Source organism: Streptomyces vilmorinianum (assembly GCF_005517195.1).
Classification (GTDB): domain Bacteria; phylum Actinomycetota; class Actinomycetes; order Streptomycetales; family Streptomycetaceae; genus Streptomyces; species Streptomyces vilmorinianum.
In genome coordinates this window covers 1180234-1236252 of the sequence record NZ_CP040244.1, presented here as the reverse complement: position 1 = coordinate 1236252, position 56019 = coordinate 1180234, and the positions used below count along the sequence as shown (strand labels likewise).

Below are 56019 nucleotides of genomic sequence, written 5' to 3'. Positions count from 1 at the left end.
ACCACGGGCACCACGGGCACCACGGGCACCACGGGCCTGCCCATGCACGTGCCCGCCCCCGGGCTTCCCGCCCGCGTCCGGATCCATGAGGTCGGGCCGCGCGACGGGCTGCAGAACGAGAAGACCGTCGTCCCGACCTCCGTCAAGGCCGAGTTCGTCCGGCGGCTCGCCGGCGCCGGGCTCTCCACCGTCGAGGCCACCAGCTTCGTGCACCCCAAGTGGGTGCCCCAGCTGGCCGACGCCGAGGAGCTGTTCCCGCTCCTGAAGGACGTCCCGGCGCGGCTGCCCGTCCTCGTGCCCAACGAGCGGGGGCTCGACCGGGCCCTCGCTCTCGGCGCCCGCGAGGTCGCCGTCTTCGCCTCCGCCACGGAGTCCTTCGCGAAGGCCAACCTCAACCGGACCGTCGACGAGGCCCTCGCCATGTTCGAGCCCGTCGTCACGCGTGCCATAGAGCAGGGCCTCACCATCCGCGGCTATCTCTCGATGTGCTTCGGCGACCCCTGGGAGGGCGCCGTCCCCGTCGAGCAGGTCGTCCGCGTCACCAAGGCCCTCGCCGACATGGGCTGCGACGAGCTGAGCCTCGGCGACACCATCGGCGTCGCCACCCCCGGGCACGTCCACAAGCTCCTCACGGCGCTCAACAGCGCCGGCGTGCCCACCTCCCGCCTCGCCGTGCACTTCCACGACACCTACGGCCAGGCCCTCTCCAACACCCTCGCCGCCCTGCAGCACGGCGTCACCACCGTCGACGCCTCGGCCGGCGGCCTCGGCGGCTGCCCGTACGCGAAGAGCGCCACGGGCAACCTCGCCACCGAGGACCTCGTGTGGATGCTCGACGGCCTCGGCATCGAGACCGGGGTCGACCTGGCCGCCCTCACCGCCACAAGCGTGTGGATGGCCGAACAGCTGGGGCGCCCGAGCCCCTCCCGTACCGTCCGCGCGCTCGCGGCGAACTCTCACAAGGAGTCCTGACCATGTCCCTCGACCACCGGCTCTCCGAAGAGCACGAGGAACTCCGCCGTACCGTGGAGGAGTTCGCCCACGACGTCGTCGCCCCGAAGATCGGCGACTACTACGAGCGCCACGAGTTCCCGTACGAGATCGTCCGCGAGATGGGCCGCATGGGCCTGTTCGGTCTGCCCTTCCCGGAGGAGTACGGCGGGATGGGCGGCGACTACCTCGCCCTCGGCATCGCTCTCGAGGAGCTCGCCCGCGTCGACTCCTCCGTCGCCATCACCCTGGAGGCGGGCGTCTCGCTCGGCGCGATGCCGGTCTACCGCTTCGGCACCGAGGAGCAGAAGCGGGAGTGGCTCCCCCGGATGTGCTCGGGCGAGATCCTCGGCGCCTTCGGCCTGACCGAGCCGGGCGCCGGCTCGGACGCCGGCGGGACCCGTACGACCGCCGTGCGCGACGGCGACGAGTGGGTCATCAACGGGTCGAAGTGCTTCATCACCAACTCCGGTACGGACATCACGGGTCTGGTCACGGTCACCGCCGTCACCGGCCGCAAGCCCGACGGCCGGCCCCTGATCTCCTCGATCATCGTCCCCTCCGGCACCCCCGGCTTCACGGTGGCCGCGCCCTACTCCAAGGTCGGCTGGAACGCCTCGGACACCCGTGAGCTCTCCTTCGACGACGTCCGCGTGCCCGCCGCGAACCTGCTCGGCGAGGAGGGCCGCGGGTACGCGCAGTTCCTGCGGATCCTCGACGAGGGCCGCATCGCGATCTCCGCGCTCGCGACCGGCCTCGCGCAGGGCTGTGTCGACGAGTCGGTGAAGTACGCGAAGGAACGTCACGCCTTCGGCCGCCCGATCGGCGACAACCAGGCGATCCAGTTCAAGATCGCGGACATGGAGATGCGGGCGCACATGGCCCGGATCGGCTGGCGCGACGCGGCCTCCCGGCTGGTGCTCGGCGAGCCGTTCAAGAAGGAGGCGGCGCTGGCGAAGCTCTACTCGTCCACGGTGGCCGTCGACAACGCCCGCGAGGCGACGCAGATCCACGGCGGCTACGGGTTCATGAACGAGTACCCGGTCGCCCGCATGTGGCGCGACTCGAAGATCCTGGAGATCGGCGAGGGCACGAGCGAGGTCCAGCGGATGCTGATCGCCCGCGAGTTGGGCCTCTCGGCCTGATCGTCGCAGTGCGAACGCGCCCGGCCTCCCCCGGGACCGGGGGAGGCCGGGCGCGTTCGCGACGACCCGTAGGAGAGGGTGGGGTCATGACCACGTACCGGACGATGCCGTACCACCTGGAGACCGAGCGGCTGATCCTGCGGCCCTGGGCCGAGTCGGACGCCGAGGAGTTCTGCGACCTGCTCGCCGAACGCGGCAAGGGCAAGCCCCCGGTGGAACGCATCCGGTCCTCCATCGCGGAGTTCCTCGCGGCGACGGAGACCACGGGGATCGCCCTGCTGCCCGTCCAGCGCCGCGAGGAAGGCGACTTCATCGGCTACTGCGGGCTGATCATCGGCCGCACCACGCTGGAGGAGCCCGAGATCGCCTACGAGCTGTTCCAGCGCGCGCACGGACGCGGCTACGCCACCGAGGCCGCGGCAGCGGTGCTCGACGCCGCGATCGCGACCGGGCGGGAACGGCTCTGGTCGACCGTCGGCACATGGAACACGCCGTCGCTCCGCGTCCTGGAGAAGCTCGGCTTCGAGCGGGACCGTGTGTCGATGGAGGAGAACGGCGAGGTGGCCTGGCTCACGCGCTCGTTGCCGTGAGCCGGAACGGGCTCACGGCCTGTGCCGCACGAAGGTCAGGTAGGCGAATCCCTCGCCCTCCTGCGGCGCCCGGGTCCACGACCGGGTCGTGAAGGTGGGGAGCCTGCCCCGGGTCAGCGCGAAACGCGGCAGTGAGAGGCCGAGTTCGGTGTGCAGGGCCTCCAGCACCCGCAGTTCGCGGTCCGTCTCGGAGTCCTCCGGGCGGCACAGCCGTGCGGGGTCCAGTGCCTCGGGTATCGCGCCGGAGCGCTCGGTCTCCGCACCCCGCAGGGTGAACGCGTACCGCTCCACGCCCCGTTCGGCCACCGAGAGGTGGAAGGCGGCCGGGCGGTCGTCCGGCGACGAGCGCCTCGGCTCGCGCCACACCACCACCGCGCGCCCGGACGGCGAGGCGGCCGGCGCGGGCGAGCGGAACAGCTCGCTCAGATGCCGGTGGGAGTGGCCGTCGAAGGCGAACGCCCACCCCTCAGCCGTGCGGCCGGCGGCGACCACCGCGCGGTCCTCCCAGAGTTCCACGCCCTCCCTCTCATGGGGCCGGGGCGCCCGCCGGGACGCCTCACCCGGATCGGTGGCCGCGCTCAGTTCGGCGCCCTCCTCGCCGATCAGGGCGGGCAGGCCGGCGGGGTCAGTCGCCTCGACCCAGACACACCGGTATCCGTCGAGCGGTCGCCCGTGCACCGCGGGCTCCGTCAGCCAGGCGAGACCCGGCGGGTCGACATCGGGCGCGGTCTCCAGAACGGGGCCGCGCTCTCCCGCCCTCGGTGTCGCGAGGATCTCCCGCCCCCGCTCCGGGGTGACCAGCGGGCCCAGGACCGGATCGGCGAGCAGGCCGACCGGAGCGACGAGCGAGGGTCCGGGACCCTCCCACAGCGGGAGCGCGTTCCGCAGTACCCGCCACGCGGCGTCGGTCGCCCCCCAGCGGGCCGACTCCCGCGCCTCGGCGACGGCTCGGCCCCACGCGCCGGCGGGCGCGTAGCGATGGGTGCCGTCCCGCAGCGCGCCCAGCACGTCCTCGGCGGCGCCCCGGGGCACCCCGCGGGCCTCCATCATGCCCAGCCAGTGGTCGTCCCCGCCCAGCCGCCATTCGCCATGTGCCGGCGTCATGGCCTGTACGGGCAGAAGCTCCGGCAGGTAGCGCGGATCGGCCACCAGGAAGCCGTAGTCCTGGGCGCCGCGCGGAGCCGACAGATGCCGGAGCTGGTTCAGCAGGACGGCGCTCTCCGGCCGCCCGAAGGACCGGGCCTCCTCCAGCAGGGGTAGCGCCTCCTCGTACCGTCCGCGCAGAACCAGCCTGTGGGCCTCCTCCACACGGGCGTCCTGCGCACGTGTGGTCGCGTTCACGAAGTCCGGCCTGTCCACCCGGTCGGCGTGGAAGCCGCGGTACATGGCCTCCATGTACGCGCGGAACGACGGGTAGCGGTCCGGGAACTCACCGCCCCAGCCCTTGTAGACGTAGAGCGCCCACTCACCGTCCCGGTCGGTGTCGCCCGGGTCGAGCAGGGCGTGCGTCATGTCGGAGTCCGTCTCCAGCCGCAGCGCCCGTCGCCACATGCCGGCGAGCAGGACCTCCTCCTCGCCCGGATCGTCCCCCAGACCCTCCTCGTACATCGGCGTCATGTCGAACGGGTCCCCGAACCAGTCGATGTCCGCCGCGCCACCGAGCTGGTAGATCCCGGCCGGCTGATCCACGTGCCACCCGTCGCTGACGGCCAGGAACTCCCGGTACGAGGGCGGCAGACGCCGCCCCAGCCGCTCCTCGGCCGCCGTGATCGCCGCCTCGCCGGCGGCGGGTCGAGCGGGGGAGCCGAAGCCCTGCCCGCCCTCCTCGCCGTCCTCGTCCTCGTCGGCGTCCGCGCGCGGAACCCACTCCCGCTGCCAGCGCCCCAGGAACTCTTGCCAGTTGAAAGATCCACCGCTCATGCCCGCATGGTGCCAGCGGGCACTGACACTAGACCTCGGGAAGGGAGGGGTCGGGAGTCCACGGAGCCGAGGCGGTGAGGGACCACCGCTCGTGGTCGCGCCAGGCCCCGTCGATGAAGAGGTAGTCGGGCGACATGCCTTCGTACCGGAAGCCCAAGCGCTGGACCAGGGCCAGGGACGCCTTGTTGCCGGGCTGGATGTTCGCCTCCAGCCGGTGGATCCGCAGGTCGTCGAAGGCGTGCGACAGGACGGCGGTGAGCCCCTCGGCCATGTACCCCCGCCCCGCGGACGGGGCGAAGGCCGCGTAGCCGAGGGACGCGCCCTGGTAGCGGCCCCGGATGATCGAGTTGATGTTGACCATGCCGGCGGCGGCGCCCGTCTCCCGGACCCTGATCAGGTAGCCCCGGTTGGCGCCGTCGTCGAAACGGCGCATCCACGCGTGGAACTCCTCGGCGTTCGCGGGGAGCTGCATCCACGGTGTGTGGAGCTCGGCGCTGGCCCGGACGAGCGAGCAGAACTCGTCCTGGTCGTCGAGGGTGAGCGGGCGCAGTTCGACTCGTGAGGGTGTCTGGGGCATGGGCCCATGCTAGGACCGGCCGAGAAGCCCCCGGGCGGTGGCGTTCACGAACGCGGTGAACGCGGCGGGGGTCGCGCGGAGGGCGGGCCCCTTGGGGTTTTTGGAGTCCCGAACGGCGATGTGGGCGGTGAGGTCGGCGACCTCGACGCACTGCCCGCCGGTGTCGCCGCTGTACGAGGACTTGCGCCAAGCGGCGGCACCGAGGGGGGCGCACTCGATGCAGTCGCCGCCGTCGGAGCCGCTGTAGGACGACTTACGCCACCTCAAGACCTGGCTGGTGCCCATACCGTTCCTCCATCACGCGTGCGATCAGCGCCGCCGAGTCCTCCTGGGAGAGGGCCGTGGCCTGCAGGCGAGCGTAGCCGAGAGAACGCTCCCTGATCACTTGCGGATTGGCCGTCATATGACCCCCGCCATAGCTAGGCGAGTAGAAGAGGTCCGGATCGTCCTCGAACCGCAGGAGATTGAACGAACCCATCAGTCCCGCGTGCTGGCCGGCCGTGAACGGAAGCACCTGGATCTGGACCCACGGCCGGTTCAGGAAACCCAACAGGTGCCGGAGTTGGGTTCGCATGATCTCAGGACCACCGATCTCCAGACGCAGCGTTGCCTCGTCCAGTACGACGCACAACACCGGCGGGTGCTCGCGTTCCAGGATGCGCTGGCGATCCATCCGCGCGGCCACCATCGCGTCGAGCTTGTCCGGGTGGTCCACGCTCAGCACCGCCCGCGCGTACTCGGGCGTCTGGAGCAGGCCATAGACGAGCTGCGCCTGGTACGTCGAGATGTACGCCGCCTTCGCCTCCATCTCCGCGTACGGCTGGAACCAGTTCGGCAGCTGGCTCTTCAGCACCAGCCCCACCAGCCGCGAGAACACCCCGCCTGTCATCAGCGCCGCGTCCAGCTGTTCCGAGAACCGTCGCGTCGGGACCTTCTTCGCCGTCTCGATCTGGCCGATCAGCGACGCCGTGCAGTAGAGGATCTTGCCCAGCTGCGGCTGGTTGAGCTCCGCCTCCTCTCTCAGACGGCGGAGTTCGGAACCGTAGTAGTCCAGCGGAGAGGCGCTGGGATCAAGGCTGCGGATGTTGACCACGACTAGGTCACCCCCAAGCTGACGCGGTGAAGCGTTGCGTTCGGTTCGTAGCCGAGCGTAACGACCCCGCTCCATGCTGGCTGCATGAATCACGCAACTGACCTGTATCCGACGGAACTTCAGTCGAGCTACCGCATGGGGTTCACCGTCGGTGAGCACTCCGCCGGCCATATGCGCCGCATCCTGCGCATCTTCCTCAGCCGTTGGGGACTCGACCACCTGTCCGATGCCTCCGCGCTCGCGCTCACCGAGCTCGTCGCCAACGTCGTACGGCACGTGCCCGGGCGCCGCTGCACCGTACTGATCCTGCGCGAGCCGCACGGGCTCCGGGTGGAGGTCGCGGACGGGATGCCGGGGCCCCTGTACGCCAAGGCGGCGGTGCCGCTCGCGGAGAGCGGGCGTGGGCTCGCGCTCGTCGAGGCGGTGACGGAGCGTTGGGGCGTGGAATCGTCCGACGGCGGCAAGACGGTGTGGTTCGAGTGCGACGACTCGCGGGACAGGGCGGCGTGGCCATTTATGTGCGATGCGCCACCGCGTCCACCCCACCCCTACTGATCCATCTGAGGTTAGGCTAACCTTCCCTCGACTTGCCCAGGCCGACCCCGGCACGTACCGAAAGCGACTTCGCCATGCCCAGCAACGCCCGAGCCACCCACCTCACTCGTCGCGGCCTGCTCGCCGCAGGCAGCGCCCTCGGGCTCGGCGCCGCGCTCGCAGCCTGCGGCAACGAGACCAAGGGCGGTGCCTCCTCCGCTCCTTCGGAGAAGGCCGGTCCGTGGAAGTTCACCGACGACCGCGGCACGGCCGTCGAGGCGAAGTCCACCCCGAAGAACATCGTCGCCTTCACCGGAACCGCCGCCGCGCTCAAGGACTTCGGCATCGAGGTCAAGGGCGTTTTCGGCCCGACCACGGTCAAGGACCCGAAGACGGGCGCGGAGGCGCCGGACGTCCAGGCCGGCGACCTCGACGTCAAGAAGGTCAAGATCATCGGTAACGTCTGGGGCGAGTTCAAGATCGAGGAGTACCTCAAGCTCAGCCCCGAGCTCCTCATCACGGACATGTGGGAGAAGAACGACCTCTGGTACGTCCCGGCCGAGCAGAAGGACAAGATCCTCAAGGTCGCCCCGAGCGTCGCCCTGTGGGCCGCGGACAAGTCGATGCCGTTCGTCCTCCAGCGCCACGCCGACCTCGCCGCCTCCCTCGGCGCCGACGTCAAGACCAAGCAGATCCAGGACGACAAGGCCCGCTTCGAGGCGGCCGCCGAGCGCGTCCGTCAGGCCGCCAAGGGCAAGAAGGACATCAAGGTCCTGATCGGCTCCGGCTCCCCCGACCTCTTCTACGTCTCCGACCCGGCGCGGCCGACCGACACGCTGTACTTCAAGGAGCTCGGCGTCAACCTCGTCACGCCCACCAAGCTCGACCAGGGCGGCTGGTTCGAGGGTCTGAGCTGGGAGAACGTCGGCAAGTACAAGGCCGACATCATCCTGCTCGACAACCGCACCTCGGCCCTGCAGCCGGAGGCCCTGAAGGCCAAGCCGACCTGGGCCGCGCTGCCCGCCGTCAAGGCCGGCCAGGTCGTCCCGCGCGTGACCGAGCCGATCTACTCGTACGCCAAGTGCGCCCCGCTCCTCGAGGACCTGGCCAAGGCCCTCGAGAACGCGAAGAAGGTGTCCTGACCCGATGACGAGCGCCGAGACCGCCCCGTTCCAGTTCTTCTCCCTCCAGGTCGACCGGACGAGGCGGCTCGGCCCGTCCCTGGTCCGGGTCACCTTCACGGGAGAGGACCTGAAGTCCTTCGCCTCCGGCGGACGCGACCAGTCCCTCTCCCTCTTCCTGCCGCACCCGGGCCAGCCGGAGCCCGTCCTGCCGCCGCTGGACAACCCGGACATGTACGCGATCCTGGGCGCCTGGCGCGCGATGCCCGACGACGAGCGGGCCGTGATGCGCTCGTACACCGTCCGGGATCAGCGCACGGAGCCGCAGAGTCCGCAGAACGAGGTCGACATCGACTTCGCGCTGCACGAGGACGGCGGCCCCGCCTGCCGCTGGGCACAGCACGCCGCGCCGGGTGACCGGGTCGTCGTGCTCGGCCCCGCGGTCGCCGAGAACACCGGCGTCCGCTTCCAGCTGCCGGACGACGCCGACTCGGTGCTCATCTGGGCGGACGAGACGGCCCTTCCGGCCGCCTCGGCCGTCCTGGAGTCGCTGCCGGCCGAGACCCGCGCCCATGTGTTCCTCGAAGTCCCCTACTCCGGCGACCGCCTGGAGCTCACGACGCAGGCCGACGCCACCGTCACCTGGCTGGTACGGGAGGAGGGGGCGCCGTCCGCCGTGGACGCGGTGCGCGCCGCCGAGCTGCCGGGCCGGGCTCCGTACGTGTGGATCGCGGGCGAGTCCGGCGCGGTGAAGGCGCTGCGCCGCCACTTCGTGCGCGAGCGCGAACTGGACCGCCGCCGGGTCACGTTCGTGGGCTACTGGCGCAAGGGGCTGTCCGAGGACGCCCTGCGCGAGGTCCCGGACGAGACCCAGGAAGAAGCGTAAATACCGCCGCTCAAGCGGTACGCCCGTCAACTGTCGCGCCTCCTGGGGGCGAGGGTCGTTGCGATGCGAACTTAGGTTAGGCTAACCTAAGTTCGTACGTCGCCCTCGCCCCCTTCTTCCTGTCCGGAGGAGCGACCGAGTCCCCGTATCCGGGAGGACCCCCACATGCGCTCGCACCTGCTCAACGACGCCACGGCGGAGAGCTACCGGCGCTCCGTCACCGAAGGAGTCGAGCGGGTGGCGGACAAACTCGCCACGACGCGACGCCCGTTCACCGGCGTCACCCCCGCCGAGCTGGCCCCGACCGTCGACGCCGTCGACCTCGACAAGCCGCTCGGCGACTCCTCCGCCGCCCTCGACGAGCTGGAGAGCGTCTACCTCCGCGACGCCGTCTACTTCCACCACCCCCGCTACCTGGGCCACCTCAACTGCCCGGTCGTGATCCCCGCCGTCCTCGGCGAGGCCGTCCTCTCGGCGGTCAACTCCTCGCTCGACACCTGGGACCAGAGCGCCGGCGGCACCCTCATCGAGCGCAAGCTCATCGACTGGACCACGGGCCGCATCGGCCTCGGCCCGGCCGCCGACGGGGTGTTCACCAGCGGCGGTACGCAGTCCAACCTCCAGGCGCTGCTCCTCGCCCGCGAGGAGGCCAAGACGAACGACCTGGCGAAACTCCGTATCTTCTCCTCCGAGTGCAGCCACTTCAGCGTCCAGAAGTCGGCCACCCTCCTCGGCCTCGGCGCCGACGCCGTCATCTCCATCCCGGTCGACCGGACCAAGCGCATGCAGTCGGTCGTCCTCGCCGCCGAGCTGGAGGCCTGCCGCGCCGAGGGCCTGGTCCCGATGGCGATCGTCGCCACCGCCGGCACCACCGACTTCGGCTCCATCGACCCGCTGCCCGAGATCGCCGCCCTGGCCGCCGAGTACGGCGCCTGGATGCACGTGGACGCCGCCTACGGCTGCGGACTGCTCGCCTCGCGCACCCGCCGCCACCTCCTGGACGGCATCGAGCAGGCCGACTCCGTCACCGTCGACTACCACAAGTCCTTCTTCCAGCCGGTGAGTTCCTCCGCCGTCCTGGTCCGGGACGGGGCGACCCTGCGCCACGCGACGTACCACGCGGACTACCTCAACCCGCGGCAGCCCGTCGCCGTGGGGGCACCTCCCACGTCCGAAGGACTGTGGGGGAAGATCCCGAACCAGGTCGACAAATCCCTGCAGACCACCCGCCGCTTCGACGCGCTCAAGCTGTGGATGACGCTGCGCGTGATGGGCGCCGACGGCGTCGGCGAGCTCTTCGACGAGGTCTGCGACCTGGCCCGCGCGGGCTTCGACCTGCTCGCCGCCGACCCGCGCTACGACGTGGTCGTCCAGCCGCAGCTGTCCACGCTCGTCTACCGCTACATCCCCGAGGCCGTCACCTCGCCCGCGGAGATCGACCGCGCCAACCTCTACGCCCGCAAGGCGCTGTTCGCCTCCGGCGAGGCCGTCGTCGCCGGGACCAAGGTCGACGGCCGCCAGTACCTCAAGTTCACCTTGCTCAACCCCGAGACGACCGTGGCCGACATCGCCGCCGTCCTCGATCTGATAGCCGGCCACGCCGAGCAGTACCTGGGAGAGAACCTTGTCCACGCAGCCTCTTGATTTCATCGGCATCGGGCTCGGTCCCTTCAACCTGGGTCTCGCCTGCCTGACCGAGCCCATCGACGAGCTGAACGGCCTCTTCCTGGAGTCCAAGCCGGACTTCGAGTGGCACTCCGGGATGTTCCTCGAAGGCGCCCACCTCCAGACCCCGTTCATGTCGGACCTGGTCACGCTCGCCGACCCGACCTCGCCGTACTCCTTCCTCAACTACCTGAAGGAGAAGGGCCGGCTCTACTCCTTCTACATCCGCGAGAACTTCTATCCGCTGCGCGCCGAGTACAACGACTACTGCCGCTGGGCCGCCGGGAAGCTCTCCTCCATCCGCTTCTCCACGACCGTCACGTCCGTCACGTACGACGAGCGCGCCGAGGAGTACGTGGTGGCCACCGACGCCGGAGAGACGTTCCGCGCCCGCCGGATCGTGCTCGGCACCGGCACCCCGCCGTACGTCCCGGACTCCTGCCAGGGCCTCGGCGGCGACCTCATCCACAACTCGCGCTACGTCTCCCACAAGGAGGCGCTGCGGAAGAAGAAGTCGATCACCATCGTCGGCAGCGGCCAGAGCGCGGCCGAGATCTACTACGACCTGCTCTCCGAGATCGACGTACACGGCTACCGGCTCAACTGGGTGACCCGCTCCCCGCGCTTCTTCCCGCTGGAGTACACCAAGCTGACCCTGGAGATGACCTCGCCGGAGTACGTGGACTACTTCCACGCGCTGCCCGAGGAGACCCGCTACCGGCTGGAGTCGCAGCAGAAGGGCCTGTTCAAGGGCATCAACGGCGATCTCATCGACGCCATCTTCGATCTGCTCTACCAGAAGAACTTCGCCGGCCCGGTCCCCACCCGCCTGCTCACCAACTCGGGCCTGCACTCCGCCGCGTACGACGACACGACGGGCACGTACACGCTCGGCTTCCGCCAGGAGGAGCAGGAGAAGGACTTCACGCTCGAGACCGAGGGCCTCGTCCTCGCCACCGGCTACAAGTACACCGTTCCGGCCTTCCTTGAGCCGGTCGGCGACCGGCTCAAGCGGGACGGACAGGGCCGCTTCGACGTGGCCCGCAACTACTCGATCGACACGACGGGCCGCGGCGTCTTCCTGCAGAACGCCGGCGTGCACACGCACTCCATCACCTCGCCCGACCTGGGCATGGGCCCGTACCGCAACGCGTACATCATCGGGACGATGCTGGGCCGCGAGTACTACCCCGTCGAGAAGACCATCGCTTTCCAGGAGTTCGCGGTATGACCGTTCGCATCCGTCCCCTCGATCCGCTCAGGGACGCCGAGCTGATCCACCCCTGGGTCACGCACCCCAAGGCCGCCTTCTGGATGATGCAGGACGCGAAACTCCAGGACGTGGAGCGCGCGTACATGGCGATAGCCGCGCACCCGCACCACGACGCCTTCATAGGTCTGGTGGACGACGAGCCCGCCTTCCTCATGGAGCGGTACGACCCGTCCGAGATCGAACTGGTCGGTCTGTACGAGCCGCGGCCCGGCGACGTCGGCATGCACTTCCTCGTCGCGCCCACCGAGACTCCCGTGCACGGCTTCACCCGTACGGTCATCACCGCCGTGATGCGGGAGCTGTTCGACGACCCGGCGACCGAGCGGGTCGTCGTCGAGCCCGACGTCCGCAACACCGCCGTCCACGCGCTCAACGAGGCCGTCGGCTTCGTGCCCGAGCGCGAGATCCAGAAGCCGGAGAAGAAGGCCCTGCTGAGCTTCTGCACCCGCGCGCAGTTCGAGATCGCCGTGGGAGTCGCCGTATGAACCCCGTCTCCCACCTCACTCCGGCCCGCTGGGCCGACGCCAACCGCGCGCTGATCCGCAAGGGCCTCGCCGAGTTCGCCCACGAGCGCCTGCTCAACCCGCAGGAGCTCGGCGAGAGCCGCTACAAGGTCCTCAGCGACGACGGCGCGACCGAGTACCGCTTCACCGCCGACCGCTTCGCGCTCGACCACTGGCAGGTCTACCCCGAGTCGATCAGCCGCCACCGCGGCGACGAGCAGCTCCCGCTCGACGCCCTGCAGTTCATCACCGAGCTGCGCGGAGCGCTGGGCCTGAGCGACGAGATCCTGCCGGTCTACCTGGAGGAGATCTCCTCCACCCTGGCCGGCACGGCGTACAAGTCGACCAAGCCCCGGGTCTCCGCCGCCGAGCTCGCGCGCGCGGACTTCCAGGCGATCGAGACCGGGATGACCGAGGGTCACCCCTGCTTCGTCGCCAACAACGGCCGGCTCGGCTTCGGCGTCGACGAGTACCGCGCGTACGCCCCCGAGGCCGCGAGCGAGATCCACCTGATCTGGCTCGCCGCGCGCCGCGACCGCACCACCTTCACGGCCGGCGCGGGCATCGAGTACGAGACGTTCATCCGCGCCGAGCTGGGCGACAAGGCGGTCGACGGCTTCGCCGCGACCCTCGCCGAGCGGGGCCTGGACCTGGCCGACTACCTGCTGATGCCGGTCCACCCCTGGCAGTGGTGGAACAAGCTGTCGGTCACCTTCGCCGCCGAGGTCGCCCAGGAGCGCCTGGTCTACCTGGGCGAGGGCGAGGACGCCTACCTGGCCCAGCAGTCGATCCGCACGTTCTTCAACTCCACCGCCCCGGCCAAGCACTACGTCAAGACGGCGCTGTCGGTCCTCAACATGGGCTTCATGCGCGGGCTCTCGGCCGCGTACATGGAGGCGACCCCGGCGATCAACGACTGGCTGGCCGGGCTGATCGAGGCCGACCCCGTCCTCCGGGCGGCCCGGTTCTCGATCATCCGGGAGCGGGCGGCGGTCGGCTACCGGCATCTGGAGTACGAGGCGGCCACCGACCGCTACTCGCCGTACCGCAAGATGCTCGCCGCGCTCTGGCGCGAGTCCCCGGTGCCCTCCCTGGCCGAGGGCGAGCGGCTCGCGACGATGGCCTCGCTGCTCCATGTCGACCACGCGGGCGCGTCCTTCGCGGGGGCCCTGATCAAGGACTCGGGTCTCGAGCCGGCCGCGTGGCTGCGGACGTACCTGGACGCGTATCTGCTGCCGGTGCTGCACAGCCTGTACGCCTACGACCTGGCGTACATGCCGCACGGCGAGAACGTGATCCTCGTGCTCGACGAGCGGGGCGTGGTCTCCCGGGCGATCTTCAAGGACATCGCCGAGGAGATCGTCGTCATGGACCCGGACGCGGTCCTGCCGCCGGCGGTGGAGCGGATCCGCGCCGAGGTCCCCGAGGACATGAAGCTGCTCTCGGTCTTCACGGACGTCTTCGACTGCTTCCTGCGCTTCCTCGGGGCGACGCTGGCGGCGGAGGGCGTGCTCGACGAGGACGACTTCTGGCGGACGGTCGCGGCGTGCGTGCGCGGCTACCAGGAGTCGAAGCCGGAGCTCGCGGACCGGTTCGCGCAGTACGACATGTTCGCGGAGACCTTCGCGCTCTCCGCCCTGAACCGGCTCCAGCTGCGCAACAACAAGCAGATGGTGGACCTGGCGGACCCGTCGGCGGCGCTCCAGCTCGTCGGCGACCTGGTGAACCCGATCGCGCGGTTCGCCCGCTAGTCAGCGGTTCGCCCGCTAGTCACCTTCACGGACCGGCGCGGGTCCCGGCGGAGTACGGTCCTCCGCCAGGACCCGCGCTTCGTGCTGCCCCGGACTACTCCGAGGCGGGCCAGGGGACCTGCGGCGAGCGGTAGTAGTCGATCCCGAGCGCCTCGAACCGCGGTCCCTGCTCCGCGAGCCGCACCCGGTACGTCTCCCAGTCGTGCGTCGACGCCGGGGACCAGCCGAGCTCCGCGACACCCGGGAGGCGGGGGAAGACCATCTGGTCGATGTGGGCGTCCGTGGAGATGGTCTCCGTCCACAGCGGCGCCTCGACGCCCTTGACCGCCGTCTCCGGCGCGCCCGGCAGATAGGCCGCCGGGTTCCAGTCGTAGGAGCGCTGCACCTCGACGTAGCCGGCCCAGGCCAGGCCCAGCGTGGTGTCCTTGGTGTACTTCATGTCGAGGTAGACCCGGTCGGCGGGCGAGAGGATCAGCCCGGTGCCGTTCCGTGCGGCGGCGGCGACCTGTTCCTTCTCCGCGGGGGCGGTGCGGTCGAGCCCCCAGTACTGCGCGAGCGCGCCCGGCGCGGGGGTGGCGCCGGTCAGCTGGTGCCAGCCGATGACGGTCTTGCCGTACTTCGCGACGACCGGCTGGACCTTCGCCATGAAGGCGACGTAGTCCTCGTGGGTCGTGGAGTGCGCCTCGTCGCCGCCGATGTGGAGGTACCGGCCCGGGGTGAGCGCGGCGATCTCGCGGATCACGTCGTCCACGAAGTCGTACGTGACGGGCTTCGGCACGCACAGCGAGCTGAAGCCGACTTTGGTGCCGGTGTAGAGCGGCGGGGCGATGCCGTCGCAGTTCAGCTCGGCGTACGAGGCGAGGGCGGCGTTGGTGTGTCCGGGCAGGTCGATCTCGGGGACGACCTCCTGGTGGCGGGAGGCCGCGTACCGGACGATCTCCTTGTAGTCCTCCTTGGTGTAGAAGCCGCCGGGTCCGCCGCCGACCTGGGTGGAGCCGCCATAGGTGGCGAGCCGGGGCCAGGAGTCGATCGCGATGCGCCAGCCCTGGTCGTCGGAGAGGTGCAGGTGCAGCGTGTTGACCTTGTAGAGGGCGAGCTGGTCGATGTAGCGCTTGACCTGCTCGACGGTGAAGAAGTGGCGGGAGACGTCGAGCATCGCGCCGCGGTAGGCGTAGCGCGGGGTGTCGGTGATGGTGCCGCCGGCGACCTGCCAGGGCCCGGGCTGCACGGTGTCCTTCTCGACGGCCGCCGGGAGCTGCTGGCGCAGCGTCTGGACGCCACGGAAGAGTCCGGCGGGCCGGTGGGCGGTGAGGGTGATGCCGGTGCGGCCGGACTGCAGCCGGTAGCCCTCGTCCCCGAGCGCCTCGTCCTCGGCGCTGAGGCGGAGCCGGATGCCGCCGCGTGCCTCGTCCGCGTCGACGACGGGCAGCGGGTGGCCGGTGGAGGGGCGGAGGATCCCGGCCAGGTAGTCGCCGACGGCGCGGGACTCGGCGTCGTCCTCGTCGACCCGGATGCGGGTGGCGGCGGTGATCGCGTACGGCTGCCCGCCGGGGGCCACGGAGGCCGGGGCGGGGACGATCTGCCCGAGCGGGCGGAGCGCGGGTCCTGCGGCGGCGGTGTGGGCGGCGGGGGCGGCTCCGACACAGGAGATGCCGGCCGCCGCGATGAGGAACAGAGCGCCGAGCACACGCGGAAGCGTTCTGCGCTGTCTCACAGGCATGGTCCCTTTCGATGGACTTCGCGGCTGTGGATATGCGTATCCGAACAGTCACCATCCGTACCGTGGACCACTTCCGTGGTCAAGGTGTAGACCAATTTCCCCCCTCAGGACGGCGATCATGGAGGCCTCTGCCCGATTTCGGGCAGGATTCTTGCGTAGCACCCCTGGTACCCCTCAGTATTCACGGGTGCTCGAACGCCGCCCGTCGCATGACGACCTCATCGACCACCTGGTGCGCAGCACCGCGCTCCAGCGCGGTGAGGCCGCCCGGGTGATCCTCGACGTGCTGGCGTACTTCGACGAGTCGACCGAGGACTTCGTCCGCCGCCGCCACCGCGAGCTGCAGTCCGGGGGCGCGGTGAACGCCGAGATCTTCGAGCGCATCGCGGCCGAACTGCCGCACCGCGCCGTGGCGCCACCGGAGCTCTCGCTCCGGCAGCTGCGCCGCATCGTCTACGGCTGAGCACACTCACCAACCTGGAGGGGTTACACCTTTATGTGCGGAATCGTCGGTTACATCGGAAAGCGTGACGTGGCCCCGCTGCTGCTGGAAGGCCTGCAGCGGCTGGAGTACCGGGGGTACGACTCCGCCGGCATCGTGATCACCAGCCCGAAGACCGCCGGCCTGAAGATGGTCAAGGCCAAGGGCCGGGTCCGTGACCTGGAGGCCCGTGTCCCCAAGCGCTTCACCGGCACCACCGGCATCGCCCACACCCGCTGGGCCACCCACGGCGCGCCGAGCGACATCAACTCGCACCCGCACATGGACCCCGAGAACAAGGTCGCGGTCGTCCACAACGGCATCGTCGACAACGCGCAGGAGCTGCGCGCCAAGCTGGAGGCCGACGGCGTCGTCTTCGCCTCCGAGACGGACACCGAGGTCATCACCCACCTGATCGCCCGCTCCCAGGCCACCACCCTGGAGGAGAAGGTCCGCGAGGCGCTCAAGGTCATCGAGGGCACCTACGGCATCGCCGTCATGCACGCCGACTTCAACGACCGCATCGTGGTGGCCCGCAACGGCTCCCCGGTCGTCCTCGGCATCGGCGAGAAGGAGATGTTCGTCGCCTCCGACGTCGCCGCCCTGATCGCCCACACCCGCCAGGTCGTCACCCTCGACGACGGCGAGATGGCCACCCTCAAGGCCGACGACTTCCGCACGTACACGACCTCGGGCGCGTCGACGACGGCCACCCCCGAGACCGTGGAGTGGGAGGCCGCCTCCTACGACATGGGCGGCCACGACACGTACATGCACAAGGAGATCTCCGAGCAGCCCGACGCGGTCGACCGCGTGCTGCGCGGCCGGATCGACGACCGCTTCTCCACCGTGCACCTCGGCGGCCTGAACCTGGACGCCCGCGAGGCCCGCAGCATCCGCCGGATCAAGATCCTCGGCTGCGGCACCTCGTACCACGCCGGCCTCATCGGCGCCGGGCTCATCGAGTCCATGGCCCGTATCCCCGCCGACGCCGAGCCGGCCTCGGAGTTCCGCTACCGCAACCCGGTCGTGGACCCCGACACCCTGTACATCGCCGTCTCCCAGTCCGGTGAGACGTACGACGTGCTGGCCGCCGTGCAGGAGCTGAAGCGCAAGGGCGCCCGGGTCATCGGCGTCGTCAACGTCGTCGGCTCGGCGATCGCCCGCGAGGCCGACGGCGGCGTGTACGTGCACGCGGGCCCGGAGGTCTGCGTCGTCTCCACCAAGTGCTTCACCAACACGGTCACCGCCTTCGCGCTGATCGCCCTCCACCTGGGCCGCATCCGCGACCTGTCGGTGACCGACGGCAAGCGGATCATCGAGGGCCTGCGCAAGCTGCCCGCGCAGATCAGCGAGATCCTCGAGACCGAGGACGAGATCAAGAAGATCGCCGCGGAGTACGCGGGCGCCCAGTCGATGATGTTCATCGGCCGCGTGCGGGGCTACCCGGTCGCCCTGGAGGCCTCCCTGAAGCTCAAGGAGATCTCCTACATCCACGCCGAGGCGTACCCGGCCTCCGAGCTGAAGCACGGCCCGCTCGCGCTGATCGAGCCGGCCCTGCCGACGGTCGCGATCGTCCCGGACGACGACCTGCTGGAGAAGAACCGCGCCGCCCTGGAGGAGATCAAGGCCCGCAGCGGCCGCATCCTCGCGGTCGCGCACCAGCCGCAGGCGAAGGCCGACCACACGATCGTCGTCCCGAAGAACGAGGACGAGCTGGACCCGATCCTGATGGGCATCCCGCTCCAGCTCCTCGCCTACCACACGGCGCTCGCCATGGGCCGCGACATCGACAAGCCGCGCAACCTGGCCAAGTCCGTCACGGTCGAGTAGCAGCCTCCGGGCCTGTCCCCCGGAGCTCTCGACCACGGTCGGGAAAGCCCGTCCGCCCGCTTTCCGGACCTGTCCCCGGAGGGCCGGACGCCCGACCGGACACACAGCGGTCCCTGTGCACGCCACCTGTGCACAGGGACCGCTGCTTTCTTTTTGGGGCTCGGTTCTCCTCCGGGCGCTTTGTGCGACTGTCGACGGTCGATCGTGCTCGGTCCCTCGTTCCTCGGGACCTGTGCGCGTTCTCCCTTTCGACAGCCGCGCGCCCTTCGGCTCACTCGCCAGGCCCTCGCGGGCACCCTCTGGGGCTCTCGTGGGCACCCAAGTGGATCGGCCTGTCAGCTCGCCGCCGGGGCTCCCCGGCGGGACGCGCGGCTCAGGGAGGTCGGCCAGTTGGCGACCGCCGCCGTCGCGCCGTACCAGGCCGCGAGGCCGGCGAGCGCGGCGACCCAGCCGCCCGCCTTGGCGAGACCGCCGTTGTCGGCGAGGGCGCCGATGCCGAGGAGCAGCAGCGACACGAACAGCAGCCCGTACACGCCCTGTCCGAACAGACCGCTGCCCGACGCCGCCATGGTCAGCGTGAGCGCGAGCAGCGCCCACAGCAGCAGGAACAGACCGGTCGCCTCGGCCGACGCGCCGTCGCCCACTCCGGTCCCCCAGGTGAACCAGAAGGCGCCGAGCGCCGAATAGGCCGTACCCGTACCGCCGTTGCCCGCGCGCAGGGCGAGCAGACCGACGAGGAAGAGCGCCACCCCTCCGACCCAGGTGGCGAGGGCTGCGGCGTCGGACGCCGCGACGTTGTCGATCACGCCGGTGCTGCCGATGCCGAAGGCCAGCAGGGTCAGTCCGAGCGCGAGGTGGCCGAGAGTGGAAGTGGTGTTTCCCGCGGCGACTTCGTTGTCCACGGCGGGCTCCCTTCAAGTGGGCAGTTGTGCTGCGTGAGCTGCTTGTTCCGGTGCTCTTTAAGTACCCTTCACAAGCGCACAAATCACCTGACGGCGGCAGAAATTATCGCCGCACCAAGGGAGTTGACGGAACGTCCGGGAGAGGAGCGCGATCTGTACGCGCTCAGGGAATGACGATCACGGGACGCTGCGCGCGCTTCGCGAGGCGTCCGGCCACCGAGCCGAAGATCCGGCCGACGATGCCGTGCGTCGAGCCGACCACGATCGCGTCGGCCGAATACTCCCGGCCGACCTCCTCCAGCTCGTGGCAGATGTCGCCGCCGCGCTCGACCAGGATCCAGGGGACCTCGGCGAGGTAGTCGGCGCAGGCGAGCTCCAGGCCCAGCACCTCGGTGCGGTGGTCCGGGACGTCGACGAAGACCGGCGGCTCGCAGCCCGCCCAGACGGTCGTGGGCAGCCGGTTGGCGACATGCACGATGATCAGGCCGGAGCCGGAGCGGCGGGCCATGCCGATGGCATACGCGAGGGCCCGCTCACTGGAGGTCGAGCCGTCGAAGCCGACGACCACTCCGTGCCGGAAGGCGGGATCACAGGAGTGGCGTGGCTGTTCCACCGCGAGGGGGTCGACCGTGGAGTCGGCGACGCGCTTGCGGTCCGCGGGTTCGGGGAATTCGTGACCGGCCATCGGTGTCTCGGCGAAGAAGATCCTGGTGGGGAGGGAACGACAGGGAACGTCGTACGGAACAACGGTTGGCGGCGGAGCTGTGTCCGGGAATCATCTTCCCAAGCCCATACCCCCAAGGGTACGGCGACACTCCTCTCCTGCCCAGAGCCGTCCGTGCCACCGCGCACGGCGTTCGCGCGGCGTTCCAGGGAGCATGCACGAGCCCGTCCCGTTATGGCAATGCCGGTTGTGCCCTACAGGTGTCCGTACGGGGGCCGAACGGGCGCCCCGCGCAGTGACCGGAACGTTCCGCCCCTCGTTCCCACAGGTCCAGTCACCGTCGCAGGGAGCCCCGCCCGTGCCCGCACCATCGGCCACCGCCACGACGCCCACCCCCGCCCCCGTCCCCGCTTCCGCCCCCACCCTCGCGGCGGGGTCCCCGAAGCCGACGGCGGGCGCGGGGAGAGCGGGGAGCGCCGCGGGCGAGTCGGCCGGCGACGTGGTCCGCTGGGCGGCCTTCTGCTGCGTCCTCGTCCCGGTCGTCCTCGTCGTCTACGGCACCTCGCTCGGCGGGGCCGCCGGGACGGCGCTCGGGCTCGCCGCGGTGACGGCGGTCTGCCGGGTGCTGCTGCGCCGCTCGGAACACGGTCTGCGCGCCGAGGCCGCGGGCCGGCGGGGACGGCACGGCCATGGCCACGGCCACGGCGGCCGGAAGCCGCGCCGGCGCTGACGTACCCCCGTAGAGCTGACAGGTTCGTACACCCACACCCGTATGATTTCAGCCAACTTCCACATGCCGGCGAGTCCTTGGCGGAATGCCCCCTCAACCCCGTTGTCACCAGGCGTGAAAGCCCCGCGACAGGCGCGCACACCCTACGGGGACGGGCCATGCACGCACGGGGCACTTCCCTGCGCGGCCCGGGAGTGGAACGCTTCGTGATCGAATGCTTCGCGCCAAGTTGCCTTGTCGACAATGTGCCGGATGGAGAACTTGTCACGCCGGCGCCACGGAACGCAGTAGATTCGATCATGGGTATCGAAGACTGGGGTCTCGTGCAAAACCGAGGGGAAACGTGCAGGAGCGACAGGACCAGGGAGACGCGAACACCGAGGGGGGCTTAGCGTCATGAGCCAGGACTCCGCCGCAACGGAGGTCGCACGGAAGCTTTCCGGGCGCCGCCGTCGCGAAGTCGTCGCGGTGCTGCTGTTCAGTGGCGGCCCCATCTTCGAGAGCTCCATCCCGCTCTCCGTGTTCGGCATCGACCGGCAGGACGCCGGGGTGCCGCGCTACCGATTGCTGGTGTGCGCCGGCGAGGACGGCCCGCTGCGGACCACAGGGGGCCTCGAACTGACCGCGCCGTACGGCCTGGACGCGATCAGCCGGGCGGGCACCGTCGTCGTGCCGGCCTGGCGGTCGATCACCTCGCCGCCACCGCCGGAGGCACTCGAAGCGCTGCGCCGGGCGCACGAGGAGGGCGCGCGCATCGTCGGGCTGTGCACCGGCGCGTTCGTGCTCGCCGCGGCCGGCCTGCTCGACGGACGGCCGGCGACCACACACTGGATGTACGCGCCGACGCTCGCCAAGCGCTATCCGTCGGTCCACGTGGACCCGCGGGAGCTCTTCGTCGACGACGGGGACGTACTGACCTCGGCCGGCACCGCGGCCGGTATCGATCTGTGTCTGCACATCGTGCGGACCGACCACGGCACGGAGGCCGCGGGCGCCCTGGCGCGCCGCCTGGTCGTCCCGCCGCGGCGCACCGGCGGCCAGGAGCGCTACCTCGACAGGTCTTTACCGGAGGAGATCGGCGCCGACCCGCTCGCCGAGGTCGTCGCCTGGGCCCTGGAGCACCTCCACGAGCAGTTCGACGTGGAGACGCTCGCGGCCCGCGCGTACATGTCACGGAGGACGTTCGACCGCAGGTTCCGCTCGCTGACGGGCTCCGCCCCGCTGCAGTGGCTGATCACCCAGCGGGTGCTGCAGGCGCAGCGGCTGCTCGAGACCTCCGACTACTCGGTCGACGAGGTCGCGGGACGCTGCGGCTCCGCTCCCCGGTGGCGCTGCGCGGCCACTTCCGCCGCCAGCTCGGCTCCTCGCCGGCGGCCTACCGGGCGGCCTACCGGGCCCGGCGCCCGCAGGCCGAGACGACGACGGCGGTGCTCGACCCGGTGGTGCCCCCGCAGGTCTCGCCGGTCACCCGGCGCCCCGGCGGACCGCTGGAGCCGGGCAAGCCGCAGTCCGACCTGTACGCCACCGGCCGCCCGGCCCTGCCGGGCCAGCGCAGCGCCCCCTGAGGGGCACGCAGGACCGCGCGCCACAAGCCGCGCACCGTGAAACCGACGGGCGCCCGGGAGACACCTCCCCCGGGCGCCCGTCGCCGTCCCGCCCCGTCGGGTCCCGTCGAGCCCCGTCGGGCCCCGAGCCAGGTCCGATCCGGGAAGCAAGGCCTAAGGTAGGGCGCATGAACGATCGCATGGTGTGGATCGACTGCGAGATGACCGGGCTCTCGCTGACGGACGACGCACTCATCGAGGTGGCCGCACTGGTCACCGACTCGGAACTGAACGTGCTCGGCGACGGGGTGGACATCGTGATCCGCCCGCCGGACGCGGCCCTGGAGACCATGCCGGAGATCGTGCGCCAGATGCACACGGCCTCGGGCCTCCTCGACGCGCTGCCCGGCGGCACGACCCTCGCCGACGCCGAAGCCCAGGTACTCGCGTATGTACGCGAACATGTCAAGGAGCCCCGCAAGGCCCCGCTGTGCGGAAACTCGGTCTCCACCGACCGCGGATTCCTCGCCCGTGACATGCCGGCTCTGGAGAACCACCTCCACTACCGGATCGTCGATGTCTCCTCGGTCAAGGAGCTGGCCCGCCGCTGGTACCCGAGGGCGTACTTCAACAGTCCGGAGAAGAGCGGCAACCACCGTGCGCTCGCCGACATCCGCGAATCCATCGCCGAGCTGCGCTACTACCGCGAGGCGATCTTCGTCCCGCAGCCCGGCCCCGACTCGGACACGGCGAAGCAGATCGCCGCGCGCCACGTCCTGCCCGCGGAATGACCCCCGGCTCGCGCCCGGCGTAATGCGGGCGCGAGCACCCGCTCGGACCCTGTAGACTTCTTCTCGGCCGGTCGGGGAAACCTTCGGGAAACCGCCGGTCATGGTGGGTATAGCTCAGCTGGTAGAGCACCTGGTTGTGGTCCAGGATGTCGCGGGTTCGAGTCCCGTTACTCACCCTGAGGACGAAGGGCTGACCTGTGAAAACAGGTCAGCCCTTCGTCGTGCTCCGAGCCTGGCAACATCACGGGAACGCGGCTCTCATTCAGGACGCGTAACGGGTGACGTCCGTGATCCGGCATGTGATCCTGGCCGTGATCTGGTCCAGCCCCTGTGCCGTCACCTTCGACTGCTGCCCGGGCGCCACCCCGTTCGACGCTGCAACCGCTTCACTCAGCCGCTTGTTGGACGCGTCGACGAACTCAACGTTCACGATGTAGTTGCTGGCCTTGCTCGACCGGTTGGTGATCAGCAACTCCGCACTGGGCCACTTCGTGACGGGATCCACCTCGCATGCCGTGATCTTCACGTCTCCCCTGGCGCCGCTCTCCTCCTGCGGAAGCCCCGGGGCCGAGGTCTCCCGCGCGGTGGGCTGCGACGGGCTTGCGGGAGTCTCCCGCTCCGGCTCGTCGTCCCCGCCTCCGACAGTGAGCATGACAGCAACGATCACGACGACAAGCAGAGCGATCACGCCCAGGCACGACAAGCCGATGATCTTTCCCCTGTTGCTCTTACGGGGCGGGGCCCCACCTCCCGTGCTGGGCGGCTGGCCCCAACCGGGAGCAGGTTCTCGATTCGACATGGTTTCAGCGTCGGTCCAGACGGTGCCGAACGCACCCGGACCGGGCCGGACGAGCGGGACGACTCCGAATCTCATGCGCGTCGGCAGTGGTGAGGGCTCGCGTGTGCGGCTGTTCGACGGCGGCGCTCGTTCTCGATCTACCAGCTCCGCTCGGTGATGCGGGCCCCGTTCACCTTCAGGCGGACGGGCGATTTCGCACATCCAGGCTCACATGAGAGAGGCCCGCCCCTACGCTGGCAGGTGTCGAGTCTGTTCAGAGGAGGGGCAAGGCCTTGTCATCTGACGCTACCCCGGACCCGTACGCCAATCCGGTGGCGTTCGGTCAGAGAACGCAGACATGGGCGCCCACGCGGTGACGGTGGCCGTCGAGCTCCATGCCGGGCCAGAATCCGTACGACAGGCCGCCCGCGCCGACGCCGCCACGATCCCCTCCCGCCCGCGCCGAGCCCGGCACCGTATCGAGGAGGCCCGGAGCTATCAGCTCGACGGACAGCCGGACGTGGCGATCGCGACGCTGTCGCAGGCCTATGAGGCCGCGCCGGAGACGATCCAGTACAACGGCTACGCCCGCTCCATCATCCTGGAAGAGACCGAGTCCAAGGTTGCCTCGCGCCGCCGTCGTGCCTCTGAACTGGCCGTGAAGGTAGGCCTGCTGGCAGCCTGACGAAGGGGGACACGATTTGTGTCCTCTCCCTGCACGCACCGCCCTACCGTCGTGGATACCGCAGGTCACGACGATGGTAGCGAGCGGCCATGCTCAAGCAGACCCGGCACGACAGAACAGCCGACGCAAGAGCCTCAGTGGACATCGGCGCACTCATCATTCAGGCAGCCGATGCAGTCGAAGAGCACGTCGAGCAAGCCGCCGAGGCGGACATCATCCGCACCCTCGGGTTGCGGCACCACCCGGGCTCGGTCGCCCTCGCGCAGCTTACTGACCGCCTCCTGACGTACTGCGTCACTCTCGCGGTAGGCGTGAACGAGATCCCGGCCGCCCTACGACGGCCGCGCGGCAGCAGTCCTGGAGACCTGGGCGAAGCTCCAGGCAGACGGCCCCGTCGACGGGCCGCTCGGCCCGTGGTCGTACGCCAAGCACCTGGCGCTCGCCGCCCGCGACATGCTCCACACCAAGGTGGCCTTCGCGGTGAGGGACGCGCCCCCGTCCGTACTCCCGTGGAACGTGCCGTCCTTGAAGCCGTGGAAGCGCTTCGGGTCCACGCGGTCCGACTCGACGACCGCGCCCGCCCTTGTGGGCCAGCAGGCCGGCGGCCAGGGCGAGCCCCGCAAGGAGCGGTCGTCCTCTGCGCATGGAGTTCTCCTGCGGGAATGGTTATGGGAGCACTCCCACTCTTCAATCCTTGTCGGAGGACGGTCAAGATGCGTGCTCAGTCGAAGACATTCGGCTGAGCGGGTGGGCTCGCCCTGCCCCCGGCGCGGGCGCCGCCCCCGCGCCGCGGGGCGCCCTACGCTCCGTGGCGTGCGTACCCCCGTCGCGCTCGCCCTCGCCCTCGCCCTGACGGCCGGGCTCTCGGCCGGCTGCGCCGAGGACGACGGCCGGGACGCGGCCGGGCGGACCGTGCTCACCGTCGGCGTCTTCGGGGCCTTCGGCCTGAAGGAGGCCGGTCTCTACGACACGTACATGAGGCTCCACCCGGACGTCGTCATCCGGCAGACCTCCATCGAGCGCAACGAGAACTACTACCCGCAGCTGCTCACCCACCTCGTCTCCGACTCCGGCCTCGCCGACGTGCAGGCCGTCGAGGTCAACAACATCGCCGAGATCACCGCCACCCAGGCCGACCGGCTGGAAGACCTCGGCAGGACGCCCGGCGTCGACAAGAGCGCCTTCCTGTCGTGGAAATGGGCCCAGGGCACCAGCGGGGACGGCAGGACGGTGGGTCTCGGCACGGACATCGGCCCGCAGGGCATCTGCTACCGCAAGGACCTCTTCGCCCGCGCCGGTCTGCCCACCGACCGCGCGGCCGTCGGACGGCTCTGGGCCGGGGACTGGGACAAGTACCTGGAGACGGGGCGGCGGTTCAAGGCGAAGGCGCCCGCGGGCACGGCGTTCGTGGACTCCGCCTCCGGCGTGATGGCCGCGGTCACCGGCAGCAGCCCCCGCCGTTTCTACGACGACAGGGGCGAGGTCGTCTACAAGGAGAGTCCCGCCGTGAAGCACGCCTGGGACCTCGCGGCCGCCTTCGCCGCCGAGGGCCTGACCGGCCGGCTCCAGCAGTTCACCCCCGCCTGGGACCAGGCGTACGCCAACGGCACCTTCGCCACCGTCTCCTGCCCGGCCTGGATGCTCGGCTACATCCAGGACAAGGCGGGCCCGGCCGGCCGGGGCCGGTGGGACGTCGCCGCGGCGCCCCGGCCGAGCAACTGGGGCGGCTCCTTCCTCGTCGTACCGAAGGCCGGGCGGCACCCGGCCGAGGCGGCCCGGCTGGTGGCCTGGCTGACCGCGCCCGCGCAGCAGGCGACGCTCTTCGAGAAGCGGGGCAGCTTCCCCAGCACCCAGGCCGCGTACGCGCTGCCGGCCGTCTCCGGCGCCCGGCACCCGTACTTCGGGGACGCCCCCGTCGGCGCGATCTTCGCCGAGGCGGCGCGCGGTGTCCCGGTGACGGTCACCGGACCCAAGGACGCGGTCATCGCCCAGAACCTCGCCGACATCGGGATGCTCCAGGTCGACCAGAAGGGGAGGTCCTCCCGGGCCGGCTGGGAGGCCGCGGTGAAGACGATCGACAACGCCCTGGACCGGTGACAGGTGAGCCCCATGGCCGAGGCCGAGGCCGATGTCGCCGTACCGCCGCGGGATCAGCCCGCGCCCTCCGCCCGTACGAAGGAGGCGGCGCGCCGCGCCCGCCGGCACCGCCGGAGCGTGCGCCTCGGGCCGTACGCCTTCGTCGCCCCCTTCTTCCTCCTCTTCGCCGCCTTCGGGCTCTTTCCGCTCCTCTACACGGGCTGGGCCTCGCTGCACCGGGTGGAGCTGACCGCGCCGGGCGAGATGGAGTGGGTGGGGACGCGGAACTTCACCCGGCTCCTGGACGACGCGTTCTTCTGGAACGCGCTGGGGAACACGATCACGATCGGGGTCCTGTCGACCGTTCCGCAGCTGGTGATGGCGCTCGGCATCGCGCATCTGCTCAACTCGCGGCTGCGGGGCCGGATCTTCTTCCGGGTCGCGGCCCTCACCCCGTACGCCACGTCGGTGGCCGCGGCGACGCTGGTCTTCGTGCTGCTCTTCGGGCGAGAGCACGGGCTTGTCAACTGGGTGCTCGGCACGGCCGGGTTCGGGCCGGTGGACTGGCAGAACGGCACCTGGTCCTCGCGGTTGGCGGTCTCGTCGATCGTGATCTGGCGCTGGACCGGCTACAACGCGCTGATCTACCTGGCGGCGATGCAGGCGATCCCGGACGAGCTGTACGAGTCGGCGGCGCTGGACGGGGCCTCGCGGTGGCGGCAGTTCGTGCACGTCACCCTGCCGGGGCTGCGGCCGACGATCCTGTTCACCGTCGTCGTGTCGACGATCGGCGCGACGCAGCTCTTCGGCGAGCCGCTGCTGTTCAACGGCGGGGCGGGGGCCACGGGCGGCGCGGACCACCAGTACCAGACGCTCGGGCTCTATCTGTACGAGCAGGGCTGGGTGAACCACCATCTCGGGCGGGCCTCGGCGATCGCCTGGGCGATGTTCCTGCTCCTGCTGCTGATCGGCGCGGTGGCGTGGCTGCTGCGCCGGAGGGAGACCTGATGCGGGCGCCACGGGCGGGCCTGATCACGTACGCCGTTCTCGCGGTCGTCACGGTGGGGTCCCTGTTTCCCCTGGTGTGGACGGCGATCGCGGCCTCGCGGGACACCACGCGGCTCGCGCAGACCCCGCCGCCGTTCTGGTTCGGCGGGAACCTCCCCCGGAATCTTCGGATCGCCTGGACCGACGCCAACCTGGGCGAGGCGCTGCTCAACACGACGGTCGTCGCGGGGTCGGTGGCGGCGGGCACGGTGCTGTTCTCGACGCTGGCCGGCTTCGCCTTCGCCAAGCTGCGGTTCCGGTTCGGGAACGCGCTGCTGATGGTGGTGATCGGCACGATGATGGTGCCGCCGCAGCTGTCCGTCGTGCCGCTGTTCATGCTGATCGCCGAGGTGTCGTGGACCGACCGGCTGCAGTCGGTGATCCTGCCCGCGCTGGCCTCCGCGTTCGGCGTCTTCTTCATGCGCCAGCATCTGAGCCGGGCCCTGCCCTCGGAGCTGATCGAGGCGGCCCGGGTGGACGGGGCGAGCTGGCCTCGGGTCGTCTGGCACGTGGTCTTCCCCGCGGCCCGCCCGGCGATGGCGGTCCTGGGGATGCTGACGTTCGTGATGGCGTGGAACGACTTCTTCTGGCCGGTCATCGCGCTGACGCAGAACGGCAGCCCGACGGTGCAGGTGGCGCTGGCCGGCCTGGGGCGGGGGTACATCCCCGACCAGTCGGTGATCATGGCGGGCGCGCTGCTCGGGACGCTGCCGCTGCTGCTCGTGTTCGTGGTCTTCGGGCGGCAGATCGTCGGCGGGATCATGCGGGGTGCGGTGAAGGGCTGACGTCCGCCAGTTCTGTAATGGGCGTTACTGAATCTGCTACGGTGACTCCACTGATTCCGTAACGCTCATTACAGATTTGGGGGGCTCTTCGATGGCCACTTCGCACGCCCTGCTCCTGGCCCACGGCTCCGGCGGGGGCATCGAGTCCAACTACGGCCCGATCAGGGAGGCGCTGGCCTCCGGCGGGCGGCGGCGGGTCGTCGGCTTCGACCTGCCGGGAACGGGCGGGGCGCCGCGCGCCACGCGGCCGCTCGAACTGGACGCGCTGGCCGACGGGCTGGTGGCGGCGGCCGACGCCGCGGGCGTGGAGCGCTTCGCCGTCTGCGGGTACTCCCTGGGGACGACGGTCGCGATCCGCACCGCCATCCGCCATCCGGAGCGGGTGACCTCCCTCGTCCTGACCGCCCCGTTCGCCTACGCGGACCACGCGCTGCGCCAGGCGTCCCTGCTCTGGCGGGACCTCGCGGCCGGCGGGCAGCGTGAACTGGTGGCCCGCCTCCTCGTGCCGCTGGTCTTCAGCCCGGCCATGCTCGACCCCATGACACCGGAGGTCGTGGAGGGCGTCGTCCGGCTCACCGGCGAATCGATCCCGCCCGGCACCCCGGAACACGCGGACCTGGTGGCGCGGGCGGACATCCGCGAGGACCTGGCCGCGGTGACCGTGCCGACCCTGGTGATATCGACGACCGAGGACCGCCTGGTGGCACCCGCGCTGCACCAGGCCGTCGCGGCCGGCATCCCCGGCGCGCGCCTCACCGAACTGGCCACCGGGCACGCGCCGTTCGCCGAGAACCCGGCGGTGTGGGGGAAGCTGATCGACACGTTCCTGAGCGAACAGGAAGGCTGACGGCAGGGCAGCGCGCCCCGGCCGGGGGTGGGGGGCCGGCCGGGGCGCGCGCTGTGGGGGGACCAGGGTGGACTACGGGTGGGGCTACTTGTAGGCGGAGAACGCCTTGGTGAAGGCCAGCGGCTGCTGGAGGATCGAGGAGCAGGTGGCGTCCGCGTAGTTCACCGCGCCTGCCGCGCACTGCTTGTCGCGGGTCGAGGACCACATCGACAGCCAGCCGATGCCCTTGGACTTCGCGAAGTCGACCAGCTGGGTGGCGTCCTCGACCTTGAAGATCTCGCTCGTCACGTCGTTGACCCCGATCATCGGCGTGACCGCAACGGCCTTCCAGGCGGCCGCGTCGGACAGCCCGAGCACGCCCTTGATCTGGGCCTGGGTGGCGGTCGCCGCCTGGATCGCGTACGTACCCATGTCACCGCTGTAGGCCGGTCCGTAGTCCATCGCCATGATGTTGACCGCGTCGACGCGGACACCGTTCTTCTTCGCGTCGGCGAGCAGGTCCACGCCCGGCTGGGTCAGGCCCTCGGGCATGACCGGCAGGGTGAAGGAGACGTTCAGGCCCGGGTGGGACTTCTGGAGCTGGGCGATGGCCTGCGAGCGGCGGGTGTTGGCGGCGGTGTCCGGCAGCGCCGCGCCCTCGATGTCGAAGTCGACCTTGGTGAGCTTGTACTGGTCGATGACCTTGCCGTACGCGGCGGCGAGGTCGGCGGAGGACGAGCAGTTCAGGGCGAGTTCGTGGCCGGCCGCGCCGCCGAAGGAGACCCGTACGTCACCGCCCTTGGCCCGCAGGGCGCCGATCTGGGACGCCACCTTGTCGCTCGCGAGGTCGGTGACGCCGCCCCACAGCGGGGCGCAGGAGCCGCCGGAGGTGATGAAGGCGAGGTTGAACTCCTTCACGCCGGTGGCGTCGGCGGTCGCGAGCATGTCGTACGACGGGTAGAGCGACGTGTCGATGTACGGCGCGTACTTCGCGGCGGCGCCCGGGGTGCCGGTGGCGGTCGCGGTGGGCGCGGGGGTGGGCGAGACGGTCGCGGTGGCGGTCGGCGTCGGCGCCGCGGTGGTGGTCGCGGTCGCGGTCGCGGTCGGTGCCGCCGTCGGTGACGCGGTCTGCGTGGGCTGCTCGGTGGGCCGGCCGCTCGGCGTCGGGGTCGCGCCCCCGACGGAGCAGGTGGCCTGGTTGATGAGGCAGTTGGCGGGGTCGCCCGCCTCCCCGGCCGCCGAGGTCACGAAGCCGACCGTGACGGACTGGCCGGGGGCGAGCTCCTTGTTCCAGCTCGCGGGCTTCACGGTGACGTGCCGCCCGGAGACGGTGTGCTCGCCGTTCCACAGGGAGCCGATGGTCGTCCCGGCGGGCAGGTCGAACTCCAGCGTCCAGCCCCCCGACTGGACGCTGGAAGTCTCGTTGGTGATGACGTACTGGCCGGTGTAGCCACCGTTCCAGGAGCTGGTCCTGGTGTACGCGGCGCCGACGGAAGCCGCCTGGGCGGTGCCGGTGAGCGCGAAGACCGCGCCGCCGATCACCGCCGCCGCGACGACCGCGCCGACGACCTTGGTCCTGCCGCTCGCCCTGCGCCGGTGCGAACTGGTGCCCATCGCGTGCCTGCCTCTGCGTGCCGGGGGTGAAGGTGGGGTGCGGCAGCACGCTAGCGAGCGGGAAACGGACAAATGCGTACGGGAGGGCCTGGGTTGAGGATCCTTAGGCTCCGCTTAAGGAAGCCATCGGAACCACGAAAGGTTCAGGCGTCCCCGAGCCTGCGGGAGCCTGCCCCGCCCCGCTTGCGGCGCCCCAGCCGGTGGCCGCCCCGGCCCTCCGTACCGCGTCCGCGCCGGCCGTCGAGCCCGATCCAGATACGGACCTCGGTGCCGCCGAGCACGGAGTGCCCGATGCGGACGTCGCCGCCGGTGGACTCGGCCATCTGGCGCACGATGTCGAGGCCGAGGCCGGTGGAGCCGGCGCGCTGACCGCTGTTGCCCCGGGCCAGCGCGGCGCCCGGGTCGGCGATGCCGGGGCCGGCGTCGGAGACCAGGACGATGACGGCGTCGTCGCCGTTGTGGACGTCGACCGAGAACGCCGTGCCCTCGGGGGTGTGGCGGAAGACGTTGCCGAGCAGGGCGTCCAGCGCGGCGACGAGTTCGGGCCGGGCGACCGGGATACGGACGGGGCGTTCGATGCCCGCGACGCGTACCTTGCGGCCCTCGTCCTCGGCGAGCGCGGACCAGAAGTCCATCCGCTCCCGGACGACCTCGGAGGCGTCGCAGCCCGCGCCCGGCCCGGGGCCTTGCGTCTGCGGCTTGGCCTCCCTGGCCGTGCGGATGATGGTGTCGACCTCGCGCTCCAGCTGCTCGACCGCGGCCCGGGTCTGCTCGGCGGCCGGACCCGAGCCGAGCGAGGCCGCGTTGAGCCGGAGCACGGTCAGCGGGGTGCGCAGCCGGTGGGAGAGGTCGGCCGCCAGCTCGCGCTCGTTGGCGAGCAGCTGGACGACCTGGTCGGCCATCGAGTTGAAGGCGATCGCGGCCGACTTGAGCTCCGGCGGCCCCTCCTCGGGGACGCGCGCGCCGAGCTTGCCCTCGCCCAGGTCGTGGGCGGCGCCCGCGAGCCGCTGCGCGGGCTGGACCATCCGGACGCCGAGCCGGTCGGCGACGGCGACGGAGCCGACGATCAGGGCGACGCCGACGCCGGCCAGGACCAGCCACGCGGTGGCGACCCCGTTGGTGACCTCGCCCTCGGGGACGAAGAGTTCGACGACGGCCACCTGTCCGGAGCTGAGCGCCGTCGGCTGGAGCAGCACGGAACCGCCGTCGACCTCGGCGATGGTGGCCCGCCCCAACTCCCGGGTGGTCCGCAGATCCTCCGCACCGGCCCGGCGGGTGCCGATCTCAAGCCCCTTCCCGCCCGGTTCACCGGCCGGTTCACCGGCCGAGGCGGCGGCCGAGGTGGCGGCCGGGACATGGACGGCCAGCCGCCCGGCGGCCCCGTCCTCGGTGGTGGCCACCGCCCGGTCGAGCTCGTCGCGGTCGGTGGTGATCGCGAGGACGGGCGCGAGCGCGGCCGCGCGCCGCTCGGCGTTGGAGAAGGCCCGGTCGCGCGCCATCTCCTTGACGACGAGGCCGAGCGGTACGGCGAAGGCGACGACGACCATGGCGGTGACGGCCAGCGACACCTTGACGAGAGCCCATCTCACGGCTGTGTCTCCTGGGGCTCCCGCGGCGGTTCGAGCTTCACGCCCACCCCGCGCAGGGTGTGCAGATAGCGGGGACGGGCGGCCGTCTCGCCCAGTTTCCGCCGCAGCCACGACAGATGGACGTCGATGGTCTGATCGTCCCCGTAGGACTGCTGCCACACCTCGGCGAGCAGTTCCTTGCGCGCGACGACCACACCCGGCCGGCCGGCGAGGAAGGCCAGCAGGTCGAACTCCCGGCGGGTCAGGTCGAGCCGGTCCCCGTCGAGCTCCGCCTGACGCCGCAGCGGGTCGATCGACAGACCGCCGACCTGGATCACCCGCGAGGGCGGGGCCTCCCCCGCCGCGGCCCGCGAGCGCCGCAGCACGGCGGCCATCCGCGCCGACAGGTGCTCCACCGAGAAGGGCTTGGTGAGGTAGTCGTCGGCGCCGTCGTTGAGGAGCCGTACGATCTCCGCCTCGTCGTCCCGCGCGGTCGCGATGATGACCGGTACGTCGGTGATGCCGCGCAGCATCTTCAGCGCCTCGGACCCGTCCAGATCGGGCAGTCCGAGGTCCAGGATGACCACGTCGAAACGGAAATGGGCGACCTCGCGCAGCGCCTCCAGGGCCGTGCCGACGCTCCGTACGGTGTGGGAGGCCTCGGTCAGATGCCGGATGAGGGCGGAGCGCACGAACTGGTCGTCCTCGACCACGAGCACACTTGCCATGGCCCGCACCGTACGCCATACGGGCGAAGCCGGACCCTGGGGGACGCCTGCGCGCGGGGTGGTGCAGTATGGCCCGGATGCGTAGAGGACTCGTACACGCCATGGCGTGGTCGCTCGCCACCGGCGCGGCGGTCACGCTCTCGTGGTGGGGTGTGCACACGGTGCTGGCCGGTACGGTCTACGACCCGCCGCGCGCGCTGCCGATCCCGGCGGGCACCACCGACGGGCCGGCCGGCGAGATCGGCGACGCCATCGCCTCCTCCACCCAGCCGCCGAAGACCCCGTCCGCGACACCGACACCCACGCCCGGCCGGACGACCGACGCCCCCTCGGTGTCCCCGTCCACGGCCCCGTCGCCCAGGCCCACCCCCACGAAGCAGCCGGACAGCGGCAGCGTGAAGAGTTACGCGGTCGACGGCGGCCGGGTCGTCTTCGACCTCGGCGAGACCTCGGCGGAGCTGGTCTCGGCGACGCCGTCATCGGGCTGGCAGATGCAGGTCTGGAAGCAGCCGACCTGGATCCGGGTCACGTTCACCAAGGACGGGCGCGAGGTGTCGGTCTTCTGCGTCTGGCACGACACGGCGCCGCGGGTGGAGATCGAGGACCGCTAGGGCTCAGCGGAAGACCGAGGCCGGCGGTACGGGCGAGGGCTTGGCGCTCGCGTCGGTGACCGGGGCCGCGCCGCCCGTGAAGTCGGCGAGCGCCCTGCCGTGCTCGACCCGCCCCGGGTGCGGGTCGGTCGCCACCCGGCGGGTGAGTTCCGCGACGGGCAGTTCCCGGTCGGAGGCGAGCAGCACGGCGTTGCCGAAGCGGCGGCCGCGCAGCACGGTCGGGTCGGCGGCCAGCGCCAGCTCGGGGAAGACGGTGGCGGCGGTGGCGATCTGTCCGCGCAGATGGGTCAGCGGCGGCCCGTCGGCCAGGTTCGCGGCGTAGAAGCCGCCGGGCTTCAGGACCCGGCGGACCTCGCCGAGGAACTCGGTACTGGTCAGGTGCGCGGGCGTGCGCGCCCCGCTGAACACATCGGCGATGACGAGGTCCGCCCAGCCGTCCTGCACCTTGGAGAGCCCGGCCCGGGCGTCGGTGGACCGGACGCGGATGCGGGCGGCGGCGTCGAGGGGCAGCTCGCGTCGGACGAGCTGGACCAGCGGCCCGTCGAGCTCCACGATCTGCTGGGTGGAGCGGGGCCGGGTGGCGGCGATGTAGCGGGCGAGCGTGAACGCTCCGCCGCCGAGATGGACGACCTGGAGGGGCCGGTTCGGCGGGGCGACGAGGTCGGCGATGTGGCCGAGGCGGCGCTGGTACTCGAAGGAGAGATGGGCCGGGTCGTCGAGATCGACGTGCGACTGCGGGGCGCCGTCGATCAGCAGCGTCCAGCCGCGGGGCCGCTCCCGGTCGGGTATGAGCTCCGCGAGCCCGCCGTCGACGGTCTCGACGACGGCGACGGCGACGGCCGCCCTTTCACGCTGTCTGTTCCTGGCCACGAGCCCCATTATCGGTACTCGCGCCCCTGCCCCGCCCGACGAGCCTGCCGGGCCCTCGGAGCACGGCGGCAGAAGCACGGGCACAGCCGACAGAGCCACGCCCAGGGCGGAGGCCGTGCACCGATCGGAAGACCGGGCACGCGGGCCGAACGGAGCGCCCGGCCGCGGGCCGGAGCCCGCCCGGCAGGGCTAGTGGCAGCCGTCGGCCGCTTCGATCAGGCGGGCCGCCTGGCCCAGGGCCTCGCGCAGGACGGTCGGGTCGGTGACCTCGCCGGTGTCCCCGGGCGGCAGGAGCCAGCCCGCCGGGCGGGGCGCGTCGCCGGCCGGCTCGGGGAGCTCCGGCAGCTCGGGGATCCGCAGGCCCCGGCCCGAGGTCTGCGTACAGGCGCTGCCCGGCATGTCCCAGCGCTCCGCCGTACCGGGCGGGACGAGGAAGCCGAGGGTGTCGCAGGCCCCGTCGTGCAGGACGGGGCCGACCAGCGGGGCCCCGCCGCGGCGAAGGATGTCCACGGCCTCCAGGCCTTGGCGGACGGGCACGGTCACCAGGTCACAGGGTTCGCCGTGCGGCGCGCCGGTGTGCGGGGCGCTGGCGTCCGGGGTGGGTGCATGCCGTGCGGTCGACTGCGATCCGATCTCCAACAAGGGGACCCCTCCTCGCTCCTGAGAAGACACGTTCCGTCTCTCCGCATGGTTCAACGCCCGTACGCGTCAACAGCTACGGCGGCACGCCGCCGCAAAGGATGGCAGTTCATGGCAGATCGCGCGTGAGATATCCGTTTTGTAGCCAAACCCCGCGTGAGTGGCCGGTCACAGCAGGTACGTTCTTGCCGCCGGAACACCGGCAGCACCAGGAGAGGGCTCGGCCATGGCGATGTCACGGGCAGTTCCCAATCTCGCCTTCCGCCGGCTCCGCGGACAGCACTCGCCGGCGGAGTTCGCCGCGGCGGTCCGCCGGGCGGCGCGGGAGATCGGCGAGCAGGTCGCCTGCGACGCCCGCTACATCGGACGCGTGGAGGCGGGGGAGATCCGCTGCCCCAACTACGCGTACGAGCGGGTGTTCCTGCACATGTTCCCCGGTCTCAGCCTGGCGGACCTGGGCTTCTCTGCGCGGGAGGCGGTACGCGGCCGGCGGCCGTCCGCCTCGTCCGGGGCACCGCCCCCACCCGCGGTCACGACCCGGAACGATGAGGAGAGCGACGTGCTGCGTCGCGCATTCATGACGAGCGGCACCGCCACCCTGGCGGCCGCCTCGCTGGGACTCGGCGGCACGGCCGTCGCGATCCCGGCCCCTCGCGGTACCCACAGGATCGGCGAGGCCGAGGTACGGGCCGTCGAGGAAGCCGTACGCCAGATCCGGCTGCTCGACGACCGGCACGGCGCCGAGGGGCTCTACAAGGCGGCCGCTCAGCCGCTGCGGGCGGCGTTCGCCCTGCTCGACGCGGGCACCACGTCCCGCCGCTCCACCGAGGACCGGCTGCACGCGGGCGCCGGAGAGCTCGCGATCTCCGTCGGCTGGCTTGCCCATGACTCCGGCCGCTTCGACGACGCCCGCTCGCACTACGCGGAGGCCCTCGCCACCGCGCGCGTGGCGGGCGATCCGGCCCTTGAGGCGCATGCTTTCTGCAACACGTCGTTCCTGGCCAGGGACGCGGGCCGGTACCGGGAGGCGGTCCGGGCGGCGCAGGCCGGTCTGCGGGCGGCGCAGCCGCTCTCCTCCGCCCGGCTGCTCTCCCTGCTCTCGCTGCGGGAGGCCGGGGCGTGGGCCGGTCTTGGCGACCGGACCGCGTGCGAGCAGGCGCTCGGGCGCGCGCACACGCACTTCGCCCGGGGGCAGGCCGACGGGGACCCGGAGTGGATGACCTTCTTCGGGGAGCCGGAGCTGGAGGCCCTGGAGGCCCAGTGCTGGTCGCTGCTGGGCGACCGGAGCCGCGCGGCCCGTCACGCCCAGCGCGCGACCGCTCTGCAGAACCCTCACTTCGCCCGCAACCTCGCCCTCTACCGGGCGCAGCTGGCGAGCGACCTGGCGCACGCGGGCCGCCGGGACGAGGCGGCGGCGGAGGCACGCCGGGTGCTGGACTCCCTGGGCGACGTCCAGTCGAACCGCGTCCGCCGCAGCCTGGCCCAAACCCGCGCGGTCCTGGCGGGCCGGTAGCCCACCCTCTGGTTGTGGGCGATCGTCCCGCTGGGCGGACGGGTGGGCACGACCCCACGGCCTCGGTGCCGTTGCCGGGCCCTCGCGCACAAGGCTTGTGCCAGGGCGCCGACCCCGTGGGCTGTGCCCACCCGTTCCGCCGTGCGGAACGCCTGCCCACAACGTGGTGGGTCGCGGGTGGGATCCGCCCAGCGGGACGGCGCCCGCCGAGGCCGCCCTACTCCAAGTGGCCCGTGTCGTTCCAGCGTTCCAGTGCCGGCTCGCCGTATGCCCAGCCCAGGACCGAGAGGCTCGTCGGGTCGAGGCGGAGGCGCGAGCCGTAGGAGACGTCCTCGCCCAGCCAGCGCGCCGCGATCGAGCGCAGGATGTGGCCGTGCGCGAAGACCAGCACGTCCCGGTCCGCCGACCGCGCCCACGCGACGACCTCGTCCGCGCGGGCCGTGACCTGCGCCAGGGTCTCGCCCTCCGGCACCGCGTCGCGCCACAGCAGCCAGCCCGGCCGCAGCTCCTGGATCTGGGCCGGGGTGAGCCCTTCGTACGCCCCGTAGTCCCACTCCATCAGCGCGTCCCACTCCCGCGCCCGCTCGCCGAAGCCCGCGATCTCGCAGGTCTCACGCGCGCGTACCAGCGGGCTGGTACGGATCTCCAGGTCCGGCAGACCGTTCCACCGGCCCCGCCGCAGCCGCTCGCCGAGCAGCTTCGCGCCGCGCCGGCCCTCGTCGAGCAGGGGGATGTCCGTCCTGCCGGTGTGACGGCCGAGCAGGGACCATTCGGTCTGGCCGTGCCGGGCGAGCAGGATGCGCGGCGTCACGAAGGCTCTCCAGGGGTGCGGGTCGATCACGTGTCGGGGTGCACTCCCATCATCACCCACCTGAATTCGCGGCAACGCGCGGGCAACCTCCCGCCCTGCTCCGGCGTCCCCTCCAAGGTCACGACCCAGGGGGGACACACCTATGAGGAAGAGGGCCGACGCCGTCGGGCACCGGCCACGCTGGTGGACCGAGCTGATACTCATCGGGGTCGTGTACGGCGCGTACTCCTGCGGCCGGCTGCTCGTCCGCGGTGATGTGCGCAGCGCCGTCGACCACGGTCTGGCGATCCTCGATCTGGAGAAGTCGCTGCGGCTGAACGCGGAGCACCCGCTCAACCGGCTCTTCACCGAGACGCCCGCCCTGGGGATCCCCGCCGACTTCGCGTACGCGTCCCTGCACTATCTCGTCACCCCGGCCGTGCTGGTCTGGCTGTTCCGCCGCCGGCCCGGCCGCTACCGGGCGGCCCGCGGCTGGCTGATGGTGTCCACGCTCCTCGGTCTGGTCGGCTTCTCCCTGCTGCCGACCTGCCCGCCCCGGCTCCTCGACGCGCGCCACGGCTTCGTCGACACGATGGCGCAGTTCAGCTCGTACGGCTGGTGGGGCGCCGAGGCCAGCGCGCCGCGCGGGCTGGGGGCGATGACGAACCAGTACGCGGCGATGCCGAGCCTGCACGTGGGCTGGGCGCTGTGGTGCGGGGTGATGCTGTGGCGGTACGGGCGTACGCCGCTCATGAAGGTCCTTGGTGTCGCCTATCCGCTTCTCACCACGCTGATCGTCATGGGCACGGCGAACCACTACTTCCTCGACGCGGTCGCGGGGGCGGCCGTGATGGGGCTCGGGCTGCTGCTCACGGCGCCCGTGATGCGGCTCGCCGACGGGCTCGCGGACCGGCTCGCGGACCGGCTCGCGGACCGGATCCGTACGTCCGTCGGGTGGGATCGCCGCCGGAATGTCAGTGGCGGATGGGAGACTTCCGCGGGTGAGCGAATCCCTGGGCAGCGGAGCTCCTCGATCTCCTCGGTCTCCGCAGACGACACTCCGACAGCAGCTCGCTGAGCTGCGCGGACCGGCCGCCGTGCCGCATCCGCTGGATGCGCGGGCGCTGGCGGCGCTGGCCGCGAACCCCGGCTGCCGGCGGCGCGCGCTGCTGGACGGTGCCGGGGTCGACAAGACGGCGCTCGCGGCGAAGCTCGGCTCACCGGCGGCCTTCGGGCAGTCGCAGTTCGCGTTCATGCGGGGCAACGCCTTCGAGGCGAAGGTCAAGGCGGACGGCGGGCGTGAGCTGCTGCGCCTGCTCGGCATCGAGGAGCCCGGGGCGGTGCGGGTCCCGGATCTGGCGGCGGCCGGGCCCGAGGGGCGGGCGGCCCGCACGGCGCTCGCGCTGCGCGAGGCGACCGCGGCCGGGGGCTGGGCTCTGCTCGACCATCCGATGCTGGCCCTGGAGGTGGCGGGCTCCCCCGCGTATCTGGAGCCCGACGCGGTGGTGGTGCACCCCGACGGGCGGTGGACGGTCGTGGAGATCAAGTCCTTCCCGATGATCGACGGTTCGGCGGACGCGTCGAAGGTGGGGGCGGCGGCGCGCCAGGCGGCGGTGTACGTCCTGGCCCTGGAGCGGGTGGCGGCGGTGACCGAGGGCGCCGAGGTCGCGCACTCGGTGCTCCTGGTCTGTCCGAAGGACTTCTCCAATCTTCCGACGGCGTCGGTCGTCGACGTGCGCAAGCAGCTGTCGGTGACCCGCCGGCAGCTGACCCGGCTGACGCGGATCGAGGACATCGCGGCCGAGCTGCCGGAGGGGGTCACCTTCGATGTGGAGGGGTGTTCGGCGGAGCAGCTGACGGCGGCGGTGGAGTCGGTTCCGCACGCGTACGCGCCGGAGTGCCTGTCCTCCTGCGAGCTGGCCTTCCACTGCCGGGAGCGGGCAAGGGCGGCGGGCGCGGTGGAGGCGCTGGGCCGGTCGGTACGGGGTGAGCTGGGCGGGCTGACGACGGTCGGGGACGTCCTGGCGGCCGCGCGGGGCGAGGCGGGCGACCCGGACGATCCGACGGTGGCGGCCCTGCGGAGGGCGCAGGCGCTGCGTGGCGAGGCGATCGCATGTCGCTGATCTCCACCCTCGCCCGTCTGGAGGCCGTCGAGTCGGGGCGGGCCCAGTCGCTGGCCACGGTCCGGCACCGGCACCTGTCGGACCGGCCCCTCGTCCTCGTACCGCTGACCACCGCCGGCGAGGCGGGCGCACCGCTCGGGGCGCTGGTCGGGACCGACCGCGAGGAGCCGCGGCTCCTGGTCGTGGCGCAGCCGCGCGACCGGGATCTGCGGTTCGCGTTCCTCGCCGACCTGGCCGAGGAAGTCCTGCCGTACGTCGACTCGTTCAGCGATGTCGTCGAGGCGGCGGAGCGCAACGAGAGCGACCCGGAGACCGGGAAGAAGGTCAAGGTCGAGGTCGAACTGTGCGCGGACGCGGCGCAGATGATCGTGCCGAGCCGGGCGGGCATCGAGTACGTACGGCTCCTGGGGCGCTCGACGCGGTTCCGGCGGACGGCGGAGCAGGACCCGGAGACGCCGTTCCCCGCGCCGCCGCGGGTGCCGCTCCTCGGGCGCTGGCTGACGCACTTCGGGGAGCGGGCCCGGGTGCCGGGCTCCTCGCTGCTGCTCTCGGCGACGGACCTGCTGAACCGGCACTGGGCGACCGGCCAGTCCTCGCTGGAGGACCAGCACCTGGGCGCGCTGCTGGCCTGGATCGATCCCCCGGAGGGGCAGTCGGGCGCGGAGGCGGCGCTGCGGGCCGAGCTCGGGCGGGACGGGGAGGGGCGGTTGCTGTGCCCGCCCGCCGGTCCGGCGACCGACCCGGCCTTCGACAACCGTCTCCTCGCGCCCGCGATCGAGCGCTTCGACCGGGCCCGGCAGGCGCTGGGCGCGGCGGAGGACGGCGCGAGCGCGGACGAGCGGCTGGCCGAACTGCACCGGGCGGAGCGGGAGATCCGGCGGCTGATCGTCTCGCAGTTGAAGCCGACCTGGGACGCGGTGTGGCGCTCCCTCGACCTGCTGCGGGAGCTTCCCGAGGGCGCGCGGGTGGCGGACCGCTGGACGCGCGACCGCTGGTCGTTCACCGGGCACCGCGACCGGGTCGTGGCGGGCGAGCCGCCGCAGCCGCGCCGCGACGACGCGGTGACGGCGGCCCAGAAGCTGGCGGCGCGCGAGTCCGCGCAGGGCCAGCTGGAGGCGCAGGAGGCCCTCGACGATCCGCTGGTGCTCGCCGGGCGGCGGCTCGCAGGCGAGGCGTTCGTCGCCGAGGTGGTGGAGGTGACGATGGCCTGGTCGGAGTCGAAGCGGCCCGCGCCGCGCCCGCTGCTCACGGTCCGCACGGACGACCGGCCGCACCTGGGCGAGAGGGTGAAGGTGTACCGCTCGCTCGAAGGCAAGCCGCAGACGGCCGAGTTCGTACGGTACGAGGAGGACGGCTCGCTCGTGCTGCGGGTCATGGACAAGATGGGCCGGTCGAAGGAGCCCGCGGAGGGTTCGGTGCCGGAGAAGGGCGAGCGGATCGCCTGGACGCTCTTCGAGCACGACCAGCGGGTGGGCGCGAAGCTGCCGGACCCGGAGGAGACGCCCTGGACGCACGGCGGGCCTCCGCGCTCCGACACCGCCGAGCTGCCCGATGCCGTGACCACGGAGGACCTGCTGTGACCCCCGATGTCTTCGACCCCTCGTCGGCGGCCGCGAAGGCGACCGCCGGCATCCTGGCCGACACCCTGCACGGTGACGCCCGCGGAGTCGTCGTCGACTCGCCGCCGGGCGCGGGCAAGTCGACGCTCGTGGTGCGAGCCGCGCTCGAACTGGCCGCGGCGGGGCGGCCGTTGATGGTCGTCGCGCAGACGAACGCGCAGGTGGACGACCTGGTGCTGCGGCTCGCGGAGAAGGAGCCGGACCTTCCGGTGGGCCGGCTGCACTCCAACGACAGCGATCCGTACGACAAGGCGCTCGACGAGCTGGAGCACGTACGGAAGTCGTCGAAGGCGGGCGATCTGGCCGGGCTTCCGGTGACGATCTCGACCGCCGCGAAGTGGGCGCATGTGAAGAACGTCGAGCCGTGGGCGCACGCGATCGTGGACGAGGCGTACCAGATGCGCTCGGACGCGCTGCTCGCGGTGGCGGGGCTCTTCGAGCGGGCGCTGTTCGTGGGCGACCCGGGGCAGTTGGACCCGTTCTCGGTGGTGGGCGCGGAGCAGTGGGCGGGGCTCTCGTACGACCCGTCGGCGAGCGCGGTCTCGACGCTGCTCGCGCACAACCCGGACCTGCCGCAGCATCGGCTGCCGGTGTCGTGGCGGCTTCCGGCGTCGGCGGCGCCGCTGGTGTCGGACGCGTTCTATCCGTACACCCGGTTCCGCAGCGGCACGGACCACGGCGACCGGCGGCTGTCCTTCGGGGTGCCGTCGGACGGCTCGGGCCCGGACCGGGTCCTGGACGAGGCCGCCGAGTCGGGGTGGGGCCTCCTGGAGCTTCCCGCCCGGCACACCCCGCGCACGGACCCCGAGGCGGTCGGCGCGGTGGCGCTGGTGGTGCGCCGGCTCCTGGACCGAGGCGGGGCGGCCGTCTCGGAGCGTTCACCCGACCCCGTCCCCCTCACCCCCGACCGGATCGCGGTCGGCACGGCCCACCGCGACCAGGCGGCGGCGGTCCGCGCGGCGCTCGCGGAGCTGGGCGTCCCGGGCGTCACGGTCGACACCGCGAACCGTCTCCAGGGCCGCGAGTACGACGTGACGGTCGTCCTCCACCCCCTGTCGGGCCGCCCGGACGCGACGGCCTTCCACCTGGAGACGGGCCGCCTGTGCGTGCTGGCCTCCCGCCACCGCCACGCCTGCGTCGTGGTCTGCCGCGCGGGCGTGGCGGACCTCCTGGACGACCACCCCTCGACGGAGCCGGTGCAGCTGGGCGTCACGGTCAAGTTCCCTGACGGCTGGGAGGCGAACCACGCGGTGCTCTCGCATCTGGCGGAGCACCGCGTGTCGTGGCGGCCCTGACAGAAAGGGCGGGTCAGGCGGTCGTGGGGGTGAGTCCGGCCGCGGCCGCCCGGGTGAGGAGTTCGTCGACCGACCACTGGTCGTCGAGGTGTTCGCCGTACTTCGCGGCGACGATCCGGCCGTCGGTCCCGATCAGGAAGTCGCCCGGCAGTCCGAACCGTCCGCCCTCCGGGCGGAGCACCGGCGGGCGGGCGCGCCCGCGCAGCACCTCCCGGATGCCGGTGACCACGGCCCGGACGACCGACCCCCACGCCCGGGGATCGAGCAGCGCCCGGGGCGAGGACTCCACCCCGAACGCGGTGTAGAGCCGCTTGCCCGGATCGGCGACGACCGGGAACGGCAGGCCGTCCAGGTGCGGGTGGAGCTCCTCGGCCGGGGAGTGGAAGACCACGACCTCGCGGATCCCGGCCGCCTCGATCTCCTCGTGTCGCCGCACCACGGACCGCAGGTGCAGGTGGCAGACGGGGCAGCCGGCGAAGCGCCGGAACTGCAGGTGGATCAGCCGTTCGGGGTCCGGGACCGCGACCGGGGGCCCGAGGAGCGGTTCGAGCGTGCGGACGGGGGCCGAAGTACCGGGCCGCAGCTGCTTTCCGGGCAGGGCCATGGAACACCTCCACGTAGGCGTACGGTGTACTCCCATCAGCGTAGGCGTATGGCGTACGCTGTCAACCCATGCCACGCCCCCGCTCCCTCACCCCGGACCGACTGGCCGCCGCCGCCCTCGCCGTCATCGACCGCGACGGGCTCGCCGGCCTGTCGATGCGTACCGTCGCCAAGGAGCTCGGCATGAGCACCATGGGCCTCTACCGGTACGTGGCCGACCGCGACGAACTCGAGGCGCTGGTCGTCGAGCGCGTCCTGAGCGCCGTCGACACGACCCCGCCCGCCACCGACGCTCCCTGGCAGGAACGGATCGAGGTCATGGTCGGCCGGCTGCGCGACGCCATGGCCGCCCATCCCGAGGTCCTCCCGCTGACCCTCACCCACCGGCACCGGTCGCCGACGCTGCTGCGCTGGCCGGAGTCGGTGCTGGGACTCCTGGCGGAGGCGGGCATCGAGGGCGAGCGGCGGGTCGTCGCCCTGCGCGGCCTGCTCGCGTACGTGATCGGCGCGATCCAGCTCGAACACCTCGGCCCCCTGTCGGGCGAGGGCACGGTGGCCATCTCCGAGCTGCCGCCGGACCGGTTCCCGCACATGTCGGAGACCGCCCGGCAGGCCCGCGCGCTGGGCCCCGACCGGGAGTTCTCCGGCGGACTCGCGGTGTTCCTCCGCGGCCTCGACCGCTGACGCCTGCCGATACGCGGCCGGTACGCGGCCGATACGTGGCCGACCGCTCCCCGCCCTCTTGCGCGGCGCGGGACAATGGAAGTCGGCCCGGGACTCCGGGCCGCGTGCATGCGAGGAGGAGAAGAACGATGGCGGAATCCGCGGAGCGGAACGAACAGCGGCGCCTGCGGCCCGCCCCGCTGATCTTCGAGCCTGCCGAGGCGACCGCCGACCCGGAGCACTTCTTCGACCTGGAGTCGATCGAGGATCCGCGTGAGCTGCTCTCCCGGGCGACCGAGCTGACTCTGGCCTTCCGCGCGGCGACGGACCGGGCGATCGAGTTCCAGGCGATCGCGGCGGCCCAGCTCGCCGACCCGCGCCGGTTCGACCGGCTGACGGCGGCGGACGTGGCCGAGCGGGCGGAGTGGACCGAGGACTACGCGCGCCGGATGATCGATTTCGGCCGGGACCTGATCCGTACGGGCGGCACCCCCACGGACGACTGACCCGGGGCGCGCCGAACGGGGGCGAGACGAACGGGGCGGGCCGCACGGGCCGGACGCACGGGCGGGACGACCCGCGCCATGCGGGGAGCCACCTCTGCCTGGCATATGACCGGGGCGAAAGATACTCCTCCCGCACCCGCCCTGTCCGGGTTTCCCGCAACACACGGAAACCGGGTCGTCACTCCCGGTAGATCTGGCTCCATGAGCGCATGGCTGCGAGACGAGACCCCCCTGAGCCCCGCCCAGAGCGACACCGACGAGCGGCGGACCGACCGGGCCGACCTCTTCCGGTTCCTGCGGGACCGGGACGAGGGGCGGCACCACTCCGCGCACGTCACCGCCGCCGGGGCCGACTGGCTCGCCTCCGCCGCCGCGTATCCGCGCTCCACGCTCGCGCTCTGGGAGGCCCGGCCCACCGCCCCCGCCGTGCTTCCCTGCGGGACGGTCTTCGACGTCGTGAACGTGGACACGATCTTCGGGCGCCGGATGCTCGACCGGCTCTGGTCGGAGGGCCCGGGCACCGGGCCCGTGGCCGTGCACCGGGGCCGGATGCTGCTCTTCGCCTCCCCCGGCACCGCCCAGCGGTTATCGTCCCTGCTCCACTGGGTGGGGGACCCCCCGACGAAGTCAGGGGGAGAGTGGGGCACGCCCGTCCCGCCGCCGCTCTGCCACGGCACCGGCGACGCCGTGACCATCCCCCCGCTCACCCCGCTGGAGCCCGCCGGCCCCCGCTGGGTCGTCGCCCCCGACACCCGGCACCCCTGGCTGCCGGGGCCCGAGGTCATGCTCTGGGCCTGCGTCCGGGCGGTCCGGGCGGTCCGGGCGGCCTCCGCGGCCGACGTGCGGGTATCGATTTTTCCTCCCGCCGATCAGGATGCTAAGGTCTACGACGTCAGCAGGCGCCGCTAGCTCAGTTGGTTAGAGCAGCTGACTCTTAATCAGCGGGTCCGGGGTTCGAGTCCCTGGCGGCGCACAGACGGAGAAAGCCCCTCGCGGAAGCGAGGGGCTTTCTCGCATGTCCGCTCGTCCGTCTACGACTCCGCCGGCACCGTGACCTTCACCGTCCACACCCCCGCGGTCGACCGGTCCGCCACCTCCACCCGCGCGCCCTCCCCCGGCACCGTGAAGGTCTCCCCCACCCCCAGCGGCGCGTCCGCCAGCGGCGGGTACACCGAGCGTTCCCGGCAGGCCTCGGTCCGTGGATGGGTGTCCACGACCTCGATCGGCCCGTCCCCGGACGCCGCCTCGTTCCGTACGCGGTAGATCAGCACACCCTCCGTGCAGGTGTCCTGGTCGTTGCCGGTCGAGCCGCGCGCCTCGATCGCGAGCGCGGTGCCCGTACCCGTCCGTACGACCGCGAGCCGGTTGCCGACCGTGCCGCCGGCCACCGGCGCCGCCGCCAGCGGCTCCAGGCTGAACAGGCGGGTGCCCGGCCCCTGCACGCACGTCACCTGGCGCCGCTCCAGCCAGCCCAGCTTCCACTTGTGCCAGCCGAAGGGCTCCGGGGCGAGGCCGAACTGGCTGCCCATGACGTCCCAGTCCCCCACATGGGTGTCCCAGTCGCCCTTGCCGTCCATCGGCCGGTGGTAGAGGTCGGGCAGGTCGAAGACGTGCCCGGTCTCGTGCGCCAGCACGTTGCGGTCCGGCGGGTGCCGCTCGAAGACGGTGACGACCCGCCTGATCTCCTTGCCGTCCACCGTGAGCGGATGCTCCAGGTTGACGACCTTCGTGGCGTCGGAGTCCACGCCCGGCGCGTCCGGGTCGGCGACCAGGTAGACGATGTCGTACCGCGAGAAGTCGACCGTGCGGTTCGCCGCCGCGATCGCGTCGCGCAGATAGGCGGTGCGCTTCCGCGCGTCCCAGTCGCGCTGTATGGCGTACGCGGTGGACGCCTTCGGCATCCGGGTCCACTCCCGCTGGGCGTGCGGGCGCAGCGTGAAGCGCCCGTAGGAGGCGCGCCGGAAGAAGTCGCTCGTGCCGGGGAAGTAGTCGGCGGCCAGTTCGTCGGGGCTGGTCAGCGGCGGGGAGTCCGGGAAGGAAAGGAAGATCATGACCGCGTCCAGGGAGCGGACGGGCTTCGGGTAGGCGCCGTTCCAGGTGTCCAGGCCGAGGGAGTGATGGGCCGCGGTACGCGGCAGGGCGCACGGCCCCGCCGAGGGGGCGCCCACGGCGGGGCCCGCCACGAGCCCGGTCGCGGCGAGTGCCATCAGGGACGTGAAGGCCGCGGCCGTGGCACGCAGCCGCGCTCGTTCCACTCCCTCGGGTGTCTGCTGACCCCTCACGTGGACCTCCGGCTCCGGAATGCGGGACACCCCACCCACCTTGTGATGGTTTGAGATGTTTCGCACTTTTCCGCTCCCCCAGCCGGGTGAGCCGACGACACGGCGTCGACGCGACACGAGCCCTCGACGACTCACGGAACGTCACAATCGGTCAGGCCGCAGCCGACCCGCGTCAGACCCGCGCAGAAACGATCGGCCGGGCGAGGCGGCGACGAGGCTCACAGCCTCCGCGGGGCCGCGGGGCGCCGAAGGAGCTGGAACGGCCCCGGGTCTGCCTCTATGATCGGCACACTTTCCTGGCCGACCATCCCCGACCACGTCTGTACGGCCCAACTGCGCTACGGGAGCGAGCGGTGAACGGAACCCCCGAAGGACCGGTGCACACCCAGCTCTCGCCCGCACGGGAGCCCACGCCCGTGATCACGGAGCGTCACATCGACCCCACGGTCGACGCGGAATCCCCGAGCGATCCGCCCAACGATCCTCGCGAGGCTCCCCGCAGCGATTCCCACGGCGATCCCCACGGCGATCCTCGTGAGAAACGCGGCGACACACGCGCCGCCGAGCTCCGCGACTACTGCGCCGCCTTCCGCGCCTCCCAGCTCGCCATGGCCATCGTCGACCAGGACGGCCTCGTCGTCTCCGCCAACGACGCGCTCGGCTCCCTCCTCGGCACCGAGACCGGCGCGCTGCGCGAACAGGCCGCCGCCGACCTCGTCGACCTCGCCGCCGACGGCCGCACCTGGCACGCCTACCGCGAGGTGCTGCGCGGCCGCCGCTCCCGCTTCCGCTGCACGCGCCGGCTCAAGCACCCCGACGGACGCTCGCTGTGGGCCGAGGTCACGGTCTCCCCCGTGCCCGAGAGCCGCCGCGTCCTGATGTCCGTCGCGGACATCAGCGACCGGCGCGAACTGCAGGCCCGGCTGCGCCACCTGCAGATGCACGATCCGGTGACCCGGCTGCCCAACCGCACCCTGTTCTTCGAACGTCTCTCGGCGGCCCTGGAGACGGCCTCCCAGGACGACGAACTCCCCGATATCCGTTCGTCGTACGGGTCCGAGACGTCACACGAGTCGTACGGGCATGGCGGAACAGGGCGGATCGGTCTCATCTATCTCGACCTCGACGGCTTCAAGGCGGTCAACGACACGCTCGGGCATCGGGTCGGCGACCGGCTTCTGGCCGCCGTGGCCGCCCGTCTGACGGAGTGCGCGGACAGCGACGGCTACACCAGGAGCGGCGGACACCTGGTCGCACGCCTGGGCGGCGACGAGTTCGCGATCCTCGTCGAGGACTCCACGGGGACGGAACAGCTCGCGGATCTGGCGCAGTCCGTCCTGTGCGCGCTCCAGCGGCCCTTCGACCTGGCCGGGCAGCGGCTCTCGGTCTCGGCGTCGATCGGGGTGGTGGAGCGGGGCGCCCGCGGCACCACCGCGACGTGTCTCATGCAGGCCGCGGACACCACGCTGTACTGGGCGAAGGCCGACGGCAAGGCCCGCTGGACCCTCTTCGACCCCGAGCGCAACGCGCACCGGATGACACGTCAGGCGCTCTCCTCCACCCTCCGCCCGGCCGTGGAGCGCGGCGAGTTCGCGCTGGAGTACCAGCCGTTGGTCGGGCTCTCGGACGGATCGGTGCACGGGGTGGAGGCGCTGGTGCGCTGGAACCACCCGCAGTTCGGCTCGCTCGCGCCGAATCGGTTCATCGGAATTGCTGAAGAGGACGGCTCGATCGTCGAGCTCGGGCGGTGGGTGCTGCGCACGGCCTGCCGTCAGGCCCGGCAGTGGCAGAACGACCATCCGCGCGAGCGGCCGCTGTTCGTGAGCGTCAACGTGGCCGTACGGCAGGTCTGGGACTCGGACCTGGTCGCGGACGTGGCGGGCATCCTGGCGGAGACAGGCCTCGCGCCGCACCTGCTGCAGCTGGAGCTGACCGAGTCCGCGGTGATGGGCTCGGCGGGACGCCCGCTCCAGGCGCTCCAGGCGCTGAGCGACATGGGGGTGCGGATCGCGATCGACGACTTCGGCACCGGCTACTCGAACCTGGCCTATCTGAGCCGGCTGCCGGTCTCGGTCCTGAAGCTGGACGGATCGTTCGTTCGCGGCTTCCAGGACGAGGCGCACGCCAACCCGGCGGACGAGCTGATCGTGGAGGCCCTGGTCCAGCTGGCCCACCGGCTGGGTCTGACGGTCACCGCCGAGTGCGTGGAGACGGCAGGGCAGGCGACTCGGCTGCGGCGCATCGGCTGCGACACCGGGCAGGGCTGGCTGTACTCGCGCGCGGTGGCCCCGGACCGTATCGCCGAGCTGATCGGGTCCGCGCCGCTCCCCGTCTGAAGGCAGGCATGGAACTGCCCCCGGCCGGAGGGACATCCGGGCGGGGGCAGTGGTCTGGTGATCTCAGCGAGGGACTAGCAGGCGCCCTGGTCCTTCCAGACGCCCCACTCGCCGGTCGTGCCCGGCTCCTCGTTCTGGGTCCACCACTGGGCCTTCCAGGTGTGGCCCTTGTGGGAGACGAGGCTGCCTCCGGTGTAGACCGTGCCGGCCACGTACGCCGGGGCGGTGCAGCCGGTCGGCGGGGTCGTGGTCTGGGTCGGGGTCGGGGTCGGGGTCGGCGTGGGCGTCGGCTCCGTGGTCGGAGGCGTGGTCGGCGCGGTGGGCGTCGGGGTCGGCTCGGTCGGGGAGGAGCCGACCGCGGCCACGATCTGGTTGAAGAGCGTGGTGTTCGTGTCCAGGCCGAGGAGCGAGTACATCATCGCGCCGGCGAGGCCGCGCTGGTGCGCGTAGTCGGCGCGGGCCTGGATGGTCCGCTGGTCGAGGCCGGTGAAGAACTCGCCGTCCTTGTGGAAGTACGCCGACTTGGCCTGGTCGTCCCAGAAGGTCGTCGCCGCGTTGTCGACGATGCCGCCGAGCTCCTTGTAGTGCGCGATGCCCGCCTGCTGGCTGACCGGGCGGGCCGCCGAGGCGCCGGTGGCCGGCTGCGCGAGGCCGTTGGTGGTCCCGGCCGGGACGCCCTTCCAGCCGCGGTAGTAGAACTCGTAGCCCAGCGTCAGCTTGTTCGCCGGGAAGCCGCCCGCGATGCCGTAGGCGGGCTTGCCGTCGATCCAGGAGTCGATCGCGTTGTCGATCGAGTACTTCTCGGTGCCCGGCGCGATGGGGTCGGTCGGGTCGTTCGAACCGGAGTAGAGCGGGGACTGGTGGTACGTCGGCCCGTCGCCGTCCCAGGCGCCGTGCATGTCGTACGTCATGATGTTCGCGTAGTCGAGGTACGCGCCGATCTTGTCCGTCTCGATGTGCTTGATCTTGTCCTGGCCGGCCGGCAGGGCCGCGGTCAGCAGGTACTTCTTGCCGCCGTGGGCCGCGCCGTACTCGTCGAGCTGCTTGCGGAACTCGGCGAGGAGCAGGGTGAAGTTGGCCTTGTCCTCGGGGCCGTAGTGGTTGCCGAGGTGGCCGTCCGGCGAGCCCGGGTACTCCCAGTCGATGTCGATGCCGTCGAAGATGCCGGCGGCGGTGCCGGGACCGCCGTAGCCGCCCTCGACCGGCAGGTCGCCCTGGATGTACTGCTTGACGCAGGAGGCCACGAACTTCTTGCGGCTCGCGTCCGTCTTGGCCGCGTCGTGGAAGTACTTGGAGTAGGTCCAGCCGCCCAGCGAGATGTTGATCTTCAGGTGGGGGTGCTTCGCCTTCAGCTCCTTGAACTGGTTGAAGACGCCCACGATGGGCTGGTCCCACTTGTCGGCGATGCCGTCGACGCTGTCCGCGGCCGAGAAGGAGCGCTGGTAGTCGGCGTACGAGTCGCCCGCGCCGTCACCGGCGTTGGGGTTGGCGTCGTCGCCGGCCGCCTTGTTGGCCTCGAAGCAGGTGAGCTCGGTCGGGTGGATGTTGCCGAACGAGTAGTTGATGACGTCCAGCTTGGCCGCGATGCCCCGGGTGTCGAGGTGCTTGGGGTAGAAGGCGTTCCCGTACACGCTCCACTGGTCGTAGTACGCGATCTTCACGCCGCCGGTGGAGGCGGTGGTGGCGGTGTCGGCCGCCTGGGCGGAGCCGAGGCCCACGGTCGCGGCGAGCGCGCCGGCGGCGAGGGCCGAGCTGACCAGCGCGGCGATCAATGGCTTACGGGGGTGCACGTGCTGCCTCCGAGGGGAGTGGCGCGGTACGGGATGGAGCAGTGATAGCCCCCGCGTGAACGGCACGTCAATGGTCTGAACCAGATTGAGGACTAGACCAATTGGCGCGAGAAAGCCCTTGTCAGAGCCGTGCAGCACACAACAGAACCGCTCGCCACCACAGGTGACGAGCGGTTTAAGGTTCACTTAGGGATGGCGGAACCGGCCGTTCCGGGTCGAACCAACCGGCCTCCGAAACCCAGGTTTTACTCGACGGCGTCCGGCAGTCCGTAGACGTCCGCGATCAACTCGTAGCTCCGCAGCCGGACATCGCCGCTGTGCGCGTGGGTCGTGATCATCAGCTCGTCGGCACCGGTCCGCTTGAGCAGATCGTCCAGACCTGTCCGCACTTCGTCCGCCGAGCCGCGCACGATGTTCGCGAGCCAGCGGTCCGCGAACTCCCGCTCCGGCGGGGTGAAGGCGTACGCCTCCGCCTCCTCCGGCGACGGGATCAGGCCGGGCCGTGCGGTGCGCAGCCGCAGCATCGACAACGCGCCCGTGAGCGCCTGGCGATGGGCCTCCTTCGGGTCGTCGGTCGCCAGCGCGGAGACGCCGATGAGCGCGTAGGGCGCGTCGAGGACCTCCGAGGGGCGGAAGGAGTCCCGGTAGAGGTCGAGCGCCGGAACGGTGTTCTGCGCCGAGAAGTGGTGGGCGAAGGCGAACGGCAGGCCGAGCATGCCGGCCAGCCGGGCGCTGAAGCCGGACGAGCCGAGCAGCCAGATCGGCGGCCGCCCGGTGGGCCCCTGCACGGGACCGGGCACGGCGTGGATCCGGGCGTACGGGTGCCCGTCGGGGAAGTCGTCGTCCAGGAAGCGGGTCAGCTCGACGAGCTGCTGCGGGAAGTCGTCGGCGCCTTCGCCCACGGTCCGCGTCCGGCGCAGGGCGGCGGCCGTGGCCCCGTCCGTGCCGGGCGCGCGGCCGAGCCCGAGGTCGACCCGGCCCGGGGCGAGGGCCTCCAGCGTGCCGAACTGCTCGGCGATCACCAGCGGGGCGTGGTTGGGCAGCATGACGCCGCCCGAGCCGAGCCGGATGCGGCGGGTGTGGGCGGCGAGATGGGCCAGGATCACGGCCGGCGCGGAGGAGGCGACGCCGGGCATGGAGTGGTGCTCGGCGATCCAGTGGCGGTGGAAGCCGCGCCGCTCGGCGAGCTTGCTGATCTCGACGCTGGTGGCCAGCCCCTGGCGCGCGGTCCACCCGTCGCCGACGGTCACCAGGTCCAGTACGGACAGCGGTACGGGCGAATCCCCGTGTGCCGTGCCCCGAATCGCGTCGCTCACCCTTGACGACCCTTCTGCCCGAAGTCCATGACGTACGTACGACACCACAGAACAGGAGGGTGTCTCCGGTTATTCCGCAGGAATGACTGGTTCAGCTTCGGGTAGCCGCGCGCCCATGCCTCGAACAACACATCAGATACGGCGACGAACGCTGCTGTGGGGGACGGCGGCCGCGGCGGCGGTCGGCGCGGCGGGCTGCGCCCGGGTCGCCTCCGGCGACACGCTCGGCCGGCTCAGATCCCAGCGGACGGTCCGTCTCGGCATCGCGGGCGAGGTGCCGTACGGCTACGTCGACGAGCAGGGCGCCTTCACCGGCGAGGCCCCCGAGCTCGCCAAGGTCGTCTTCCAGCGGCTCGGCATCGACCGCGTGCAGCCCGTGGCCACCGACTTCGCCTCGCTGATCCCCGGCCTCAACTCCCAGCAGTTCGACGTGGTCTCCGCCGGGATGTACATCAACAGGCAGCGCTGCGAGCAGGTGATCTTCGCCGACCCCGAGTACCAGATGCTCGACTCCTTCATCGTGCGCAAGGGCAACCCGAAGAACCTGCGCTCGTACGAGGACGTGGTGCGCGCGAAGGCCCGCTTCGCGACCGGCAGCGGGTACGCCGAGATCGGCTACGCCGTCGCCGCCGGCTATCCGGAGAAGGACATCGTGATCCTCCAGGACCAGGTCGCCGGGTTGAACGCGGTCGAGTCCGGCCGTGTCGACGTCTTCGCCGCCACCGCCCTCACCGCCCGCTCGGTCGTCCGCAAGTCCGCCAAGGCCGAGGCCACCGAGGCCTTCGCCGCCGTCGTCGACGGCAAGCGGAAGATCGACGGCGGCGGCTTCGCCTTCCGCCCCACCGACACCGCCCTGCGGGACGCCTTCAACACCGAACTGCACACGATGAAGAAGAGCGGCGAACTCTTCCGGATCCTGCGACCCTTCGGCTTCACCGAGGCCGAGATGACCACGCTGACCGCCGAGGAGCTGTGCCGATGACCGCAGGCCTCTGGCAGAACTGGGTCCTGCCCGGCATCTGGATCACCCTCCAGCTCCTGATCGCCTCCGCCGCGCTCGCCGCGCTGGTCGCCTTCACCGTCGGCGCCGCCCGCACCCACCGCTCCCGCACCGTCCGCTTCCTGGCCGGGCTCTACACCGAGGTCTTCCGCGGCACCTCCGCGCTGATCCTCATGTTCTGGCTCTTCTTCGTCCTGCCACCGCTGGCCGGCTGGCAGCTCGTCCCGATGTGGGCGGCGATCCTCGCGCTCGGCCTCTCCTACGGGGCGTACGGCGCCGAGATCGTGCGCGGCGCCCTGAACGCCGTACCGAAGGCGCAGCGCGAGGCGGGCGTCGCGCTCAGCTTCACGCCCTGGCAGCGGCTGCGGCTCGTGCTGCTCCCGCAGGCCGTGCCCGAGATGATCCCCTCCTTCTGCAACCTGCTGGTCGAGCTGCTCAAGGGCACCGCCCTTGTCTCGCTGCTCGGCGTGGGGGACGTGTCCTTCGCCGCGTATCTGGTGCGGCTCGCGACCCAGGAGAGCGGCGGGATCTACACGGTGACCCTCCTCGTCTACTTCGTGATCGCGCTGGTGATCACCCGCTCGATGAAGGCCCTCGAACGACGGACCAAGGCGAACCTGGGGGTGGTGGCCAAGTGAACTGGGACTGGTCCGCGGTGGCCGATTTCCTGCCGCGCTTCTGGGACGGCCTCCTCGTCACCCTTCAGGTGCTGGTGCTCGGCTCGCTGATCTCGTTCACGCTGGGTCTGGTGTGGGCGCTGGGCTTCCGGGCCCGCAGCAGGTTCGTGCGCTGGCCGGTGAACGCCGTCACCGAGTTCGTCCGCACGACGCCGCTGCTCGTGCAGCTCTTCTTCCTCTTCTTCGTCCTGCCGGAGTGGGGCGTGCAGTTCTCCGCCCTGACCACCGGCACGCTCGCGATCGGACTGCACTACTCGACGTACACCGCGCAGGTCTACCGGGCCGGCATCGACGCCGTACCGGCCGGGCAGTGGGAGGCCGCGACGGCGCTCAGCCTGCCCCGGCACCGGACCTGGCTCGCGGTGATCCTGCCGCAGGCCCTGCGCCGGATCGCGCCCGCGCTCGGCAACTACGTCATCGCGATGCTGAAGGACACCCCGCTCCTCGCCGGGATCAGCGTGCTCGAACTCCTCCAGCAGTCGCGGCTGGAGTCCGCGGCCACCTTCCAGTACACCGAGCCGCTCACGGTGGTCGGTGTGGCCTTTGTCCTGATCGCGTATCCCGCTTCCCTGCTCGTCCGCACTCTGGAGCGCCGCCTTGCCCACTGAAACCATCGATCCGCTCGTCCGCTTCGAGAACGTCACCAAGCGCTTCGGGGACCAGACGGTCCTCGACGATCTCTGCTTCTCGGTCCGGCCGGGCAAGCACGTCACCCTGATCGGACCCTCCGGTTCCGGCAAGACGACGATCCTGCGGCTCCTGATGACCTTGGAGAAGCCCGACTCGGGGACGATCCGGGTCAACGGCGGTCTGCTGCACCCGGCCGGCGAGAAGGAACGGCGGGAGGCCCGCAAGAAGATCGGGATGGTCTTCCAGCACTTCAACCTCTTCCCGCACATGTCGGTGCTGCGCAACCTCACCGAGGCGCCGGTCCGCGCCCTCGGCAGGAGCCGCGAGGAGGCCGAGGCGCGCGCCCGCGAACTGCTCGACCTGGTCGGCCTGACCGACAAGTGCGAGGCCAGGCCCGCGCAGCTGTCCGGCGGTCAGCAGCAGCGGGTCGCGATCGCGCGGGCGCTCGCGATGGAGCCGAAGGTGCTCCTGCTCGACGAGGTGACCTCGGCGCTCGACCCGGAGCTGGTGGCCGGTGTGCTGGATCTGCTCCGGGAGATCGCCCGGACCACGGACATCACCATGATCTGTGTGACGCATGAGATGAACTTCGCCCGTGACATCTCGGACGAGGTACTGATGTTCGACGCGGGAAGGGTGATCGAGTCCGGTTCTCCAGAAAAAATCTTCTCGGATCCCGACCATGATCGTACCCGCGAGTTTCTCGGTGCGGTGCTCTGACCTCAGCCTCTACCGCACAGCTTTGACCATGGCATATGCCAGGGTGGTGCGCCCCAGCGTACGGCGCTGGGGCGCCGCATCAATCTCGCCAACAGCCGCCCCGAAAACGGAGCTTGACGGCTATCGTGGTACGGAAGCTTGCGGTCACAACCTGGTAGGGGGAAACCGTGGCGCTGAAGCCCGAGCCCACCGCGCCGTTCCATTCGGTGCAATACGCCCTGCGCGTCCTTGAGACGGTCTCACGGCACGGTGGCGGGGTGACGGACGTCCAGATCGCTCGTGAGACCGGTCTGCCCGTCGCCCATCTGTCGTCCCTGCTGCTGATGCTCCGTCGCGAGGGGTACGTCGAGCAGGTCGCCGACGGCGCCTATGTGATCGGCGACTCCCTTGTCCTCCTCGGTTCCGGTCTGACCCGCCGCGAAGCGCTGGAAGGCAAGCTGCAGGAGACACTGACCGAGCTGCGCGACTCCGTCGGCGCGGCGGTCTACATCAGCCGGTACATCGACGGCGAGGTGAAGATCACCCAGTTCGCCGACGGCCCGCGCACGCCCAAGGTCAACGAGTGGGTGGACTTCCGCTCGGCCGCGCACGCCAGCGCGGTCGGCAAGTGCCTGCTGACCCAGCTGGACCAGAACGGCCGCCGGGACCACCTCTCCCGTCACAAGATCGCCCGGCTGACCTCCCGGACGATCACCAACGAGAAGGTGCTCTTCTCCAAGCTGGACAGCCAGCCGCCGACCGTCCCGGTGCTCGACCTGCAGGAGTACGCGGTGGGCACGGTCTGCGCGGCGGTGCCGCTGACGGCCGGCGCGGCCGTGGGCTGCCTGGCCCTCTCCCTGCCGATCGAGCACGCCCACCGGCTGCGCTCGGCGGCGGACACGCTGAACCGGCGGGCGGCCCCGGTGGTGCTCTCGCTGGCCATCTGAGAAACGCTGCGCAGACCTGGTCCCGAGGGGTGGTCACGAGCACCCCTCGGGACCAGGTAGTATTTTCTCTGTCAGCAGGCGCCGCTAGCTCAGTTGGTTAGAGCAGCTGACTCTTAATCAGCGGGTCCGGGGTTCGAGTCCCTGGCGGCGCACAGACGGAAGAAGCCCCTCGCGCAGGCGGGGGGCTTCTTCGTGCTTCCGTTTTCCCGGCCCCCAGGCCCTCAGGTGCTCAGGCCTTCAAGCCCTCAAGCCCTCAGGTACGTGAGCACGGCCAGGACCCGGCGGTGGGT

Annotated in this window: 52 protein-coding genes, 3 tRNA genes and 2 pseudogenes (2 of these 57 cut by a window edge); 38 read left to right on the top strand and 19 right to left on the bottom strand. The window is 71.4% G+C overall.

Going from position 1 to position 56019, the window contains the following annotated elements:
• The 3 genes from FDM97_RS05895 to FDM97_RS05885 form a co-directional block, all read left to right on the top strand.
• A protein-coding gene (locus FDM97_RS05895; RefSeq protein ID WP_137989196.1) for a hydroxymethylglutaryl-CoA lyase crosses the window boundary here: on the top strand, nt 1-972 show its 3' portion. Its footprint begins 21 nt before the window's first position; only the last 972 of its 993 coding nucleotides appear in the window; its start codon lies off the left edge, out of view; the stop codon is at nt 970-972.
• A gap of 2 nt (nt 973-974) precedes the next feature.
• The gene (locus FDM97_RS05890) at nt 975-2135 is read left to right on the top strand and encodes an acyl-CoA dehydrogenase family protein (RefSeq protein ID WP_137989195.1); all 1161 of its coding nucleotides are present in this window, start codon (nt 975-977) and stop codon (nt 2133-2135) included.
• Nucleotides 2136-2221: 86 nt separating this feature from the next.
• On the top strand, nt 2222-2725 hold the full coding sequence (locus FDM97_RS05885; protein ID WP_137989194.1) for a GNAT family N-acetyltransferase: 504 nt from the start codon (nt 2222-2224) through the stop codon (nt 2723-2725).
• Between the two features lie 12 nt (nt 2726-2737).
• Here the strand turns inward: FDM97_RS05885 and FDM97_RS05880 are convergent, their stop codons facing one another.
• From FDM97_RS05880 to FDM97_RS05865, 4 genes are read right to left on the bottom strand one after another with little or no spacing between them, the layout of a single operon-like run.
• Nucleotides 2738-4645: an SMI1/KNR4 family protein gene (locus FDM97_RS05880; protein ID WP_137989193.1), complete on the bottom strand. Its 1908-nt coding sequence runs from the start codon at nt 4643-4645 to the stop codon at nt 2738-2740.
• Between the two features lie 28 nt (nt 4646-4673).
• Nucleotides 4674-5222 (bottom strand): GNAT family N-acetyltransferase, encoded by a 549-nt coding sequence (locus FDM97_RS05875; protein ID WP_137989192.1) that lies wholly within the window; start codon nt 5220-5222, stop codon nt 4674-4676.
• A 9-nt stretch (nt 5223-5231) separates the two neighbouring features.
• A complete protein-coding gene (locus tag FDM97_RS05870) occupies nt 5232-5507 on the bottom strand; it encodes a DUF397 domain-containing protein (RefSeq protein WP_137989191.1) in 276 nt (91 codons plus the stop codon).
• The gene (locus FDM97_RS05865; RefSeq protein ID WP_137989190.1) at nt 5476-6315 is read right to left on the bottom strand and encodes a helix-turn-helix domain-containing protein; all 840 of its coding nucleotides are present in this window, start codon (nt 6313-6315) and stop codon (nt 5476-5478) included. The genes FDM97_RS05870 and FDM97_RS05865 overlap by 32 nt, the downstream gene beginning before the upstream one ends.
• An 84-nt stretch (nt 6316-6399) precedes the next feature.
• On the opposite strand from FDM97_RS05865, the gene FDM97_RS05860 reads away from it, so the two are divergent.
• From FDM97_RS05860 to FDM97_RS05830, 7 genes are all read left to right on the top strand, one after another.
• Nucleotides 6400-6870 (top strand): ATP-binding protein, encoded by a 471-nt coding sequence (locus FDM97_RS05860; protein ID WP_349775377.1) that lies wholly within the window; start codon nt 6400-6402, stop codon nt 6868-6870.
• Between the two features lie 74 nt (nt 6871-6944).
• Nucleotides 6945-7991: an ABC transporter substrate-binding protein gene (locus FDM97_RS05855; protein ID WP_137989189.1), complete on the top strand. Its 1047-nt coding sequence runs from the start codon at nt 6945-6947 to the stop codon at nt 7989-7991.
• Between the two features lie 4 nt (nt 7992-7995).
• Nucleotides 7996-8856 carry a siderophore-interacting protein gene (locus FDM97_RS05850; RefSeq protein ID WP_137989188.1) on the top strand — a complete coding sequence of 287 codons (861 nt, stop codon included), beginning with the start codon at nt 7996-7998 and terminating at the stop codon, nt 8854-8856.
• Nucleotides 8857-9021: 165 nt separating this feature from the next.
• Nucleotides 9022-10500, top strand: a complete 1479-nt coding sequence (locus FDM97_RS05845; protein ID WP_137989187.1) for a pyridoxal phosphate-dependent decarboxylase family protein — start codon at nt 9022-9024, stop codon at nt 10498-10500.
• On the top strand, nt 10481-11752 hold the full coding sequence (locus FDM97_RS05840; RefSeq protein ID WP_137989186.1) for a lysine N(6)-hydroxylase/L-ornithine N(5)-oxygenase family protein: 1272 nt from the start codon (nt 10481-10483) through the stop codon (nt 11750-11752). The genes FDM97_RS05845 and FDM97_RS05840 overlap by 20 nt, the downstream gene beginning before the upstream one ends.
• Nucleotides 11749-12279 carry a GNAT family N-acetyltransferase gene (locus FDM97_RS05835; protein WP_137989185.1) on the top strand — a complete coding sequence of 177 codons (531 nt, stop codon included), beginning with the start codon at nt 11749-11751 and terminating at the stop codon, nt 12277-12279. Before FDM97_RS05840 ends, FDM97_RS05835 begins: the two co-directional genes overlap by 4 nt.
• Nucleotides 12276-14048 carry an IucA/IucC family protein gene (locus tag FDM97_RS05830; RefSeq protein ID WP_137989184.1) on the top strand — a complete coding sequence of 591 codons (1773 nt, stop codon included), beginning with the start codon at nt 12276-12278 and terminating at the stop codon, nt 14046-14048. The genes FDM97_RS05835 and FDM97_RS05830 overlap by 4 nt, the downstream gene beginning before the upstream one ends.
• A gap of 94 nt (nt 14049-14142) precedes the next feature.
• Here FDM97_RS05830 and FDM97_RS05825 read toward each other — a convergent pair whose 3' ends face one another.
• Complete coding sequence (locus tag FDM97_RS05825) at nt 14143-15768, bottom strand: beta-N-acetylhexosaminidase (protein ID WP_137989183.1); 1626 nt, start codon at nt 15766-15768, stop codon at nt 14143-14145.
• Nucleotides 15769-15955: 187 nt separating this feature from the next.
• Here FDM97_RS05825 and FDM97_RS05820 point away from each other — a divergent pair, with 187 nt between their 5' ends.
• Entirely contained in the window at nt 15956-16231 is a 276-nt protein-coding gene (locus tag FDM97_RS05820) for a hypothetical protein (RefSeq protein ID WP_128979109.1), read from the top strand.
• 33 nt (nt 16232-16264) lie between these two features.
• Entirely contained in the window at nt 16265-18082 is a 1818-nt protein-coding gene (gene glmS, locus FDM97_RS05815; protein WP_137989182.1) for a glutamine--fructose-6-phosphate transaminase (isomerizing), read from the top strand.
• Nucleotides 18083-18417: 335 nt separating this feature from the next.
• Here glmS and FDM97_RS05810 read toward each other — a convergent pair whose 3' ends face one another.
• Together FDM97_RS05810 and FDM97_RS05805 are read right to left on the bottom strand one after the other, a co-directional pair.
• On the bottom strand, nt 18418-18984 hold the full coding sequence (locus FDM97_RS05810; protein WP_137989181.1) for a GPR1/FUN34/YaaH family transporter: 567 nt from the start codon (nt 18982-18984) through the stop codon (nt 18418-18420).
• A gap of 163 nt (nt 18985-19147) precedes the next feature.
• Nucleotides 19148-19669, bottom strand: a complete 522-nt coding sequence (locus FDM97_RS05805) for a universal stress protein (RefSeq protein WP_137989180.1) — start codon at nt 19667-19669, stop codon at nt 19148-19150.
• Nucleotides 19670-20006: 337 nt separating this feature from the next.
• Here FDM97_RS05805 and FDM97_RS36315 point away from each other — a divergent pair, with 337 nt between their 5' ends.
• From FDM97_RS36315 to FDM97_RS05785, 4 genes and pseudogenes are all read left to right on the top strand, one after another.
• Nucleotides 20007-20378: a hypothetical protein gene (locus FDM97_RS36315; protein ID WP_254705516.1), complete on the top strand. Its 372-nt coding sequence runs from the start codon at nt 20007-20009 to the stop codon at nt 20376-20378.
• Nucleotides 20379-20774: 396 nt separating this feature from the next.
• A pseudogene (locus FDM97_RS05795) lies at nt 20775-21943 on the top strand (helix-turn-helix domain-containing protein).
• A gap of 167 nt (nt 21944-22110) precedes the next feature.
• Nucleotides 22111-22713 (top strand): oligoribonuclease, encoded by a 603-nt coding sequence (orn, locus tag FDM97_RS05790; RefSeq protein WP_137989179.1) that lies wholly within the window; start codon nt 22111-22113, stop codon nt 22711-22713.
• Between the two features lie 103 nt (nt 22714-22816).
• Nucleotides 22817-22889 (top strand) — tRNA-His (locus FDM97_RS05785).
• Between the two features lie 86 nt (nt 22890-22975).
• Here the strand turns inward: FDM97_RS05785 and FDM97_RS05780 are convergent.
• Nucleotides 22976-23365, bottom strand: coding sequence for an FxLYD domain-containing protein (locus tag FDM97_RS05780; protein WP_137989178.1), 390 nt, complete (start codon nt 23363-23365; stop codon nt 22976-22978).
• Nucleotides 23366-23843: 478 nt separating this feature from the next.
• Here FDM97_RS05780 and FDM97_RS05775 point away from each other — a divergent pair.
• The 5 genes and pseudogenes from FDM97_RS05775 to FDM97_RS05750 all read left to right on the top strand — a co-directional run.
• A pseudogene (locus tag FDM97_RS05775) lies at nt 23844-24176 on the top strand (XRE family transcriptional regulator); the annotation flags it as partial.
• Between the two features lie 813 nt (nt 24177-24989).
• Nucleotides 24990-26273, top strand: a complete 1284-nt coding sequence (locus tag FDM97_RS05765) for an ABC transporter substrate-binding protein (RefSeq protein WP_137989176.1) — start codon at nt 24990-24992, stop codon at nt 26271-26273.
• 12 nt (nt 26274-26285) lie between these two features.
• The gene (locus FDM97_RS05760) at nt 26286-27260 is read left to right on the top strand and encodes a carbohydrate ABC transporter permease (RefSeq protein ID WP_137989175.1); all 975 of its coding nucleotides are present in this window, start codon (nt 26286-26288) and stop codon (nt 27258-27260) included.
• A complete protein-coding gene (locus FDM97_RS05755; RefSeq protein WP_432816277.1) occupies nt 27191-28084 on the top strand; it encodes a carbohydrate ABC transporter permease in 894 nt (297 codons plus the stop codon). The genes FDM97_RS05760 and FDM97_RS05755 overlap by 70 nt, the downstream gene beginning before the upstream one ends.
• Nucleotides 28085-28175: 91 nt before the next feature.
• Nucleotides 28176-28931 carry an alpha/beta fold hydrolase gene (locus FDM97_RS05750; RefSeq protein ID WP_137989173.1) on the top strand — a complete coding sequence of 252 codons (756 nt, stop codon included), beginning with the start codon at nt 28176-28178 and terminating at the stop codon, nt 28929-28931.
• An 84-nt stretch (nt 28932-29015) separates the two neighbouring features.
• Here FDM97_RS05750 and FDM97_RS05745 read toward each other — a convergent pair whose 3' ends face one another.
• From FDM97_RS05745 to FDM97_RS05735, 3 genes are all read right to left on the bottom strand, one after another.
• Nucleotides 29016-30524 (bottom strand): glycoside hydrolase family 18 protein, encoded by a 1509-nt coding sequence (locus FDM97_RS05745; protein WP_137989172.1) that lies wholly within the window; start codon nt 30522-30524, stop codon nt 29016-29018.
• Between the two features lie 143 nt (nt 30525-30667).
• Entirely contained in the window at nt 30668-32113 is a 1446-nt protein-coding gene (locus tag FDM97_RS05740; protein ID WP_137989171.1) for a HAMP domain-containing sensor histidine kinase, read from the bottom strand.
• Nucleotides 32110-32820 carry a response regulator transcription factor gene (locus FDM97_RS05735; protein WP_137989170.1) on the bottom strand — a complete coding sequence of 237 codons (711 nt, stop codon included), beginning with the start codon at nt 32818-32820 and terminating at the stop codon, nt 32110-32112. The genes FDM97_RS05740 and FDM97_RS05735 overlap by 4 nt, the downstream gene beginning before the upstream one ends.
• A 68-nt stretch (nt 32821-32888) precedes the next feature.
• On the opposite strand from FDM97_RS05735, the gene FDM97_RS05730 reads away from it, so the two are divergent.
• Nucleotides 32889-33431, top strand: a complete 543-nt coding sequence (locus FDM97_RS05730) for a hypothetical protein (RefSeq protein WP_137989169.1) — start codon at nt 32889-32891, stop codon at nt 33429-33431.
• Nucleotides 33432-33434: 3 nt separating this feature from the next.
• Here the strand turns inward: FDM97_RS05730 and FDM97_RS05725 are convergent, their stop codons facing one another.
• Both FDM97_RS05725 and FDM97_RS05720 read right to left on the bottom strand, forming a co-directional pair.
• Nucleotides 33435-34310 carry a spermidine synthase gene (locus tag FDM97_RS05725; RefSeq protein ID WP_137989168.1) on the bottom strand — a complete coding sequence of 292 codons (876 nt, stop codon included), beginning with the start codon at nt 34308-34310 and terminating at the stop codon, nt 33435-33437.
• Nucleotides 34311-34490: 180 nt separating this feature from the next.
• The gene (locus tag FDM97_RS05720; RefSeq protein ID WP_137989167.1) at nt 34491-34943 is read right to left on the bottom strand and encodes a hypothetical protein; all 453 of its coding nucleotides are present in this window, start codon (nt 34941-34943) and stop codon (nt 34491-34493) included.
• Between the two features lie 223 nt (nt 34944-35166).
• On the opposite strand from FDM97_RS05720, the gene FDM97_RS05715 reads away from it, so the two are divergent.
• Nucleotides 35167-36453, top strand: coding sequence for an ATP-binding protein (locus FDM97_RS05715; RefSeq protein WP_137989166.1), 1287 nt, complete (start codon nt 35167-35169; stop codon nt 36451-36453).
• Between the two features lie 217 nt (nt 36454-36670).
• Here the strand turns inward: FDM97_RS05715 and FDM97_RS05710 are convergent, their stop codons facing one another.
• On the bottom strand, nt 36671-37264 hold the full coding sequence (locus FDM97_RS05710) for a histidine phosphatase family protein (protein WP_137989165.1): 594 nt from the start codon (nt 37262-37264) through the stop codon (nt 36671-36673).
• A gap of 142 nt (nt 37265-37406) precedes the next feature.
• Between FDM97_RS05710 and FDM97_RS05705 the strand changes: the two genes are divergently transcribed.
• From FDM97_RS05705 to FDM97_RS05690, 4 genes are read left to right on the top strand one after another with little or no spacing between them, the layout of a single operon-like run.
• On the top strand, nt 37407-38321 hold the full coding sequence (locus FDM97_RS05705; protein WP_137989164.1) for a phosphatase PAP2 family protein: 915 nt from the start codon (nt 37407-37409) through the stop codon (nt 38319-38321).
• The gene (locus FDM97_RS05700) at nt 38245-39366 is read left to right on the top strand and encodes a hypothetical protein (RefSeq protein ID WP_137989163.1); all 1122 of its coding nucleotides are present in this window, start codon (nt 38245-38247) and stop codon (nt 39364-39366) included. Before FDM97_RS05705 ends, FDM97_RS05700 begins: the two co-directional genes overlap by 77 nt.
• Complete coding sequence (locus FDM97_RS05695; RefSeq protein WP_137989162.1) at nt 39357-40946, top strand: hypothetical protein; 1590 nt, start codon at nt 39357-39359, stop codon at nt 40944-40946. Before FDM97_RS05700 ends, FDM97_RS05695 begins: the two co-directional genes overlap by 10 nt.
• Nucleotides 40943-42280, top strand: a complete 1338-nt coding sequence (locus tag FDM97_RS05690; protein ID WP_137989161.1) for an AAA family ATPase — start codon at nt 40943-40945, stop codon at nt 42278-42280. Before FDM97_RS05695 ends, FDM97_RS05690 begins: the two co-directional genes overlap by 4 nt.
• 13 nt (nt 42281-42293) lie before the next feature.
• Here FDM97_RS05690 and FDM97_RS05685 read toward each other — a convergent pair whose 3' ends face one another.
• Complete coding sequence (locus FDM97_RS05685; RefSeq protein ID WP_137989160.1) at nt 42294-42884, bottom strand: peroxiredoxin-like family protein; 591 nt, start codon at nt 42882-42884, stop codon at nt 42294-42296.
• Between the two features lie 68 nt (nt 42885-42952).
• On the opposite strand from FDM97_RS05685, the gene FDM97_RS05680 reads away from it, so the two are divergent.
• The 4 genes from FDM97_RS05680 (at nt 42953) to FDM97_RS05665 (ending at nt 45025) form a co-directional block, all read left to right on the top strand.
• Entirely contained in the window at nt 42953-43567 is a 615-nt protein-coding gene (locus FDM97_RS05680; RefSeq protein WP_137989159.1) for a TetR/AcrR family transcriptional regulator, read from the top strand.
• A gap of 128 nt (nt 43568-43695) precedes the next feature.
• Entirely contained in the window at nt 43696-44052 is a 357-nt protein-coding gene (locus tag FDM97_RS05675) for a hypothetical protein (RefSeq protein ID WP_137989158.1), read from the top strand.
• Between the two features lie 201 nt (nt 44053-44253).
• Nucleotides 44254-44961 (top strand): bifunctional DNA primase/polymerase, encoded by a 708-nt coding sequence (locus FDM97_RS05670; protein ID WP_137989157.1) that lies wholly within the window; start codon nt 44254-44256, stop codon nt 44959-44961.
• Nucleotides 44952-45025: transfer RNA gene (locus tag FDM97_RS05665), tRNA-Lys, on the top strand. The genes FDM97_RS05670 and FDM97_RS05665 overlap by 10 nt, the downstream gene beginning before the upstream one ends.
• Nucleotides 45026-45083: 58 nt before the next feature.
• Here the strand turns inward: FDM97_RS05665 and FDM97_RS05660 are convergent.
• Nucleotides 45084-46334 carry a M6 family metalloprotease domain-containing protein gene (locus FDM97_RS05660; protein ID WP_175439375.1) on the bottom strand — a complete coding sequence of 417 codons (1251 nt, stop codon included), beginning with the start codon at nt 46332-46334 and terminating at the stop codon, nt 45084-45086.
• Between the two features lie 353 nt (nt 46335-46687).
• Here FDM97_RS05660 and FDM97_RS05655 point away from each other — a divergent pair, with 353 nt between their 5' ends.
• Nucleotides 46688-48670: a putative bifunctional diguanylate cyclase/phosphodiesterase gene (locus tag FDM97_RS05655; protein ID WP_284440281.1), complete on the top strand. Its 1983-nt coding sequence runs from the start codon at nt 46688-46690 to the stop codon at nt 48668-48670.
• A gap of 74 nt (nt 48671-48744) precedes the next feature.
• Here the strand turns inward: FDM97_RS05655 and FDM97_RS05650 are convergent, their stop codons facing one another.
• Nucleotides 48745-50460, bottom strand: coding sequence for a glycosyl hydrolase family 18 protein (locus FDM97_RS05650; RefSeq protein ID WP_137989156.1), 1716 nt, complete (start codon nt 50458-50460; stop codon nt 48745-48747).
• Nucleotides 50461-50705: 245 nt separating this feature from the next.
• The gene (locus FDM97_RS05645) at nt 50706-51776 is read right to left on the bottom strand and encodes an LLM class flavin-dependent oxidoreductase (RefSeq protein ID WP_137989155.1); all 1071 of its coding nucleotides are present in this window, start codon (nt 51774-51776) and stop codon (nt 50706-50708) included.
• 115 nt (nt 51777-51891) lie between these two features.
• Here FDM97_RS05645 and ehuB point away from each other — a divergent pair, with 115 nt between their 5' ends.
• The 6 genes from ehuB (at nt 51892) to FDM97_RS05615 (ending at nt 55881) form a co-directional block, all read left to right on the top strand.
• Nucleotides 51892-52758 carry an ectoine/hydroxyectoine ABC transporter substrate-binding protein EhuB gene (gene ehuB / locus FDM97_RS05640; RefSeq protein WP_175439041.1) on the top strand — a complete coding sequence of 289 codons (867 nt, stop codon included), beginning with the start codon at nt 51892-51894 and terminating at the stop codon, nt 52756-52758.
• Nucleotides 52755-53414: an ectoine/hydroxyectoine ABC transporter permease subunit EhuC gene (gene ehuC / locus FDM97_RS05635; RefSeq protein ID WP_137989154.1), complete on the top strand. Its 660-nt coding sequence runs from the start codon at nt 52755-52757 to the stop codon at nt 53412-53414. The genes ehuB and ehuC overlap by 4 nt, the downstream gene beginning before the upstream one ends.
• Nucleotides 53411-54061 (top strand): ectoine/hydroxyectoine ABC transporter permease subunit EhuD, encoded by a 651-nt coding sequence (gene ehuD, locus FDM97_RS05630; RefSeq protein ID WP_137989153.1) that lies wholly within the window; start codon nt 53411-53413, stop codon nt 54059-54061. The genes ehuC and ehuD overlap by 4 nt, the downstream gene beginning before the upstream one ends.
• Nucleotides 54051-54803, top strand: a complete 753-nt coding sequence (locus FDM97_RS05625; RefSeq protein WP_137989152.1) for an amino acid ABC transporter ATP-binding protein — start codon at nt 54051-54053, stop codon at nt 54801-54803. The genes ehuD and FDM97_RS05625 overlap by 11 nt, the downstream gene beginning before the upstream one ends.
• Before the next feature lie 167 nt (nt 54804-54970).
• The gene (locus tag FDM97_RS05620; RefSeq protein ID WP_137989151.1) at nt 54971-55729 is read left to right on the top strand and encodes an IclR family transcriptional regulator; all 759 of its coding nucleotides are present in this window, start codon (nt 54971-54973) and stop codon (nt 55727-55729) included.
• Between the two features lie 78 nt (nt 55730-55807).
• A tRNA-Lys gene (locus FDM97_RS05615) sits at nt 55808-55881 on the top strand.
• A 93-nt stretch (nt 55882-55974) separates the two neighbouring features.
• Here FDM97_RS05615 and FDM97_RS05610 read toward each other — a convergent pair.
• Nucleotides 55975-56019 carry the final stretch of a response regulator gene (locus FDM97_RS05610; protein ID WP_137989150.1) on the bottom strand. It continues 618 nt past the right edge of the window, so only the last 45 of its 663 coding nucleotides appear in the window; its start codon lies beyond the right edge, outside the window — the gene reads right to left on this strand; it ends in the stop codon at nt 55975-55977.

Coding starts and splice junctions, on each gene's coding strand:
- FDM97_RS05890 (WP_137989195.1), top strand. CDS start 975: ATGTCCCTCGACCACCGGCTCTCCGAAGAGCACGAGGAACTCCGCCGT.
- FDM97_RS05885 (WP_137989194.1), top strand. CDS start 2,222: ATGACCACGTACCGGACGATGCCGTACCACCTGGAGACCGAGCGGCTG.
- FDM97_RS05880 (WP_137989193.1), bottom strand. CDS start 4,645: ATGAGCGGTGGATCTTTCAACTGGCAAGAGTTCCTGGGGCGCTGGCAG.
- FDM97_RS05875 (WP_137989192.1), bottom strand. CDS start 5,222: ATGCCCCAGACACCCTCACGAGTCGAACTGCGCCCGCTCACCCTCGAC.
- FDM97_RS05870 (WP_137989191.1), bottom strand. CDS start 5,507: ATGGGCACCAGCCAGGTCTTGAGGTGGCGTAAGTCGTCCTACAGCGGC.
- FDM97_RS05860 (WP_349775377.1), top strand. CDS start 6,400: ATGAATCACGCAACTGACCTGTATCCGACGGAACTTCAGTCGAGCTAC.
- FDM97_RS05855 (WP_137989189.1), top strand. CDS start 6,945: ATGCCCAGCAACGCCCGAGCCACCCACCTCACTCGTCGCGGCCTGCTC.
- FDM97_RS05850 (WP_137989188.1), top strand. CDS start 7,996: ATGACGAGCGCCGAGACCGCCCCGTTCCAGTTCTTCTCCCTCCAGGTC.
- FDM97_RS05845 (WP_137989187.1), top strand. CDS start 9,022: ATGCGCTCGCACCTGCTCAACGACGCCACGGCGGAGAGCTACCGGCGC.
- FDM97_RS05835 (WP_137989185.1), top strand. CDS start 11,749: ATGACCGTTCGCATCCGTCCCCTCGATCCGCTCAGGGACGCCGAGCTG.
- FDM97_RS05830 (WP_137989184.1), top strand. CDS start 12,276: ATGAACCCCGTCTCCCACCTCACTCCGGCCCGCTGGGCCGACGCCAAC.
- FDM97_RS05825 (WP_137989183.1), bottom strand. CDS start 15,768: ATGCCTGTGAGACAGCGCAGAACGCTTCCGCGTGTGCTCGGCGCTCTG.
- glmS (WP_137989182.1), top strand. CDS start 16,265: ATGTGCGGAATCGTCGGTTACATCGGAAAGCGTGACGTGGCCCCGCTG.
- FDM97_RS05805 (WP_137989180.1), bottom strand. CDS start 19,669: ATGGCCGGTCACGAATTCCCCGAACCCGCGGACCGCAAGCGCGTCGCC.
- orn (WP_137989179.1), top strand. CDS start 22,111: ATGAACGATCGCATGGTGTGGATCGACTGCGAGATGACCGGGCTCTCG.
- FDM97_RS05780 (WP_137989178.1), bottom strand. CDS start 23,365: ATGCTCACTGTCGGAGGCGGGGACGACGAGCCGGAGCGGGAGACTCCC.
- FDM97_RS05760 (WP_137989175.1), top strand. CDS start 26,286: ATGGCCGAGGCCGAGGCCGATGTCGCCGTACCGCCGCGGGATCAGCCC.
- FDM97_RS05750 (WP_137989173.1), top strand. CDS start 28,176: ATGGCCACTTCGCACGCCCTGCTCCTGGCCCACGGCTCCGGCGGGGGC.
- FDM97_RS05745 (WP_137989172.1), bottom strand. CDS start 30,524: ATGGGCACCAGTTCGCACCGGCGCAGGGCGAGCGGCAGGACCAAGGTC.
- FDM97_RS05735 (WP_137989170.1), bottom strand. CDS start 32,820: ATGGCAAGTGTGCTCGTGGTCGAGGACGACCAGTTCGTGCGCTCCGCC.
- FDM97_RS05730 (WP_137989169.1), top strand. CDS start 32,889: ATGGCCCGGATGCGTAGAGGACTCGTACACGCCATGGCGTGGTCGCTC.
- FDM97_RS05725 (WP_137989168.1), bottom strand. CDS start 34,310: ATGGGGCTCGTGGCCAGGAACAGACAGCGTGAAAGGGCGGCCGTCGCC.
- FDM97_RS05715 (WP_137989166.1), top strand. CDS start 35,167: ATGGCGATGTCACGGGCAGTTCCCAATCTCGCCTTCCGCCGGCTCCGC.
- FDM97_RS05705 (WP_137989164.1), top strand. CDS start 37,407: ATGAGGAAGAGGGCCGACGCCGTCGGGCACCGGCCACGCTGGTGGACC.
- FDM97_RS05695 (WP_137989162.1), top strand. CDS start 39,357: ATGTCGCTGATCTCCACCCTCGCCCGTCTGGAGGCCGTCGAGTCGGGG.
- FDM97_RS05685 (WP_137989160.1), bottom strand. CDS start 42,884: ATGGCCCTGCCCGGAAAGCAGCTGCGGCCCGGTACTTCGGCCCCCGTC.
- FDM97_RS05680 (WP_137989159.1), top strand. CDS start 42,953: ATGCCACGCCCCCGCTCCCTCACCCCGGACCGACTGGCCGCCGCCGCC.
- FDM97_RS05675 (WP_137989158.1), top strand. CDS start 43,696: ATGGCGGAATCCGCGGAGCGGAACGAACAGCGGCGCCTGCGGCCCGCC.
- FDM97_RS05670 (WP_137989157.1), top strand. CDS start 44,254: ATGAGCGCATGGCTGCGAGACGAGACCCCCCTGAGCCCCGCCCAGAGC.
- ehuB (WP_175439041.1), top strand. CDS start 51,892: ATGCCTCGAACAACACATCAGATACGGCGACGAACGCTGCTGTGGGGG.
- ehuC (WP_137989154.1), top strand. CDS start 52,755: ATGACCGCAGGCCTCTGGCAGAACTGGGTCCTGCCCGGCATCTGGATC.